This window comes from Xylanimonas allomyrinae (assembly GCF_004135345.1).
Lineage (GTDB): Bacteria > Actinomycetota > Actinomycetes > Actinomycetales > Cellulomonadaceae > Xylanimonas > Xylanimonas allomyrinae.
On the sequence record NZ_CP035495.1, the window covers coordinates 1,037,145 to 1,093,247 of the forward strand.

A 56,103-nucleotide genomic window follows, 5' to 3' on the forward strand; every position below is an offset into this window, starting at 1 on the left:
GGCGAACCCGACCCGGGGGTCGACGTCGTGCTGTGGCCGGAGAACGGCTCGGACCTGGACCCGCAGGTGGCGCATGACGTGGCGCGCGCGCTCGACGCGGCCACCGAGCGCGTCGGGGCGCCGATCCTCGTGGGTGCGCAGGAGTACCCGGAGACGGGTGGGCGCTACAACGTGCTGCTGCTGTGGCGGGACGGGCAGGGAGTCATCTCCCGGTATGCCAAGCAGCATCCGGCCCCGTTCGGGGAGTACATCCCGATGCGTTCGTTCGCGCGCCTGTTCAGCGACCAGGTGGACCGGGTCTCCACCGACATGCTCGCGGCGGACAACCCGCCGCTGATCGACCTGCCCTCCGCGCGGCTGGGCCGGACCGTGCGGCTCGGGACGGCCATCTGCTTCGAGGTCGCCTACGACGAGATCCTGCGTGACGCGGTGCGCCGCGGCGCGGAGGTGCTGGTGGTGCCCACGAACAACGCGTCGTTCGGTGTGACGCCGCAGTCCACCCAGCAGCTTCAGATGACGCGCCTGCAGGCCATCGCGAGCGGGCGGGCCGCCGTCCAGATCTCGACGGTGGGTGTCAGCGGCGTCATCGCCCCGGACGGGACCCTCGTGGCCCGTACCGGCTTGTTCACCGCCGATCGCATCTCCGCCGAGCTGCCGTTGCGCACCACCTGGACCCCAGCGGTCGCGGCCGGCTACTGGCCCGGCTGGGTGGTCAGCGCGTCGGGCGGGCTGCTGGCCCTGGCGGGCCTCGCGGTCGGCATGCACCGACGTCGACTGGAGCGCGCCGCATGACCACCCTCGTCATCATCCCGACGTACGACGAGCGCGACTCGCTGCCCGTCACGCTCGCCGGGGTGCGTGAGCACGCCCCGCAGGTGGACGTCCTGGTCGTCGACGACGCGTCTCCCGACGGCACGGGCGAGGTCGCCGACGCGCTCGCCGCGTCCGACGGGCAGGTGCACGTCCTGCACCGTGCCGGCAAAGGTGGCCTGGGCGCCGCGTATGTCGCCGGGTTCGGATGGGGGCTGGCCCGCGGGTACGACGTCCTGGTCGAGATGGACGCCGACGGCTCGCACCGCCCGACCGACCTGCCCCGGGTCCTGGCGCGTGCCGCGGCACCCGACGAGCCCGCCCTCGTGATCGGGTCGCGGTGGGTGCCCGGCGGGTCCGTGGTGAACTGGCCGTGGCACCGGTCGCTGCTGTCGCGGGGCGGGAACACCTACGTCCGGCTCGCCCTGGGCATGCCCGTCCGTGACGCCACGGCAGGGTTTCGCGCCTACCGGGCCGCGACGCTGCGGCGCATCGACCTGTCGTCCGTCGAGTCGCACGGGTACTGCTTCCAGGTCGACATGACGTGGCGGGTCGTGCGGCACGGCGGCACGATCGTCGAGGTCCCCATCACGTTCGTGGAACGTGTCGCCGGGGTCTCGAAGATGAGCCGGGCGATCGTCGCCGAAGCGCTGGGCAAGACGACGGCGTGGGGGCTGGCCTATCGCACGCGGCGCCTGCGCTCAGGGCTGGCCGAGCTCACGCGCGGCGCCCGCTGACCGGTCCCGGACATGCCTCAGGGCCCGACCCTGCCGGGTCCGGCCCTGAGTGGTTCGTCCAGCCGTGCCACGCGGCAGCGCCGCGCGGCAGCGTCACGCGCCGCGGCGGAGCTTGCCGGCGCGCAGCAGCTCGAGACGCTCGTCGAGCAGCTCCTGCAGCTCGGCCACCGTGCGGCGCTCGAGCAGCATGTCCCAGTGGGTGCGCTGCGGCTTGGTCGCCTTGGGCTCGGGCTGCTCGGCGTCGCGCAGCAGCGCGTCCTCGCCGCAGCGGCACTCCCACACCGGGGGCACCTCGGCGTCGGTGGCGAACGGCAGGATGATGGTGTGCCCGTTGGGGCAGTCGTAGTAGGCCTGGAAGCGGGGGGCGAAGTCAACGCCCTCGTCGGACTCCATGCTCTTGGCGCCGATGCTCATGCCGCGCAGTGACCGGTCGGGCACGTCGTCCTCCTGGGGATCGGGGAAACCGGGGGTGCGACCCCCTGAGGGGCCGGAAATGGGTGGGGGATCCGAATTTCCAACGTCGGGGAACGGGTCCGTGTTCCAACGTTTTCGTGAGACCCGCGCCACAGCACAGTTCGTGGTCGATGTCGAGGGTCCCTGGTCCCGCCGTTCAGCGCAATTCGAGATCGCTTACGGCAGTCATAGCACGCCACCCTGATGCGTCGCGTGCCTCGCCCCGTGCTTCGCCTCACACTGGAGCACAGGAATGAACAGGGAACCTGTCCGGTTGATCCGGGCAGTACATGCAGATGCATGAAACCCAACGATCAGGGAGCTGAGAACCGTGCAGTTCGGAATCTTCTCGGTCAGCGACGTCACCACGGACCCGGTCACCGGTCACACCCCGGACGACACGGAGCGGGTGCGCAGCATGCTGACCATCGCACGGCACGCGGACGAGGCCGGCCTCGACGTCTTCGCCACCGGTGAGCACCACAACCCGCCGTTCGTCGCCTCCAGCCCGACGACGATGCTCGGCTACCTCGCCGGCGTCACGCGCAACATCACGCTGTCCACTGCCACCACGCTGATCACCACGAACGACCCGGTCCGCCTGGCCGAGGAGTACGCGATGCTCCAGGTCGTCTCCGGCGGCCGGATGGACCTCATGATGGGCCGCGGCAACACCGGCCCCGTCTACCCCTGGTTCGGCAAGGACATCCGCCAGGGCATCCCGCTGGCCATCGAGAACTACGCGCTGCTGCGCCGCCTGTGGACCGAGGACGTCGTCGACTGGCAGGGCAAGTTCCGCACCCCGCTCCAGGGCTTCACCTCGACGCCGCGCCCGCTCGACGGGGTGCCGCCCTTCGTGTGGCACGGCTCGATCCGCAGCCCCGAGATCGCCGAGCAGGCCGCGTACTACGGCGACGGGTTCCTGCACAACAACATCTTCTGGCCCCTGAGCCACACCAAGCAGATGGTCACCTACTACCGGCAGCGGTTCGAGCACTACGGGCACGGTCGCGCCGACCAGGCCATCGTCGGTCTCGGCGGACAGGTCTTCGTGCGCAAGAACTCCCAGGACGCCGTCGCCGAGTTCCGCCCCTACTTCGACGACGCGCCCGTCTACGGGCACGGCCCCTCGATGGAGGACTTCACACGCGAGACCCCGCTGACCGTCGGCTCGCCGCAGCAGGTCATCGACCGCTACGGGGCGTTCGTCGACGAGGTCGGCTACTACCAGCGCCAGATGTTCCTCATCGACCACGCGGGCCTGCCCCTCAAGACCGTGCTCGAGCAGATCGACATCCTTGCGGACGAAATCGTTCCCGAGCTGCGTCGCATCGTCGAGGCCAAGCGCCCCGCAGACGACGTGCCGCTCAACCCGCCGACGCACGCCGAACGCGTCGCCACCGCCCTGCGCGCCGGATCGCTGGGCGCCGCGCACGTGGGCGGCACCGAGGACCGCTGGACGGGCCTGCGCGCAGAAGAGGGCGACCCGCGCAACCTCGAGCCGACCGCCGGCCGTCCCTTCGGGCTGTGACGAGGCCCCCATGTCCTCCGACCGCACCCTCGTGACCGTCTCGGCGGGGCTGTCCGTCCCGTCGTCGACCCGGCTGCTCGCCGACCGCCTCACCGAAGCCACGGTCGAGGCCCTCGAGACGGCCGGCCACACCGTGACCGTCAAGGCGATCGAGCTGCGCGGCCACGCGCACGCCATCGTCGACGCCATGCTCACCGGGTTCCCCACCGGGGACCTCTCCGCCGCCCTCGACACCCTGTACGCCGCCGACGGCGCCATCGCCGTCACCCCGCTGTTCACCACGACGTACTCGGGGCTGTTCAAGTCCTTCGTCGACATCCTCGACAAGGACGCCCTGCGCGGGCTGCCCGTGCTGCTGGGCGCGACGGGCGGCACCGCCCGCCACTCCCTGGCGCTCGACTACTCGCTGCGGCCGCTGTTCACCTACCTGCACGCCGACGTCCTGCCGATGGCCGTCTTCGCCGCGACCGACGACTGGGCCGGCGCAGGCGACCAGGTCAACCCGTTGCCGGCCCGCATCACGCGTGCTGGCGCCGACCTCGCCGCCCGCATCGCCGCCCGCGAGCCGGCGACCCCCGCCGACCCGTTCGGGTCCACGCCGTCGTTCGCGGACCTGCTGGCACGCGGCGGCCACAGCGCCTGAGCGCCCGGAGCACGCCGCGTCGGGGCGGGTGCCGCCACGGCACCCACCCCGACGTCGTCACAGCACGGTCGACACGTCGGTGAGGTCGAGCGCGTGCGCCTGCGCGACACCCGCGTGCGTCACCGCGCCCGCATGGACGTTCAGGCCCCCGGTGAGGGTCGCGTCGGTGCGCAGCGCCTCACGCCACCCGCGATCCGCGAGCTCGACGGCGTACGGAAGGGTCACGTTGGTCAGCGCGCGCGTCGAGGTGTGCGGCACGGCGCCGGGCATGTTCGCGACGGCGTAGAACGTCGACTCGACCACCCGGTAGGTGGGGTCGGCGTGCGTTGTCGGGCGCGAGTCCTCGAAGCAGCCACCCTGGTCGATCGCGATGTCCACGAGCACCGACCCGGGCCGCATCCGCGACACCAGGTCGTGGGAGACCAGCACGGGCGCCTTCGCGCCGGCGACCAGCACGGCACCCACGACCAGGTCGGCGTCGAGCACGGCCCGCTCGACCTCCCACGCGCTGGAGGCGAGCGTCTGCACCCGGCCGAGGAACACGTCGTCGGCCGCCGCGAGCGCCCGCACGGAACGGTCCAGGAGGGTGATGCGCGCGCCCATGCCGGTGGCGACGCGGGCCGCGTTCATGCCGGACACGCCGGCGCCGATGATGACCACGTGCGCGGGCGCGACGCCCGGCACGCCTCCGAGCAGGGTGCCGCGCCCGCCTGCGGCCTTGAGCAGCGCGGCGGCGCCGACCTGGGGTGCCAGGCGCCCGGCGACCTCCGACATCGGGGCGAGCAGCGGCAGGCCGCCGTCGGGGGACTGGACCGTCTCGTAGGCGATGGCGGTGACGCCGCTGTCCAGGAGCGCGAGGGTGAGGTCGCGGTCGGCGGCCAGGTGCAGGTAGGTGAACAGGACCTGGCCGGGGCGCAGGTGCTCGTACTCGCCGGGCAACGGCTCCTTGACCTTGAGCACGAGCTCGCCTGCTGCCCAGATCGCGGCTGCGTCGGGTTCGATCACGGCGCCTGCGGTGGCGTACTCGGCGTCGGGGATGGCGGACCCGACGCCGGCTCCGGTCTCGATGTGGACGGTGTGACCGTGGCGCACGAGCTCGTGGACCCCGGCCGGGGTCACGGCGACGCGGTATTCGTGGTTCTTGACTTCCTTCGGCACGGCGACATGCATGGTGGCCTCCTGGACGGGGCCGCGGCGCGGCCCGGCTGGTATGCGTGTCCTTCCCGAGCGGAAGCGCCCGGCTGCCCGGCGGACGCTCTTGCCGCAGGTCCGCGTGTGCGCCACCATGCTTGCAGGGCGGAGGCAGGGCTGCACCTAGGAGGGTGAGCGATGGCCGAGGGCGAGCACCGGGCCGGACCGGGCCGGGAGGCCGGGGGCGGCAGGGGCGAGACCGGGACGGCGTCCGTGCCCGGGGTGCGCCGGACGGCGAGCGGCGTACGCCCCGTGCCGCCCGTGGTGCGCTGGGACCCGGGTGCGCGGTATCGCGCGTCGACACTGACCGCTGCCGTGCGGCCCGACGCCGTCGCGCCCGCTGCGATCCGCCCGTCCGGGCCGGCGGCGACTCTGCCCGCGCGCGGCGGTCCTGCCGACCTGGCTCGCCCGCGCTGTGCGCGGCCGTCTGCTCCGTCGGCAGGTTCGCCCTCGGCCGTGCCGCGCGCCCTCCGGGGGCGTCTGTTTCGCGGGCCGGCTCGCCGCGCCGCGGTGTTCGACCGGCAGGTGTGGTCGCCGCTGCGGCCGCACGACGCTCTCGTGCACGACGCTCTCGTGTACGACGCTCTCGTGGATGCCGTGCATCGCTACCGGCGTGGTGCGCTGGGCACGACCGGACTGGTGCGCGCCGTCGGGCACGCACTGGCCGCCTGAGCGTCCGGGTCGGCGGGCGCCGGTGGCGGACGACCTGCTCACCGCGGACGCGCTGGCGGCCGCAATCGATGCCCAGGGTTCGCCCGAGCGCGCCGCGGCGTCGGCGCGCTTCTTCCGGGCCGTCCCTGGCGGGTACGGCGCGGGCGACGTCTTCGTCGGGGTGCCCGTGCCCGTGACGCGCACGCTGGTGCGGCGGGCCGCACGCATGCCGGTCCGGGAGGCCGGCCTCCTGCTGGCGAGCCCGGTGCACGAGCACCGGCTGGCGGCGCTGCTGCTGCTGGTGGACCGCTACCGGCGCGCGACCCGCACGCGCACGCGCGACGACGCCGAGCGCAACGCGCTGCACGCCCGCTACCTGGACGCGGTGCGCGCCGGGTGGGTCAACGGGTGGGACCTGGTCGACTCGTCCGCGCCGTGGCTGGTGGGGGACTGGCTCATGGGACCGCCTGCGCACGACGTCGCGGCGGTGCTCGACCCGCTGGCGGCCTCGGCGGTGCTGTGGCAGCGGCGGACGGCGATGCTCGCGACGTTCGCGTTCACGATGGCGGGTGACCCGGGTCCGGCGCTGGTGTATGCGCGCCGGCTGCTGGAGGACGAGGAGGACCTCGTGCGCAAGGCGGTGGGGTGGATGCTGCGCGAGGTGGGCAAGCGGGCGGACATGGGCGCGCTGCTGGCGTTCCTGCAGGAGCATGCGGCACGCATGCCGCGCATCACGCTCTCCTACGCGACCGAGCACCTGGACCCCGACGAGCGCGCGCGCCTGCGTCGTCTGTGAGGGGTGCCGTCGCTGGCCCCGATACCGGGGGCCCTGCGCCCTGTCGACGACGAGCGGCTTGCATGACTATGCACGAGCACGCATAATCTTCCCGTGTCCAAGGTTCTCACGTCACTCCCGGCCGGCGAGCGCGTCGGCATCGCGTTCTCCGGTGGTCTCGACACCTCCGTCGCCGTCGCGTGGATGCGCGAGAACGGGGCGGTCCCGTTCACCTACACCGCCGACATCGGCCAGTACGACGAGCCCGACATCGCGTCGGTCCCGGGCCGGGCGACGGCGTACGGCGCCGAGGGCTCGCGCCTGGTCGACTGCCGCGAGGCACTCGTCGAGGAGGGCCTGGCGGCCCTGACCTGCGGGGCGTTCCACATCCGCTCCGCCGGGCGTTCCTACTTCAACACCACGCCGCTGGGCCGCGCCGTCACCGGCACGCTCCTGGTGCGCGCGATGCTCGCCGACGACGTGCAGATCTGGGGCGACGGGTCGACCTACAAGGGCAACGACATCGAGCGGTTCTACCGTTACGGCCTGCTCGCCAACCCCAACCTGCGCATCTACAAGCCGTGGCTCGACGCCCAGTTCGTCGCCGAACTCGGGGGGCGCAAGGAGATGAGCGAGTGGCTCGCGGCGCACGACCTGCCCTACCGCGACTCGACCGAGAAGGCGTACTCGACGGACGCGAACATCTGGGGCGCGACCCACGAGGCGAAGACGCTCGAACAGCTCGACACCGGCCTGGAGACCGTCGAGCCCATCATGGGCGTGAAGTTCTGGGACGAGTCGGTCGAGATCGCACCCGAGACCGTCACGATCGGGTTCGAGCAGGGCCGCCCCGTCAGCATCGACGGCAAGGCGTTCGGCTCGCCCGTCGACCTGGTGCTGGAGGCCAACGCCATCGGCGGCCGCCACGGGCTGGGCATGAGCGACCAGATCGAGAACCGCATCATCGAGGCCAAGTCCCGCGGCATCTACGAGGCCCCCGGCATGGCGCTGCTGTTCATCGCCTACGAGCGCCTGGTCAACGCGATCCACAACGAGGACACCCTCGCCCAGTACCACAACGAGGGCCGCCGCCTCGGGCGCCTGATGTACGAGGGCCGCTGGCTCGACCCGCAGTCGCTCATGATCCGCGAGTCGCTGCAGCGCTGGGTCGGCTCCGCCGTCACGGGAGAGGTCACGCTGCGCCTGCGCCGCGGGGAGGACTACTCGATCCTCGACACCGCGGGCCCGGCGTTCAGCTACCACCCCGACAAGCTGTCGATGGAGCGCGTCGCCGACTCGGCGTTCGGGCCCACGGACCGCATCGGCCAGCTCACCATGCGCAACCTCGACATCGCCGACTCGCGCGCCAAGCTCGAGCAGTACGCGACCCTCGGCCTGGTGGGCGGGGCGCACGCCGCGCTCATCGGTGCCGGCGAGACCGCGCCGCTGCTCAGCGAGCTCGAGCTCGAGGCCGGGCAGGCCGAGGCGATCGCCTCGCGCGGCCAGGCCCCCGAGGGCGAACAGCTCCTGGACGCCGCCGCGATGGAGTTCGGCGTCGACTGATCACGGGGCGTGCACGCCCGGGTCGTCGCGCAGCGCATCCAGCAGGAGCGTGACCACGGCGTCCGGGCGTTCCAGCGCCGGCAGGTGCGCCGACCACGGCAGGTGCGTCAGCTCGGCGCCCGGCACGTGCGCGGCCACGTGCGCGGCCACGTTGCGGAAGTGGTCCAGGTCGCGCCCGCCGGCGACCACGAGGGTCGGCACTGCCACGCGCGACAGGTCGACCTCGACACGCTCCGGTCGCGGGCCGGTCCCGGTGGCCACCTCGGCCTCGTCCGCGGCGAGCTGCACCTCGAACGCGCGCCGCTGCATGGCCGCGAGCGCCTCGCGCGCCGAGAGGGCGGCGCCGTCGGCGAGCCACGTGCGCACGTTCAGGCGGACGGCACCCTCGACGTCGCCGGAATCGAGCAGCGCCGCCTCGGCGGCGTCGAACGCGGCGGCGTCGGGTGTCGGGTCGAGGCCGCGCAGGCCGGGGTTGAGCAGCACGAGCTGACGCACGCGCGCCGGGTGCCGGGTGGCGAGCTCGAGCGCGACCCGCCCGCCGAACGAGGCGCCGACGACGGCCGCCTCGGCGATCTCGAGGTGGTCGAGCAGGGCGGCGACGTCGTCGGCGTCGGCGTACTCCTCGGGCGGAAGGGGTGTGTCGCCGTGTCCGCGCAGGTCGGGGCGCACGACGCGGAAGGTGTGGGCGAGGTGGCCGGCCACGGGGTCCCACATGCGGCGGTCGGCGACGCCGGCGTGGAGCAGGACGACGGCGGGGGAGGCCTCGGGGGAGGCGTCGTCATGGGCGAGGAGCATGGTGCCCACGCTAGGGCGCGGATGTGACGCGCGTCTCGCGGAAGCGTGGGGCGACCCCGATGCGGTTGTCGCGCGGGGGCCCGGTCCCGGCGGCCCGGAGCGGCTCTCGCGTGGCACGATCGGCTCATGGACGACGCCGAGGCGCGGCGGCTGCGGGACCTGGCACTGCTGCGGCGGGTGCGTGACCGCATGGACCGTGAGTACGCGCAGCCGCTGGACGTCGCCGCGCTGGCCCGGGGCGTGCACCTCTCGGCGGGATACCTCAGCCGCCAGTTCAAGGCGGCCTACGGCGAGTCGCCGTACAGCTACCTGATGACGCGGCGCGTGGAACGGGCGATGGCGATGCTGCGGGGCAGCGACCTGACGGTCACCGAGGTGTGCTTCGCGGTCGGGTTCTCCTCGCTCGGCACGTTCAGCACCCGCTTCGCGGAGCTGGTCGGGATGCCACCCAGCGCCTACCGGCGCGCGGCCGCGGGGGCCGCTGCCGGGTTGCCGTCGTGCGTCGTCAAGCGGGCCACCCGGCCGGTCAGGAATCGAGAAGCACGGCGCGCGCACCCCGGCCTACCGTGACGGGCATGGACATCACCATTCACACCAGCTTCCTCCCGCACACCGACCCTGAGGCGTCGCTCGCGTTCTACCGCGACGCGCTCGGCTTCGAGGTGCGGCTCGACGTCGGCAAGGGGCCGATGCGGTGGATCACCGTGGGGCCCGCGGGCCAGCCGGACACGGCGATCGTGCTGCACCCGCCGTTCGCCGACCCGGGCATCACGCCCGACGAGCGCCGCGTGATCGCGGAGATGATGGCCAAGGGCACGTTCGCGACGATCGTCCTGGCCACCCCCGACCTCGACGGCACGTTCGAGGCCGTCGTCGCTGCCGGCGCCGAGGTGGTGCAGGAGCCCACCGACCAGCCGTACGGGGTGCGGGACGCGGCGTTCCGCGACCCTGCGGGCAACCAGGTGCGGCTCAACCAGGTGTAGCTCGACTGGTGTAGCTCGGCTCAGGACACGCCGACCCGGTACGCTCCGGCGGGCGTGACGCGTCCTGCGTGCGCCGCGGGTCACGGTTACGTTTTCCTCACCCGCCGATCAAGGGAGACGCATGAGCGCGATCGCCGACGGCCACGACGTCATCCGGGTGCAGGGTGCCCGGGAGAACAACCTGAAGGACGTCTCGGTCGACCTGCCCAAGCGGCGCCTGACGGTGTTCACGGGCGTGTCGGGCTCGGGCAAGAGCTCGCTCGTCTTCGACACCGTCGCCGCGGAGTCGCGGCGGCTCATCAACGAGACGTACTCGGCGTTCCTCCAGGGCTTCATGCCGTCGCTCGCCCGCCCCGACGTCGACGTGCTGGAGGGGCTGACGACGGCGATCGTCGTCGACCAGGAGCGGCTCGGCGCCAACCCCCGCTCGACGGTGGGCACCGTGACCGACGCGCACGCCATGCTGCGCGTGCTCTACAGCAAGCTCGGCGACCCGTACGTGGGCCCGCCGACGGCGTTCTCGTTCAACGTCCCGACGTCGACGGTCTCGGGGATGAGCGCGGTCGAGAAGGACGGGCGCGTGGAGAAGACGGCAGTGCGCGCCCGGGTCTATCTCGGCGGCATGTGCCCGCGCTGCGAGGGGCGCGGCTCGGTGTCGGACCTGGACCTGGCCGTGATCGTCGACGAGAGCAGGTCGCTGCGCGGCGGCGCGATCCAGGTGCCGGGGTACACCGCGGACGGGTGGATGGTGCGTGCCTTCGCCGAGTCGGGGTTCTTCGACCCGGACAAGCCGGTGCGCGACTTCACGACCCGCGAGCGCGACGACCTGCTCTACAAGGCCGCCACGAAGGTCAAGGTCGCGGGCATCAACATGACTTACGAGGGCCTGGTCCCCAAGCTGCGCAAGTCGCTGTTCTCCAAGGACCCCGACCAGCTCCAGCCGCACCTGCGGGCGTTCGTCGAGCGTGCCGCCACGTTCGGCACCTGCCCGGAGTGCGACGGCACGCGCCTGTCCGCGGGGCCGCGCGAGTCGCTGATCGACGGCAGGTCGATCGCGGACGTGTGCCGCATGCAGGTCTCCGACCTGGCCGGCTGGGTCGCGGGGCTCGACCTGCCCGGCGCCGGCCCGCTGCTGGACGCGCTGCGCGCGACGCTCGCCGCGTTCGTGGAGCTGGGCCTCGGGTACCTGTCGCTCGACCGGCCGTCGGGGTCGCTCAGCGGGGGAGAGGCCCAGCGCATCAAGCTGCTGCGCCACCTGGGCTCCGCCCTGACCGACGTCACGTACGTGTTCGACGAGCCGACCATCGGCCTGCACCCGCACGACATCCAGCGCATGAACGGACTGCTGCGGCAGCTGCGCGACAAGGGCAACACGGTGCTGGTCGTCGAGCACAAGCCCGAGACCATCGCCATCGCCGACCACGTCGTCGACATGGGTCCGGGCGCCGGCACGGGCGGCGGGCAGGTGTGCTTCGAGGGCACCGTGGACGGGCTACGGGCCTCGGGCACCCTCACCGGCCGCCACCTCGACGACCGGGCCCGTGTCAAGGAGACGGTCCGCACGGCGTCGGGCGTGATCGAGATCCGAGGGGCGTCGACGAACAACCTGCACGACGTCGACGTCGACGTGCCGCTGGGCGTGCTGGCCGTGGTGACGGGCGTGGCCGGGTCGGGCAAGAGCTCGTTGATCCACGGGTCGGTCGCCGGGCGCGACGGCGTCGTGGTCATCGACCAGGGCGCGATCGGTGGGTCGCGGCGCTCCAACCCGGCGACGTACACGGGGCTGCTCGACCCGATCCGCAAGGCGTTCGCGAAGGCCAACGGCGTCAAGCCGGCGCTGTTCAGCGCGAACTCCGAGGGCGCGTGCCCCACGTGCAAGGGCAACGGCGTCATCTACACCGAGCTCGGGTTCATGGAGACGGTCTCCACGCCGTGCGAGGACTGCGGCGGCAAGCGGTTCATGGCGTCGGTGCTGGAGTACACGCTGGGCGGGCGCGACATCGCGCAGGTGCTGGAGCTGCCCGTCGCCGAGGCGGAGTCGTTCTTCGCCAAGGCGGGTCCCGCGCCGCTGCCCGCGGCGCACGCGATCCTCGACCGTCTCGTCGACGTCGGGCTCGGTTATGTCAATCTTGGCCAGCCGCTGACGACGCTGTCCGGGGGAGAGCGTCAGCGCATCAAGCTCGCCACCCAGATGGCCGAGAAGGGCGGGGTCTACGTCCTGGACGAGCCGACCACGGGCCTGCACCTGGCCGACGTCGAGAACCTGCTGCGGCTGCTGGACCGGCTCGTGGACGCAGGACGCTCGGTGATCGTCATCGAGCACCACCAGGCGGTCATGGCGCACGCCGACTGGATCATCGACCTGGGACCGGGCGCGGGCCACGACGGCGGGCGCGTCGTCTTCGAAGGCACGCCGGCGGACCTGATCGCGCACGGAGGGACGCTCACGGCCGAGCACCTGGCCCAGTACGTGGCTCGCTGAGCGCTACCGGGGATTGCGGACCTCGTCGAGGTATCCGTAGGCGGTGACGGTCGAGATGCCCAGCCGCTTGGCGGTGCGCGGGACGGCCCGCTTGACGGAGAACGCGCCCCGGTCGTTCAGGAAGCGCAGCACCTCCATGCGCTGCGGCTTGCCGAGCAGCGTCACGGGCATCCCGACGTGCGCGATCGCCCGTTCGATCAGGTCGTCCAGCACGGACTCGATGTCGGGGGCGGTGCTGCGGGCCTCCCCGCCCGCCGCGGGCGGCATCATGCCGGCGAGCGTCGCACGGACGGACTGCAGGGGAGTGAGGTCGACGTTGACGCACAGCGCCGCGACCGCGTCGCCGCCGGCATCGCGGAAGTAGACCGAGGAGCTGGTCAGGTCGCGGCCGTCGGCGGTACGAGCCCGGTAGCCGAACTGGTCACGCTCGGACGACTCGTCGCGCGTCGCCATCCGGCCGAGGTGGGCCGACGGACCGCCGGCGCCGCGTCCTGAGACGCCGCCGTTCTCGATCGCGAGGACAGTGTGGTCGAAGTCCTCACCGCGCAGGTCGTGCAGCACCACCTCGCAGTGCGGGCCGACGGCGGTCGCGACCGCGCGCATGACCGGCGCCAGCAGCTTCGCGAGCTGGTCGACATCAAGGCCGACCGGAAACGGGTGCGTCTGCGGCGAGACGGGATCCTGCACCTCGTCGGCCGGGATCGTGGCGTGTGGCGGCACGCCAAACAGGCTAACATGCCATAAATCCTCTTCAGGCAACAGAGATTCGGTTGCATCTCTTGCACCCCTCACGCAATGACGTGACACCCAAGGACGTGACCATGCGCAACGAAGCGCTGAGGGCACCGTGGACCGCCCGCCCCGGCACGGCCGGCATCGGGAACACATGACGCGCATCCTGATCACCTCGGCCACCGTCGTCGACGGCACCGAGGGCCCGGCCCGGACCGCCGACGTCCTCGTCGAGGACGCCCGGATCCGCGCGATCCTGCCCGTCGGCCAGCACGCCCCGACGCCCGGCACCCGGGTCATCGACGCCACCGGGCTGGTGCTGGCACCCGGCTTCATCGACATGCACGCCCACTCCGACCTGGAGATCCTGCTCGACCCCACACACCCGTCACGCATCACGCAGGGGATCACCACGGAGGTGCTCGGGCAGGACGGGCTCTCCTACGCGCCCGTCGACGACGCCGTGCTCACGGGAGTCCGCACGGCGATCGCGAGCTGGAACACCAACCCGACGGACCTCGATTTCTCGTGGCGCTCGGTGGGGGAGTACCTCGCCCGCCTCGACCAGGGCATCGCCACCAACGCCGCCTACCTCGTCCCGCACGGCACGCTGCGCGCCGGCATCGTCGGCTGGGACGACACGCGTGCCACACCCGGCCAGATCGCGCACATGCAGGACGTCGTCGCCGCCGCCATGGAGCAGGGCGCCGTCGGCCTCTCCGCCGGACTCACCTACACCCCGGGGATGTACGCCGACGACGACGAGCTCGTCGCGCTGTGCCTCACGGTCGCCGCTCACGACGGCTACTTCGCGCCCCACCAGCGCTCCTACGGAGCCGGCGCGCTCGACGGCTACGCCGCGATGATCCGGGTCGCGCGCCGGACCGGCTGCCCGCTGCACCTGACGCACGCGACCATGAACTTCGGGCCCAACGAGGGCCGCGCCCACGAGCTCCTCGCGATGGTCGACCGAGCCGTCGAGGACGGCGTCGACATCACCCTCGACTCCTACCCGTACAGCGTCGGCGCCACCAGCCTCGCCGCGATCCTGCCGAGCTGGTCCACCGCGGGCGGGACCGGGGCCACGCTCGCCCGGCTCGGCGACAGCGACGCCCTCGAACGCATCCGGCACGACCTGGAGGTGACCGGCTCCGACGGCTGCCACGGCGTCCCCGTCGACTGGGACACCATCGAGATCAGCGGCGTCCGGAACCCCGACCTGGACGACGTCGTCGGCCGCCGCATCACCGACATCGCCGCGGACCAGCGCACCAGCCCGTTCGACGCGTTCGTCGCCGTCCTGCGCGACGACGACCTGGCGACAGGGATCCTCCAGCACGTCGGCCACGAGGAGAACGTGCGCGCTATCATGCAGCACCCGAGGCACATGGCCGGCAGCGACGGGCTGCTTGCCGGAGCCAAGCCCCACCCGCGCGCCTGGGGCACGTTCGCCCGCTACCTCGGTCACTACACCCGCGACCTCGGGCTCATGTCCCTCGAGGAATGCGTCGGCCACCTCACCGGTCGCGCAGCACGGCGCCTGCGACTGCGCGACCGCGGGCTCGTCCGCAACGGCTACGCCGCCGACCTCGTCCTGTTCGACCCTCGGACCGTCGCCGACGCCGCCTCCTACGCCGATCCGCGCCGTCCCGCCACCGGCATCGAGTACGTGCTCGTCGCCGGCGAGGTCGCCCTCGACCGCGGGCGGCTCACCGGCGCGCTCGCCGGCCGCGCGCTCCGGCGGCGCCCCATCGGGACGTCGTGAGCGCGCGGCCGTCCCTGGACGCGGCCGCCGGCCGCCTTCTCGACGTGGTCCCCGGACATCACACCTGGTCCACCGGTACAGCCAGCGGTTCTATGCCGAGCCGGAGATGCTTCTCGACCAGGACGTGATCTGCGTCGGTGGTGGTTCGACTGCCACCTCTTCAACCCGCACTGGTTCGGCCCGCACTGGTTCAGCACCGATAATGCACATTATGTCATTATGCACGGAAGGCAGCCCCGCACTCGTGCGTCGGTGCCTTGCACACCTCCCCGCGTGGGCCTCGCCGCGTGGGCCTCGCCGTCAGGTCCGTGAACCGCGACACCACCACCGGCCGTCGCCGCACAGCGGCGCGCCAGGCTGCGTGGTGCCACCAGCCGTCGCCGTCGCAGAACACCCGGTCCGCCAGGCATCTTCGACGTCAGCCACGTCGTGGGCCACGTCGTTCCGATGCCGTGCCACCGTCCCACCGTGCCACCGCCTGCGTCGCGACCGCATCCGGCCTGGCCGACGCCTTCGACCCGCGGCGCCCGGTGCATCCGCGAGGTCGTCGCCGAGGCGGGCGTCGAGATCTCCCGCCCAGGCGCGCCCCACCCGCACCGCAGGCGGCCGCGCGTGCCGCCTCGCCCAAACCACTGTGTATGACACAACACACTGTTGTGACATAACGTTGCCGGGCGTGCCCTCCGGACCGGGCCTATGTCGGACCCCACGCCTAGCCTGACGAGCATCGCCGCAGGCCCGCGCGTCGTCGCCCCACCCCGCCCCACTGGAGGTCCGTCTTGGTCGCCCCACCCCGGCTCAGCCTGCTGACCGTCGCCGAGGCAGCCGACCGCTACCTCGGCGCCGTCCGCAAGGACGCCGTGCGCGGCGTCCTCTCCCCACCACGGCCCGCAGCTACGCGCGCGACGTCGGCGAGCTCGCGCGTCTGCTGGGGCCCGACAGGGTGCTCGACGACGTCACGGGCGACGACGTCGACGACGCGCTCGTGGCCTACCAGTCCCTGCCGGACGGCCGCTTCTCCGACCCTGCGCGCAAGGTCGGCCCGGGCCGGTCCACGGCGACCGTCAACCGGTTCCGGCAGTCGGCGACCCGCTTCTTCGCGCACGCCGCACGCGAGTGCTGGGTGCAGGCCGACCCGATGCTGTGGGCGGCACCTCCGGCCCGCGTGCGCGGCGGCCTGCGCGTCGCTCGCACCGCGTTGTCCGCGGCGGCCGCGCAGGCCCTGCTGTCGACGACGGCGCAACCCGCTGCTTCACCTGCGTCCCGCTCCGACCAGCACCTGGCCCTGCGCGACCGTCTCGTCCTGGCACTCCTGCTCGTCCTGGGACCGCGCGTCTCCGAGCTGGCCGGGGCCGACCTCGTGGACTTCGCGCGCGAGCCGGGCCGCACGCGCTGGCGCATCGTCGGCAAGGGCGGCAGCGTGCGCACCGTGGACCTGAGCCCACCGCTGGCCGCGACGCTCGAGGACTACCTGACGGGGCTGCGCCCGCGCCTGGCGGCCCTGCGCCCGCACGACGACGACGCGCAGCGCGCGCTCCTGCTCACCTGGCGTGGGCGCCGTGCCGACCCGCAGACCATCCGCGGCCTGCTGGCCCGCACCGTCGAGCGCATGCCCGCGGCCTACCGCCGTCCCGCCACACCGCACGCGCTGCGCCACACGACGGCGACGCTGCTGGTCGCCCAGGGATGGGACGTCAAGGTCGTGGCGGAACTGCTCGGCCACGCCTCGATCGCCACCACGGGTGTCTACCTGGACCGGATCGAGGGCGAGCTCGCTGCGGCGATCCGTGCCCACCCGCTCTCCGGGTCGCTCGACGCCCGTGCCCAGGGCCCCGCCGCCGGCCCTGGGTCATGAGGTGTCACGGCCCGCCGTCGGCGACACGCGTGCACACCCTGCGACGACACGCGTGCACGCCCTGCGTCGGCCCTCGGCGCGGGCTACGGTGACCCCGTGCCCCGCCTCTCCGCCGTGACCTCCCGCCTCGCCCGGCGCCCAGTCACCTCGGCCGACGTCGACTGGGTGGGCGTGCGTCGCGTCGCGGCCCGCGCGGGCGTGGTGGCGGCGTGCGTGCCCGTGGCGACGGGTCTGGCCCTCATGGCGGCGGAACGCCTGCGCCGTCACCGGCACCCCTTGGACGCGCCGTTCCCGACGGCGGCGCCTGCCGACAACACCGTCGGCGCCACGACCACGACGGTCTACACGTTCGGCGACGATCTGTACGCCGCGATGCTCGATGCGATCGCCGGCGCCCGGGACCACGTCTTCTTCGAGACGTACATCTGGAAGGGTGACGACGTCGGGCACCGCTTCCGTGACGCGCTCGAGGCTGCGGCGGCGCGCGGCGTCGAGGTGTACGTCGTCTACGACGCGTTCGCCAACCTCGTCGTGCCACGCTCGTTCTTCCGCCTGGACACGCGCATCCACGTGCTGCGCTTCCCGTGGGTGCGCGCCGGGGCGCTCGTCTCCCCCTTGCGTGCGTCGGGTCGCGACCATCGCAAGCTCCTCGTCGTCGACGACGAGCTCGGGTTCGTCGGCGGGTACAACATCGGCTCGCTCTACGCCCGTCACTGGCGTGACACCCATGTGCGTCTCGCGGGGCCGGCCGTGTGGGAGCTGCGCAACGGGTTCGTCGACTTCTGGAACCGCTGGCGCACGCCCGCGCTGCCCGTTCTGCCCGACGTCGGCTCGACGTCCTGGCTGCCGCAGCTGCGCGCCGCCCGCAACTCCCCCAGCGACCTCGTCTTCCCGATCCGCAACGTCTACCTCGACGCGATCGACCGTGCCACGAGCCACGTGCAGATCACCCAGGCGTACTTCATCCCCGACCGCGAGATCCTCGCGGCCCTGCTCGACGCGGCCGCGCGCGGCGTCGACGTGCGCGTCCTGGTGCCCGAGCGGTCCAACCACGTCGTGGCCGACTGGCTTGCACGAGGCCACTACGGCACCCTTCTGCGCGGCGGGGTGCGGATCTTCCTCTACGCGGACGCGATGATCCACGCCAAGACCGCCACGGTCGACGGTCGCTGGTCCACCGTCGGCACGGCGAACATCGACCGGCTCTCGCTGACGGGCAACTACGAGATCAACCTCGAGATCGTCGACGCGGGTGTCGCCGCCACGCTCGAAGAAGTCTTCGCGATGGACCTGACCAATGCCCGCGAGCTCACCCGCGCGGCGTGGGAAGCGCGTCCGACGCTCCACAAGGTGGGCGAGCGCCTCGTGTCCCCGCTCGCCCCGTTCCTGTGACCGCTCACGGTCACAGGCGAAGCGTCTGGCCCACCGCCAGCCTGCGGTAGTCGTGCTCGCCGGCGAGCGCAGCGGTGGCGAGCTGGCGCTGCGCCATCGCGTGTCCCACCTCGGAGAGCAACGCGTCGTGGACCGGCACGACATACGGTGCCGACGACGACGCTGCGTAGTCGATCGCTTCGCCCAGCTTCATCCACGGCCCGGACACCGGCACGAGGAGGACGTCGACGTCGCGGTCCGGCAGGTCGAACGAGTCGCCCGGGTGGTAGATGACGCGGCCGCCGAGCTCGACCAGATACGTCACGTTGACCGCGCGCGGGATCTTGGGGTGGATCAGCGCGTGCGCTCCCCCGCCGACGACGACGTGCGCGGCCCCGAATGTCAGCGACTGCCCCGGCTCGACGGCGTGAACCCGCTCTCCAGGGGCGCCCGCGGTGTGCAGGACGTCCGCGGCGGGGCCGGCCGCGAACACCTCAAGGCTCGGGTGTGCCCACAGCGCGGGCACGACGACATCGACGTCGACGTGGTCGGGGTGGTCGTGCGTGATGAAGACGCCGGTCGCCCCGTCGAGGGCGTCCACGGACCGTGACAAGGTCCCCGGGTCGATCACCAGGGCGGTGCCGGCATGGTCGAGCCGGACGCACGCGTGCCCATGGAACGCGAGCCGCACCTGTCCGCCTCAGCCGACCTGGCGCTTGGCGCGGCGGGCGGCAAGCTCGTCGCCCTCCTGCGGTGCCACGGCCTCGTCGTCGTCCAGGGTCTCCGTAGGCATCTGGGACAGCGTGCCCTCGATCTCGCGCCACACCCGGCCCACGGCGATGCCGAACACACCCTGCCCGCCCTGGACGAGGTCGACGACCTCGTCTGCCGACGTGCACTCGTACACCGAGGCGCCGTCGCTCATGAGCGTGATCTGGGCGAGGTCGTCGACGCCACGCTCGCGCAGGTGAGTGACTGCGGTGCGGATCTGCTGCAGCGAGACGCCGGTGTCCAGCAGGCGCTTGACGACCTTCAGGACGAGGATGTCGCGGAAGCTGTAGAGCCGGTGCGTGCCAGAGCCCGTCGCCGGACGGATGGACGGCTCGACGAGCCCGGTGCGCGCCCAGTAGTCGAGCTGCCGGTAGGTGATGCCCGCGACGCGACACGCCGTCGGACCCCGGTAGCCGGTCGCGGCGTCCTGCTCTGTCAGGTCGTCGCCGAAGAGGAGACCTTGTGCGCCGCGCGCAACGGCGCCGACCGGACTGCTGACCGTGGCGCTGGCCTCACCGCTGCTGTTCACTGGAGCCTCCCTGGGATGTCTGCCTCCACGCTAGGCCGGGGAGGGGGTCTGCACAACGACGCAGCGCTCCGAGGGCCCGGCGTGTCGCAACTCTCACCCGCGTGTCGAGGGATCTGCTGACGTTCAGGTCGAGGGTGAACGCCCGCCCGGTGCCGGCCCGGAGAAGTCGTCAGGCTCGACGTGCTCGAGGAAGTCGCGGAACTTCTCGACCTCGCGCTGCTGTTCGAGATCGACGATCTCGATGCCCGCGGCGGCCACGACCTCCGCGCTGCACAGCACGGGAGAGCCGGTCCGCATCGCGAGCGCGATCGCGTCCGACGCCCGCGAGTCGACACGGGCGCCGTTCGACAGGACAAGCTCGGCGAAGAAGATCCCGCCGTCGAGCGCGACGATCTCCGCACGCTCCAGATCGACGCCGACGGCGCCGAGCACGTCGCGCATGAGGTCGTGCGTCATGGGGCGGGGTGTGACGAGCCCGGCCTGCGCCATCGCGATGGCGGACGCCTCGCGTGGCCCGATGACGATCGGCACCGCGAGCTCGGCCGCAGCGTCCAGGAGCAGGACCACGATCTCGTTCTCAAGGTCGGGGCCGCGCTGCTGCTGGCGAACGCCCAGCACCTCGACCGGCACCATCGGAAAGTCACCGGGAGCGCTCGGCTCGTCGAAAGGTCCCTCCACCATGGGGTTCACGCTACGCCGGTGCGCGCGAACCGCGTGCTCACGGCAGACTCTCGACGCCACGCCTCAGCCACGTCGCGTGCAGGCGCGCCAGCAGCTCGCCGACCTCGGCAGCAAGCGTGGCGGCCTGCGCCTGCGCGGATGCGGTCTGCTGGTGCCGCCGCGGAGCGACGAGCTGGTCGACGAGATCGACCTGACGGTCGGCTGACGCGCGCAGGGTCCGCAGGTGGCGCGGTTCGATCCCGTGCTCCGCAAGCTGGGCGGCCAGCCGCACGACATCCGGTGCGCCGGCATCAAGCCGGCCACCCGGCCCAGAACGCAGCAACCCCGCCTGGAGGAGGTCGGCCACGAACGCCGGATCCGCCCCGGTCGCCTCAGCGACCGACTCGGCGGTCCACACCCGCCGCGCACCGTCGTCCACGACGGCGGTGCCACCGGCCAGGCGCGGCGAGGGCCCCGGCGCCGGCTCGCCGGCATCCATCGCCGCGAGCCGTTCCTTGATGACCTTGAGCGGCAGGTAGGAGTCACGCTGTTCGGTGAGCACGAACCGCAGCCGCTCGACGTCGGCGGGGCTGTACTGCCGGTACCCCGCGGGGGTCCGCACCGGGTGAATGAGGCCCTGCTCCTCGAGGAACCGCAACTTGGAGTGGCTGATACTGCCGAACTCCGGCCCCAGCGCCGCGAGCACGTCGGAGATGCGCATCGTCGCCTGTCGCGAGATGCCCCGTGGCCACGGTTCCGTCGTCGCGTCGAGCCGCGCTGCGGCGCCGTCGACGCGCGCCGACGAGCCCGTCACGAGCCGGGCGCCGAGTCCCGCGACGCCTGCGGAGGCTGCACGGCCTGCGGGCTTGCCTGGAACGACATGCGGAACTTGCCGATCTGAACCTCGTCGCCCGTGGAGAGCACCGCCGCGTCGATCCGCTGCCGGTTGACGTAGGTGCCGTTGAGCGAGCCGATGTCGCGAACGACGAACCGGTCACCCTCACGCACGATCTCGGCGTGCTTGCGCGAGACCGTCACGTCGTCGAGGAAGATGTCGGCCGTCTCGCTGCGGCCAGCCACCGCACGGTCGGTGTCGAGCAGGAACCGCTCCCCGACCCCGGCGCCCCGCTGGACGACCAAGAGCGCGGAATGGCGCGGGAGCGCCCCTACGGCCGCCGCATCCTCAGACGTCAAGGGCAGCCGCGGGACCAGCTCCTCAGCGGCAACGGGCACGATCCGCCCGAGCGTCGCCGTGACATCCGCCGCCGGGGGCTGCGGCAGGGAGCTGGGATCCGTCATCAGTCCTCCTCGAAGGTCGCCGCGCTGGACAGCGCCGTCGCCCGACAAACCTACCCCGACACGCCGTCGAGCGGGAACCCGTAGAGCGCTCCACCCCGGCGAACGACCAGGTCGTGTCACCGGGCCGGGCCCGACACGCCACCTCCGACCGGGCACCGTGGTGCGGCGCTCGCGGCTCAGCTGTCGTCGGGATCCGCGGGGCGGGCGAACTGCGGGTCGGTCAGGCGCACCGTCGCATCGACGGTGACCTTGTCCATGCGCGTCGTGGTGGCGATCGCACCGGCTTGGCGGATCGTCGGCAGAGCACCGCCGGGAATCTCCAGCGCCCGGTCGAGCGTGGCGGGATCGCCCACGACCGTCCACCGGTAGGGCGGCGTCAGGGGCGTGCGGTCCACCTCGATGCCGCCCGAGACGTCGACGAACGCCGACGACGTCACCAGGCGCACGTCGTTGACCTGCGCCACCTCCGCGCCCGCGTTGCGCAGCTCCTCCAGCAGGTTGAACATCTGCGACGCCCGCAGCTGTCGCTGCGGGTCGCGGATCTCGACCATGACGCCCGGACCCTGCGCGGGCAGGCGACCCGAGAGGATGCCCTCCGACGTCGCGCGCTGACGGGCCAGCTCGAGCGCCGCCTGTGCCTTGTCGCTGCCCGACGCGAGCTCGTCACGGCTCGCTTCGAGGCGCGAGACCTCGGTGTCGAGCTGCTCGGCGCGACCGGTGACCTCGTCGAGCAGGCGCACCAGGTCGTCCTGCCGCAGCGACGACAACCCGTCCTGTCCCGACTGCCGCACCTGGACCACCAGCGCGAACCCCAGGAGCGCGCACAGCACGCCCGCCAGGAGCTGCGAGCGGCTGAAGTTCGGCCGCATCGCCCTGCCCAGGCGCCGGTACACGGACTCCGGCGCCGGCGCGGCGGGCTCCCGCACGGGTCCGACAGCGACCGGCTCGTCCGCAGGGTCGCGAGCCTCGTCGGGTGCGTCGGCCTCCTTCGCAGCGGCGACGCCAGCGTCGGACGCCACGTCACGGGGCTCGGGGTCGGCGTCGTCGGCGTGCGGCGTGCCGGCCGGCGCAGGCTCGACGGCAGGCGCTGCGGCCCCGCCGTCCGCCGCGTCGGGCCGCTCGTCGGGCCGCTCGTCGGGCTGCTTGCCGGGCTGCTTGTCGCCGTCCGTCACGCTCATGCCTTGAACAGGTGCCGGCGGATCGCGGCAGCGTTGGAGAAGATCCGGATGCCCAGCACCACCACGACGGCGGTCGACAGCTGTGCGCCCACTCCGAGCTGGTCGCCGAGGAACACGATGAATGCCGCCACGACCACGTTCGACAGGAACGACACCAGGAACACCTGATCGTCGAACATCCCGTCGAGCATCGCCCGGAACCCGCCGAACAGGGCGTCGAGCGCCGCCACGACGGCGATCGGCAGGTATGGCTGAAGCACTACGGGAACGGTCGGCTGAAGGACGAGGCCGGCAACCACACCCAGGACGAGTCCGACGACCGCGATCATGGCTCGGAGCCTACCGGCTGCGCGTGCTGCAGCGGCTGCGCCCCGGCGCCGGGCAGCTCGAGCTGAGACTGCGCGACCGTCGAGGAGCGGATCCCGTACGTCGAGCCCAGCACCTGCAGGTACCCCGGCAGCCCGGACCGCGCCAACCCCGTCTGCATCGCGTCCGAGTCTCCGACCGCGCGCACCACGTACGTCGGCCCGGTCAGGGGCATCAGGTTCACCAGCACGGCCATCCCCGCGTTACGGATCGACGAGCGTGACGTCAGCCGCTGGTCGTCGATGCTGATCGCCTCCGCCCCGGCGTCCCACAGTGCGTTGACCACGGTCTGCAGGTCCACATCGCGCACCATCGAGCTCGCGTCCGGCTCCCCCACCAGGCCGCCGCCACCGTCCGTCAACGACACCACCAGCCCAGGCCCGCGCACCGCGTCCGTCCCGTTGCGCAGGCTGTCGCGACGGATCAGGTCCAGCAGGCCCGGATCCTGGGTCTCCAGCGCAGACCGTTGCAGGTCGACGATCTCACGCGACAGGTCCTCTGCGGCCGCCGACAGCGCGCCGACCTGTTCGTTGCGGTCGGTGATCTGGCGTTCGAGCACCGAGCGTGCCGCGGAGACCGACGGCTGCGGCACGCGCAGCTGCTGCGAGGCGGCCGCCGTCGCAAGACCGCACGACATGGCGACCACGACGATGCCGACCCACGTGCCCGGGCTGCGGCGCCGGACCGTGCCCTCGGCCTCGGCAGCGCGCCGTCGTGCCGCTGCCTCCGCATACCCCGGGTCGAGCGGCCGCTCCATGACCTCGGTCAGGAGCGTCATGGACGCGTCCGGACGACGCGCGGGGCTCGGCGTCGGCTCGCTCACGTGGCCCCCGCGGTCCTGCCGGCGTCGGCGGCGAACAGCCCGCGGGCCTGGACGACGTACTGGAGGCCCGCGAGCCAGTACAGGCCGACACCCCACCAGGTGAACGCCCACCCGACGATGTGCGCGGCCGTACCGAGACCCCCCGGAGCCTCCGCCAGCAGCAGGAGCGGGAACGCGTACAGCAGCGCGAACGTGCCGGCCTTGCCGACGATGCTGACCTCGAGCGGCCCGAACCCGTGCTTGGCCAGCAGCGGCAGCAGGCAGGTGAGCATCGCGTCACGGGCGACGATCACGACCACGAGCCACAACGGCACGACGTCGCGCCAGGCGAGCCCCACGAGCGTCACGAAGATGAACAGCCTGTCCGCCGCCGGGTCGAGCATCTGCCCCAGGCGGCTCACCTGGTTCAGACGCCGTGCCAGCACGCCGTCGAGCCAGTCGGTGAACCCGGAGAACGCGAGAACGAACAACGCCCACACGTCGTGGTGCGACACGATCAGCACCGCGAAGACCGGCACCAGCGCCAGACGCAGCAGACTGATGACGTTGGGCACGGTCCACACGGAGGAGCGGACCACCTGATCCTCGCGCTGATCCTCGTGCACGGACACCATCCCGTCTCCCGTTGCGGCTCCGGCCATCCTAGACGGCGACACCGTCACCGGCCCCGCCCCGTCACGAGGACCCACCGAGACGCGTCGCACCACGTCACACGCCACGGTGACCGACCTCACCGCCCGGGACGCGCCCGATGGCGCACAGTGAACGTAAGATGGACCGACCCCATTCTGGAGTTCGTCGCTCTTCCCGCATCGTCGTGCGCCCCTCCCCGGCCCCAGGCCCGGAAGCGGGCAGGTGTGTGTCTGTGTCCCGGGAGCCGCGACCGCCCGACCGCGCAAGAGTCCGCAGCCGGGCAGGACTCCCGTTCCCCCAACGGAAACGGTGCACCATGCCCACCAGCCCTGACCCCGTCGTGCCCTCCGAGGCACCGGCCCTGCCCGGCTTCGACACGCTCGGCCTGCCGGCCGCCCTCGAGGCAGCGGTCGCCGACCTCGGCTTCACCACCCCCTCCGCCATCCAGGCCCAGGCCATCCCGGCACTCCTCGCCGGACGCGACATCACCGGCGTCGCCCAGACCGGCACCGGCAAGACCGCCGCGTTCGGCCTCCCCCTGCTGGCCTCGATCACCGACGACGGCGCGCGCCCCCACATCCAGGGACTCGTCCTGACCCCCACGCGCGAACTCGCCATCCAGGTCTCCGAAGCCATCGAGTCCTTCGCCACCCACCTGCCCGGCATCCGCGTCCTCGCCGTCTACGGCGGCGCGCCCTACATGCCCCAGCAGCGCGCGCTGCGCGACGGCGTCCACGTCGTCGTCGGCACCCCCGGCCGCATCATGGACCACATGGAGCGCGGCGCCCTCGTGCTCGACGACGTGCGCTTCCTCGTGCTCGACGAAGCCGACGAGATGCTCCACATGGGCTTCGCCGAAGACGTCGACCAGATCTTCTCGAAGGCACCCGCCAAGCGGCAGGTCGCGCTCTTCTCCGCCACCATGCCGCCCGCCATCCGCAACGTCGCCGACAACCACCTCACCGACCCCGTCGAGGTCGCCGTCGCCCGGCAGTCCTCGACCGTCGCCTCGGTGCACCAGGCCTACGCCGTCGTCCCGTTCCGCCACAAGGTCGGCGCGCTCACCCGCATCCTCGCCACCTCCGACGCCGACGCCAGCATCGTCTTCACCCGGACCCGTTCGGCCGCCGAGGAGGTCGGAGCCGCCCTCATCGAGAAGGGCATCTCCGCCGCCACCATCTCCGGCGACGTCGCCCAGAAGGAACGCGAGAAGATCGTCGAACGCCTGCGCTCCGGCGCCCTCGACGTCCTCGTCGCCACCGACGTCGCCGCACGCGGCCTCGACGTCGACCGCATCGGACTCGTCGTCAACTTCGACATCCCCCGCGAGCCCGAGGCCTACGTCCACCGCATCGGACGCACCGGCCGCGCCGGACGCACCGGCCGCGCCGTCTCCTTCATCACCCCCCACGAGCGCGGCAAGCTCAAGCACATCGAGGCCACCATCAAGGTCCGCCTCGAAGAGGCCGAGATCCCGTCCCCGCGCGACGTCTCCGCCTACCGCGCCAAGCGCATGCTCGACGGCGTCCCCGCACGCACCCAGGCCGGCCGCCTCGACCTGTACACCCAGCTCGTGCGCGACCAGGTCACCGTCGGAGACGGCGAGCAGCCCGGCACCGTCGACCCCGCCAAGGCCGTCGAGCTCGCCGCCACGCTCCTCGCCCTCGCCGTCGGAGACGACGGCCCCCGCGCCCGCGCCGAGCAGGAGGAGTTCGAACGCGAGCAGGCCGAGGGCCGCGCCGCCCGGCAGGCCCGCGAGACCCGCAAGCACGAGCTCGGCGACGGCCGCGGCGCTCGCGGTGACCGGTTCGAGCGCACCGACCGCCGTCACGCGCGCGACGGCGACGAGCGTCCCTTCACGCGGGGCACCGGCATCCGCCGCCCGGCAGCCGGGACGCGTTACCGCGTCGCCGTCGGGCACCAGGACGGCGTCAACCCTGGCGGTATCGTCGGCGCCCTCACGGGCGAAGGCGGCCTGACCGGGTCGGACGTCGGCAAGATCGACATCTTCGGCGCGTTCTCGCTCGTCGACATCACGGCCCCGCTGAGCGAGTCGCAGCTCGACCGCCTGGCGCGTGCCCGTGTCGCCGGCCGGGCGCTGCGCATCTCCGTCGACCGCGGCGCACCCGCGGACGGCCCGCGCGGCGCCCGGTTCGACCGCCCGGCACGCTTCGAGCGCGGCGGCCGTGACGAGCGCCCGGGCCGGTTCGACCGCGACGAGCGCGCGCCGCGCTTCGACCGCTCGGACCGCCCGGAGCGCAAGCCGCGCACCGAGCGCGCCGCTCTCGGGGAGCGCAAGCCGCGCTGGTGACCTGCACGCAGTGAACGACGGCCCTGGCTCCTTCCCGGAGCCAGGGCCGTCGTTCTGCGTGCGGCTGGTGCGGTGACGCTACCGCGGGTCGGGCGCCTCGCCGAGCTGCCGGACGAGGGCCGCGAGCCGTCCCGCCTCGGCGATGCCGCGTTTGCCGTCCGCCCGCTGGACCGCCATGACGGGCTGCGTCGTTCCGTCGGCCAGGTCGAGCATGACCCACGGGTCCGACAGCGACATGCGGACCGCGACGATCTGCGGCCAGTCGAGCCGCCGCGTCCGCAGGATGTTGCGCACCACGAGCCGCTGCGGGGACGGCGTCGCGCGCACGCCGCCGAGCCGCCATAGCAGCGCGGCGGCGCAGGCCGCGAGTCCCACGAAGCTCCACCTGTTGACGGCCGTGGTCGCGAGCGACGTGCGCGACGCGAACCCCACGAAGAGCGACCCGCCGACGGCGAGCACCCCGACGCACCAGGCGGCCACCGACGCCCACAGCGGGCGGAAGCTCCGGAACTCGTCGGCGGCCGTCGCGGTCTCCTCGGTCAGAGCCGGGAGGCCAGGATCGAGGTGACCAGCACGCCGCGCGCGCCGACGTCGTAGAGCGCGTCCATCGCGCGGTTCATGGTCGAGCGCTCGACCATGACGCGCACGGCCGACCACCCCGACTCGTGCAGCGGCGAGACCGTCGGGGACTCGAACCCCGGCGTGATGCCGACCGCCTCCTCGAGCAGGTCGTTGGGCACCACGTAGTCCATGAGCACCCACTGCCGCGCCGTGAGGACGCCCTGGAGGCGGCGCGCGAGCACCGAGACCCCGTTGGTGAGGTCGGCCTCGGGGCGCCGGATGAGCACGGCCTCGGAGCGCAGGATCGGCTCGCCGAAGACTTCCAGGCCGGCCGCACGCAGCGTCGTGCCCGTCTCGACGACGTCGGCGATCACGTCGGCGACGCCGAGCTGCACGGAGCTCTCGACCGCGCCGTCGAGGTGCACGATCGACGCCGGCTCGACACCGCACGCGGCAAGGTGCGCCCCCACGAGCGTGGTGTAGGACGACGCGACACGCTTGCCCGCGATCTGCGCGACGTCGGTCATGGTGCCCGCGGGGGCGGCGAACCGGAACGTCGAGCGCGCGAAACCGAGCGGAAGGTGCTCGACGGCGTCGGCACCCGAGTCGAGCAGCAGGTCACGCCCGGTGATGCCCGCGTCGACGGTGCCCTCCCCCACGTAGACGGCGACGTCACGCGGGCGCAGGAAGAAGAACTCGGCGTCGTTGTCGGGATCGGCGAGCACGAGCTCGCGCGAGTCGCGACGCTGCTTGTACCCCGCCTCGCGCAGCATCTCGACGGCGGGTTCGGACAGGGAGCCCTTGTTGGGCACGGCGATGCGCAGCATCTGGGACCTCGTTCGGGTGGTCAGGACTGGGGACGACGACGGCGCGGCGGTGCCGCTCACAGATGCGCGTACACGTCGTCGGGGGTCAGGCCCTTGGCCACCATGAGCACCTGCAGGTGATACAGGAGCTGGGAGATCTCCTCGGCCGTGCGGTCGTCGCCCTCGTACTCGGCGGCCATCCAGACCTCCGCGGCCTCCTCGACGATCTTCTTGCCGATCGCATGGACGCCGGCGTCGAGCTCCTTGACGGTGCCCGAGCCCTCCGGGCGGGTCACGGACTTCTCGGTCAGCTCGGCGAACAGGGCGTCGAAGGTCTTCACAGCGCAAGCCTAGGCGACGGGGCCCCCTCGTCCGGGCCGGGTTCGCTCTGCGGACGGTGCGGGGTGCGAGTTCCGGGCGCTTGGCACACTATTTCTGTCACAGGCCACGCGAGGTCTTGTGCAGCTCGTACCGAGCGCGCCCCGCGACGTCGGAGTCGGGCATCGCCCCACGGAGCGCCACGACGGTCGCCACCGCCGCCTGCGCCGCCTCGTGGCCCTTGTCCCCCCTGCTGCCCGGCAGGCCCGCACGGTCGAGCGCCTGGGCGTCGTCGTCGCACGTGAGCACGCCGAAGCCGACAGGGACTCCCGTCCGCACGGACAGGTCGGTCAGCCCCAGCGTGGCCGCCTGGCACACGTAGTCGAAGTGCGGCGTGCCCCCGCGGATCACGACGCCGAGCGCCACGACGGCGTCGGCCCCGGCCGCGACCGCGCGCGACGCCGCCACGGGCAGCTCGAACGACCCGGGCACACGCACCACGGTCACCTCCCCCACCCCGGCCTCGTCGAGCGCTCGGCGCGCGCCGGCCAGCAGGCCGTCCATGACCTGCGTGTGCCAGCTCGCTGCGACGACGACGACGCGCAGCCCGCGCCCGTCGACGGTCAGGGTGGGTGCTCCGGCGCCGCTCATGATGACTCCTTCTCCTGGTTGCGAATGGTGTGAGACGTCGTGTCGCCGGGACCGTGCAGCTCCAGCAGGTGGCCCATCGACAGCTTCTTGGTGGTCAGGTAGTGCTCGTTCTCCGGCCCGAGGCCGACCTCGATCGGCTCGCGCCCGACGACGTCGACGCCGGCCGAGCGCAGCCCTTCGGCCTTGAGCGGGTTGTTGGTCAGCAGCCGCACCCGGACCAGCCCCAGCGCACGCAAGATCGCCGCTGCGGCGCCGTACTCGCGCGCGTCCACCGGCAGGCCCAGGTCCACGTTCGCCTCGACCGTGTCACGGCCCCCGTCCTGCAGCGCGTAGGCGGCGACCTTGGCCGCCAGGCCGATCCCACGCCCTTCGTGCCCGCCCATGTACACGACCGCGCCTCCGTGCTCCGCGACGGCACGCAGGGACGCCCGCAGCTGTGGGCCACAGTCGCAGCGCAGCGACCCGAACGCGTCGCCCGTCAGGCACTCGGAGTGGACGCGGACCCACGGGGCGTCCCCGCTCCCCTGCCCGTCGCCCGGCGCCGCGACCAGCGCGACGTGCTCAGCGCCCGTGCGCGCGTCGCGGAACGCGTGCAGCCGGAACGTCCCGTGCACGGTGGGCAGGCGCGCCTCGGCGACATGCTCGACGCGCGAGGCCGCGTCGTCGACAGGCTCGGGCACCAGCGAGCAGCGTCCGTCGACGTCGTGCTCACGACGCCACGCGGCGAGCTCGGCGATCGTCAGCAGCTCCAGGCCCTGCTCCGCGGCGAGGGCGCGCGCCTCAGGCAGGCGCACCATGGCTCCGTCGTCGCGCACCAGCTCGCCGATGACGCCCACCTCGCCCGCACCGGCCAGGCGCACGAGGTCGACGGCGGCCTCGGTGTGCCCGGGACGTTGCAGCACTCCCCCGGGCACCGCGCGAAGCGGCAGCACATGCCCGGGCCGGATGAGGTCGGCGGGCGTCGCCGACGGGTCGGCCAGGACGCGCAGCGTCCGGGCGCGGTCGGCGGCCGAGATGCCGGTCGTCACGCCGACGGCCGCGTCGACGGCCACGGTGTACGCCGTCCGCTTCGGGTCACGGTTGTCGGTGACCATGAGCGGCAGGTCGAGCGCGTCGGCCCGCGCGGCGGGCAGGGGCGCGCACAGGTAGCCCGAGGTGTGCCGCACCGTCCACGCGATCGTCTGCGCGTCCACGTGCCGCGCCGCGAGGACGACGTCGACCTCCGCCTCACGGTCGTCGGCGTCGGCCACCAGGACGGGCCGACCGGCCGCGAGGGCCGCGAGCGCGTCCTCGATGCGGCCGGTGCTGGGGTGCTGGGGGTGCTGGGGGTGCTGGGGGTGATGGCGGTCATCGGGGGTCTCCCTCGGTGTGCTCGCGCAGGGTCAGCATGCGCTCGACGTACTTGGCGAGGACGTCGACCTCGACGTTGACACGGTCGCCGGGCTGAAGGGTGCCGAGGGTGGTGGCGGCGAGCGTGGAGGGGATCAGGGCGATGCCGAACCCGGTGTCGGTGACGTGGGTGACGGTGAGGGAGACGCCGGCCAGGGCGATGGAGCCTTGGGGCGCGACGTACCGGTGCAGGTGTGCGGGCAGGTCGAAGCTGAGCTCGTCCCAGCGGGGTCCGGGGGTGCGGGTGGTGAGGGTGGCGACGCCGTCGACGTGGCCTTGGACGATGTGGCCGTCGAGTCGCCCCGTGGCGGCGACGGCGCGTTCGAGGTTGACGGGCGTGCCGGGGGTGAGGGTGCCGAGGGTGGTCAGGCGCAGGGTCTGAGGCATGACGTCGGCGGTGAAGGTGCCGTGGCCGTGGGTGACGACGGTGAGGCAGACGCCGTTGACGGCGATGGAGGCGCCGTGGCGGGTGTCAGTGGTGATGGTGGGGGCGTCGATGGTCAGGACGACGTCGCGGGCGTCGGGGTGGTCGACGGCGATGACGTGGCCGATCTCTTCGATGATTCCGGTGAACATCATGCCTCCTCGGTGTCGGGGTCGGGGTGGGTGGCGGTGCGGCGGGCGATGAGCAGGATGTCGTCGCCGAGGCGGTGGGTGGTCGTGGTGTGCCAGCGGGGTGCGGTGGCGAGGGTGGTGATGCCGTAAGGGGGGATGGCGGGTGGGCCGTCGCCGAGCAGGACGGGGGCGATGTAGGCGTGGAGCTCGTCGACGACGTCGGCGGCGAGGAGGGCGCCGGCGAGGGCGGGGCCGCCTTCGACGAGCAGGTGGCGGATCTCGTGGTGGTGGAGGGCGGCGAGGACGTCGCCGACGTCGTGGGTGCGCAGGTGCAGGGGCGGGGGTCCGTCGTGGAGGAGGCGGTGGTCGGCGGGCAGGTCGCGGTGGCCGATGACGACGCGCAGCGGCTGGTGCGGGGCGAGCGTGCCGGTGGGGGTGCGGGCGGTGAGGGCGGGGTCGTCGGCGAGGGCGGTGCCGGTGGTGACGGCGATGGCGTCGACCTGCGCGCGGATGGCGTGGGCGTGGGCGCGGGCTTGGGGGCCGGTGATCCACTGGGAGGTGCCGTCGGAGGCGGCGACGCGTCCGTCGAGGCTGGTGGCGGTCTTGAGGGTGATCCAGGGGCGGCCGGTGGTCACGGCGTGGTGCCAGGTGTGGACGAGGTCGAGGGCGGCGGCGCTGCGTGGGCCGGCGGTGACGTGGACGCCGTGGGCGCGCAGGTGGTCGGCTCCGCCTCCGGAGGTGACGCCGGGGTCGGCGAGGGCGTGGACGACGTCGGTGATGCCGGCGTCGAGCAGGGCGCGGGTGCAGGGGCCGGTGCGCCCGGTGTGGTGGCACGGTTCGAGGGTGACGACGGCGGTGGCGCCACGGGTGTCGTGGCCGCGGGCGCGGGCGTCGGCGAGCGCGGCGACCTCGGCGTGGGGGGTGCCGGCGCCGCGGTGCCAACCTTCGCCGAGGACGGTGCGGCCTGGGATGCCGGGGGTGGCTGGGGCGAGGATGACGCACCCGACGCGCGGGTTGGGGCCGTGGGCGGGGCCGCGTGCGGCGAGCTCGAGGGCGCGGTCCATGGCGGCGGGCACGTCGGCCGACCGCGGTGGCGTCTCCATGGTTCCTCCCGGAGCCTCGGCGCTCCGGGGTTCGACGACCGCGGGTACGCCGCTGGGGCGCACCACGGTGCGTCACGGCGCGCGATGGCACGCGCCGCACATGCGTCCTCCCATCCGGACTTTCACCGTCGGCCCTGGAATTCCACCAGGTCGGCCACGTGAGAGTGCTCTCGCGTGGTTCGCGGGCTGTCACCGCCGGCTCGGATTTTCACCGACCCCGGAGCATGCGTGAGGTGATCAAACCAGGCGGGTGCGGTGCGATGCAACGCTGGGTCGTCCGCTGCCCGGTGTCTGGCCGGGCGCGACGGGTCGCCGGCGTGCAGGTCAGCGGTGGGGCGCGTGCTGGTGGGTGGCGGCGAGGTCGCGCAGCGCCTGGATCTCGGCGGGGACGTCGTCGGCGCCGTAGACGGCGGATCCTGCGACGAAGACGTTGGCGCCGGCGTCGGCGGCGCGCTCGATGGTGGTGCGCGAGACGCCGCCGTCGACCTGGACCCAGACGTCGAGGCCGGACGCGCTGACCGCCTCGCGGGCGCGGCGGATCTTGGGCAGGGTGCCGTCGATGAACGACTGGCCGCCGAACCCTGGTTCGACGGTCATGACGAGGATCATGTCGATCTCGCCGAGCAGGTCGAGGAACGGTTCGACGGGGGTGGCGGGGCGCAGCGCGAGGCCGGCGCGGGCGCCGTGCCGGCGCAGCTCGCGGGCGAGGCGCACGGGGGCGCGGGCCGCCTCGGCGTGGAACGTCACCGACGCGGCGCCGGCCTCCGCGTACGCGGGTGCCCACCGGTCGGGGTCCTCGATCATGAGGTGGGCGTCGAGCGGCAGCGGGGACACCGCGGCGAGACGGTCGAAGACGGGCAGCCCGAGCGTCAGGTTCGGCACGAAATGGTTGTCCATCACGTCGACGTGCGCGTAGTCGGCGGACGTGATCGCGTGCAGGTCGCGTTCGAGGTTCGCGAAGTCGGCGGACAGGATGCTTGGGCTGATCAGCGCTGCCATGGCCCACAGCGTAGGGGCGGACCGGCCTGCGCGTCAGGCGACGGTCAGCGCATGCGACGCAGCAGCGTCAGGTGCATGGCGTCGGTGCCGTGGACGTGCGGCCACAGCTGGGCGTCGCTGCGCTCCCCGAGCGGCAGGTCGCTGCCGGGGACGACGACGGTACGCAGCACCGCCGGCGCGTCGATCCGCTCGGCGCTGCCCGCACCGTCGGCGGCGCGGCGACGCAGCACGTCGTCGACGACCAGGCGCGTCTCGGCCAGGTGCGGCGAGCAGGTGACGTACGCGACCACGCCGCCCACGCGCACCGCGTCCAGTGCGGACCCGAGGAGCTGTCGTTGCAGCCCGGTCAGCACCGCTAGGTCGGCGGGGGTGCGGCGCCAGCGCGACTCCGGGCGGCGGCGCAGGGCGCCCAGCCCGGTGCAGGGCGCGTCGACCAGCACGCGGTCGTAGGCGCCCGGCTCCAGCTCGCCGACCTCGCGCCCGTCGCCCGTCTGCACGCGTTCCACGGCACCGTCAGGCACCGCGCGCAGCGCGCGCTCCACCAGCCGCGCCCGGTGCGGCGCGACCTCGTTGGCCACGAGCGTGGCTCCCCGCTCGGCCGCGAGCGCCGCCAGGAGCGCCGCCTTGCCGCCGGGGCCGGCGCACAGGTCGAGCCAGCGTGCGTCGCGGCCCTCCAGGGGTGCGGCGGCGAGCGCGAGCGCGACGGCCTGCGAGCCCTCGTCCTGGACGCCGGCGCGGCCGTCGGCGACGGCTGGGACGGTCAGCGGGTCCTGGCCGGTGAGTACGAGCGCCGTCGCGAGCCAGCGGCCTGGTTCGAGGTGGACGCCGGGAGCCGCGGCGCGGATCTCGTCGGGGGTGACCATCCCGGGGCGGGCCACGAGGGTGACGCGGGGTGCTGCGTTGTCGGCGTCGAGCAGCGCGTCCAGCTCGGCCGGGTCGCGGCCGTCGCCGGCGAGGGCTTCGCGCAGAGCGCGGGCGATCCACAGCGGGTGCGAGCCGACGACGGCGGATGCGGTGACCGCGTCGGGCGCGGTGTCGCGCAGCTCGGTGAGCCAGTCGTCGAGCGGGGTGCGGGCGACCTTGCGCAGCACGGCGTTGACCATCTGCGCGGGTCCGGCCCCGACGTGCTCGCGTGCGAGGCCGACGGTCTCGGACACGGCTGCGTGCTGCGGCACGCGCATGCCGAGCACCTGGTGGGCGCCGAGGCGAAGCACGTCGAGCAGCGGGGGTCGACCTGGTCCAGGGGCCGGTCGACGCAGCGGGCCAGGATGGCGTCGTAGCGTCCGCGCAGGCGCAGCGTCCCGTAGGCGAGCTCGGTCGCGAACGCGGCGTCCCGGCCCGTCAGCCGGCGTTCGCGCAGCAGGGGCGGGAGCACCAGGTTGGCGTAGGCGTCCGACCCGTCGACCTCGCGCAGCACGTCGAACGCCGCGGTGCGGGCGGGGTCGGTGCCGCGCCGTCGTTGGGAGGGGGCGAGGGCCGTGCGGGACTGGTCGCCGCGGGATCGTGCCGCTCCGCGCTGGCGGCCGCGGTCGTCGCGGCGATCGCCGCCGCCGCCGCGCCGGCCGTCTGCGCCGTCCCGGGCTCCGCTGCGTCCGCCGGGGCGTCCGGTGCCGGCGTCGTCGCGTCCCCCGCGGTGCTGCCCGCCTCGCTCGCCGCTCACCGCGTGGCCCCGTCCAGGTCGGTCCCGAGCAGCGTCCCGGTCTGCGGGCGTGCCCCGCGCGCCCAGTCGGGCGCGGCCATGGGCCGTTTGCCGACCGGTTGCACGGTGCCGAGCTCGACGGCGTGCGTGGCCGTGCCCACGAGCACGTCGCGCTTGCCTGCGCGCAGCTCGCCGGGGCGCAGGTCGGTGACCTCGGGCCGGGGGGTCACCGGGCCCAGGCCGAGGCGCACGGGGTCGCCGCCGGGGCCGGGCAGTGTCGTCCAGGCGCCCGGTGCGGGCGTGCAGCCGCGCACCAGGCGGTCGACGGCGAGCGCCGGGTCGCGGAAGTCGACGTGGGCGTCCGCGGGGGTCAGCTTGGCGGCGTGGCTGATGCCGTCGGCGGGCTGCGGCTGGGGGTTCAGGGTGCCGTCCTCGAGGGCGTCGAGGGTGGCGGTGAGCAGGCCGGCGCCGGCGTGGGCGAGGCGGTCGAGGAGGTCGCCCGCGGTGTCGCGGGGGCGGACGGTCTCGGTGAGGGTGCCGAGGACGGGTCCGGTGTCCATGCCCGCGTCGAGCAGGAACGTGGTGGCGCCGGTGATCTCGTCGCCTGCGATGACGGCCCGTTGCACGGGGGCGGCGCCGCGCCAGGCGGGCAGGATCGAGAAGTGCAGGTTGACCCAGCCGTGGCGGGGGGCGGCGAGCACGTCGGGCCGCAGCAGGTGCCCGTAGGCGACGACCGGTGCGGCGTCGACGTCGAGGTCGCGCAGGCGGGCCAGGAACTCGTCACCGCGAGGCGTGTCGGTCAGCACGGGGATGCCGTGGCTCTCGGCGGCGACGCGCACGGGTGAGGGCACGAGGCGTCGTCCGCGGCCTGCGGGGGCGTCCGCCCGGGTGAGGACGGCGACGACGTCGTGCCGTGAGGCGATCAGGGCCTCCAGGGAGGGGACGGCGGCCTCGGGGGTACCGGCGAAGAGCAGACGCACCTTGCGATCCTACGTTCCGGCAGGGTGGGCGGCGGTGCCGGGTCGCGGGCCGGGCGGGCGCACGCCGAGGCCGAGGTCGCGCAGCGCGGTGCGCAGGGCGTCGGTCGTGGTGAAGTGCACGGCGTGGAACCCGAGGGCGGCGGCCGCTGCCACGTTGGGGGGCGAGTCGTCGACGAACACGGCGCGCCGGGGGCTGACGGCGTACGTGTCGGCGAGGTGCCGGAAGATCGCCGGGTCCGGTTTGGCGAGCCCGATCCGCCCGGAGACGACGACGCCGTCCAGCAGCGCGATCACGGGCGCGGCAGGCTCCGCGTGGTGGTAGGTCTCGGCCCACCAGTTGGTCAGCCCGAACAGGCGCAGCCCGTGGGTGCGCAGCTCGTGCACGAGGTCCTCGGAGCCGTCGACCGGGCCGCCGAGGGTGTCGGCGTACCTCTCGAGGTAGGTGTCGAGGAACGGTGCCCAGCGGGGTCCGGCCGCGGCTCGCGCCTGCGCGAACGGCTGCAGCCCCGCGTCCTGGCGGTGGTTGAACGCCGCGAAGTCGAACTCGGCGAAGAACGTGTCGACCTCGGCCGGGTCGAGGCCCGCGAAGGCGCCGCGCGGGTCCCACCGCACCAGGACGTTGCCGAGGTCGAAGACGACCGTGTCGATCATGGGTCCGCCTTCGGTCGTGCGGGGGCCGGGGCGCGGGGTCACACGAGCTCCTCGTCGTCGAGCCGCACCCGTACCGTACCGGGCTCACGGTGCGCGGAGCGCACGGCGAGGGAGGCGCGCAGCTGCCGGGCGAGCTCGAGCCCGTCGCGGCGCGGCACGCGCACGACGACGCGCACGGGCGGCGCGTCGAACAGGCTGCCGTCTCCGGTGCCCTCGGGCTCGGTCTCGACGGGGCCGAGGGTCGTCAGGGGGGTCGCGAGGCCGACGCGTGCGACGAGCGCCTCGACGGCGGCGCGGTCGCCGGTGACGGCCGCGACCCGGACGGCGGGGGGCAGCGACAGCTCGACGCGCTCGGCGAGCTCACGGGCCGCGAACCCGCCGGGGTCGAAGCGCACGAGGGCGCCGGTCGGGCCGGGTGCCGCGTCCCCGACGAGCAGGACCTGCCCCCGGCCGTCGCGGGACGCACGAGGTGCGCCGCGGCGAGCCACCGGTGCAGGGCACGAGTGCCGGTCGCGAGCCCGACGGTCGCGGTGGCGACGGAGGCGTCCAGCAGCAGCGCGGCGGTGAACCCGCCGTCGGCGACAGGCTCGGCGCCCGGGGTGGCGACCACGACGGCGGGCCGGGCCGGGACCCGGTCGAGCACCCCGCCGGGCGCCGTGGACGACGACAGCCGCACGGGCACCCCCGGGAAGGCCCGCCCCAGCTCCTCGGCGGTGCGTTCGGACCCGACGCGCACCGCCCGCACCGAGCCCGACCCGCACTCCGCGCACCGCCAGCCGCCCGCCAGCCGCCCGCACCACCGGCACTGCGGGGTGGCGCCGACGCCGTCGAGCCCGAGCGGGCCGTGGCACGTCGCGCACGTGGCGGGCGTGCGGCAGCGCACGCACGCGACCACCGGCAGATACCCGGTGCGCGGCACCTGGACCAGCACCGGGCCGTGCGTGAGCGCGTCGCGCGCGGCCCGCCACGCCGCCGTCGGGATGCGGGCCGCGGCGCCCGGCCCCTCGGCGGCCAGCTCGACCGAGGTCAGCGCGCGCACGCGCGGCGCCCGGGCCCGCACGACGTCACGGGTGGCGACCACCTCGTGCGCCCAGCCGTCGAGCAGCGCCTGCGCCTGCACGGTGCGCCCGGGAGACCCGAGCAGGAACGCCGCACCCTCCAGGTCGCTGCGCAGCGCCAGCACGTCACGGGCGTGCGGGTACGGGGCGTGCGGCTCGGCCAGCGTGTCCTCCCCGTCCCCCCAGACCACGACCAGCCCCAGGCGTGCGACGGGCGCGAACATCGCCGCCCGGGTGCCCACCACGACGCGTGCCCGGCCGCGCGCGGCGGCGAGGAACGCGCGGTAGCGGGGCGCGGGACCGTCGTCGGCGAGCAGCACCGCCACGTCCGGCACCCCGGCACGCGCGAGCGCCGTCGCGACCCGGCCCGCGTCGCGCGCGTCCGGCACGACGACGAGCGCGCCGCGCCCTGCCGCGACCGCGGCCCGCACGGCAGCGGCCACCGCCGCCGCCCAGTGCGGGTCCGTGGGGACCTCACCCGGTTCCGCGCCGGGCGCGAGCCCGGGCAGCGGCGTCCACACGGCCTTGGGTGCGCCGCCGCCCGCGACGTGCGAGAGGAACGCCTCACCGCCGCGGTACGCCGACCACAGGCCCGCCCACGACGCCGGCGCGGCGCCCATGGGTGCGGCGACGCCCGCAGCGGAGTCGGGTGCCGCGACGCCCGCCGACGCGTCGGATGCCTCGGCGCCGCCGGAGCCCGCGGCGGCCTGCGTCGGCACGCCGGACCCGGACCCGGACCCGGACCCGGACCCGGACCCGGACCGCACCGTCCCCGGCCGGCCCTCCCCCGCGGCGTCCTCCTTCTCCGTGCGCGCGTGGCGTGGCGGCACCGCCAGCCGCAGCACGTCGGCCGTCGTCCCGGCCCACCGCTCGGCGACCGCCCGCACCAGCCGCAGCACCGGGGCCGTGAGCACCGGCTCGGGCGACACCAGGCGCCGCAGCGGCACCAGCCGCCCTTCGTGCTCTGAGGTGGCCAGGCGCGCGACGACGAACCCGTCGACCTCCTGCGCCCCGAACCGGGCGCGAACCCGCACCCCCGGGGCGACACCGGCGGACATCGCCGCCGGCACCAGGTAGTCGTACTCGCGGTCCAGGTGCGCCGGCTGCAGATCGAGCAGTACGCGGGCCACCGGCAGCTCGTCGGCGATCGCCTGCGTTCCGAGCGGCACGCGCCGCCGCGTCCGGGGGGTCGAGCCCGTGCGGCCGAGCGCTCGCACGTCGTCGAGCCCGAGCAGCGCGTCCTGCGCGCCCGGACGGTGCGCGGCGTCGTCGTCGGACTGGCTCATGACCGCACCTCACCACACGCCGCAGACAGCGATGCCACAGCGTCGCGAGGGGGCGTCGGCGAACCGCCCACGGATCCCCCTCCCGTGCGCTACGAGCCGGACCGCACGGCCGCCTGCAACGCTGCGACGCGGTCCGTGCGCTCCCACGTGAACTCGGGCAGCTCGCGCCCGAAGTGCCCGTAGGCGGCCGTCATGGCGTAGATCGGCCGGAGCAGCTGCAGGTCGGCGATGATCGCCGCGGGCCGCAGGTCGAACACCGCCTCGATCGCGGCCTGGATCCGCGCGACCGGGACGGACTCGGTGCCGAAGGTCTCGACGTACAGGCCCACGGGGTGGGCACGCCCGATCGCATAGGCGACCTGCACCTCGCAGCGGCGCGCGAGCCCGGCCGCCACGACGTTCTTCGCGACCCACCGCATCGCGTACGCGCCCGAGCGGTCCACCTTCGAGGGGTCCTTGCCCGAGAACGCTCCGCCGCCGTGGCGGGCCATGCCCCCGTAGGTGTCGACGATGATCTTGCGCCCGGTCAGCCCCGCGTCGCCCTGCGGGCCGCCGACGACGAACTTGCCCGTCGGGTTGACGTACAGCGAGTACGCGCTCGTGTCGAGGTCGACCGTCTCGAGCACCGGCGCGACGACCTTGCTCGCGATCTCCTTGGCCAGGGTCTCCTGGAGCACGTCGGCGTCGTGCTGCGTCGAGATCACGACGGCGTCCAGCCGCACCGGCCGGTCGCCGTCGTAGGCGATGGTGACCTGCGTCTTGCCGTCGGGGCGCAGGCCCGCGACCTCGCCCGTGCGGCGCACCGCGGCGAGCCGCTCGGCCAGGCGGTGCGAGAGCCAGATCGGCAGCGGCATGAGCTGCGGGGTCTCGTCGCACGCGTACCCGAACATCAGCCCCTGGTCTCCGGCGCCCTGCGCGTCGAGCGGGTCATGGTCGGACGCGTCGTCGCGCTGCTCGGCAGACTTGTCGACGCCCTGGGCGATGTCGGGCGACTGCTGGCCGATCGACACCGACACGCCGCACGAGGCGCCGTCGAACCCGATCGCCGAGGACGTGTAGCCGATGCGCCTGACGACGTCGCGCACGATCTGCGGGATCTCGACGTAGGCGCTCGTGGTGACCTCGCCCGCGACGTGCACCAGCCCGGTCGTCACCATCGTCTCGACCGCGACGCGCGACGTCGGGTCCTGGTCGAGCAGGGCATCCAGCACGGCGTCCGAGATCTGGTCGCACACCTTGTCCGGATGTCCTTCGGTCACGGACTCGGACGTGAACAGGCGCAGCGCTTCGGTCATGCCGCTCACCCTACGGCGTACGGCGTGCGCCGGTCACGCGCGCGGAAGCGTGACGTCTCACACCGCGGACCTGCTCACGGCGTGTCGCGGCGCGACGCGCGCTTCAGGGGCGCCGTTTGACGACCGCGTCCCACAGGGCGTCAGCGACGTGCCGCTTGGTCCCCGTGGCGTGCGCGACCTGCTCCCCCGTCGCGTCGAGGACCCACACCTCGTTGTCCGGCGTGCCGAACCCCCGGCCGGCTCCGACGGCGTTGACCGCGAGCAGGTCCGCACCCTTGCGCAGCGCCTTGGCACGGCCGTGATCGAGCACGCTGCCCGTCGCGTCGCCCGTCTCGGCGGCGAACCCGACGACGACCTGCCGCTCGCGCAGCCGGTCGCGCACGAGCTCGGCGAGGACGTCCGGGTTCTCGACCAGCTCGATCGGTGCCGGCCCGCGGCCGGGCACCTTCTTGATCTTCGCCTCGGTGGGCGCGGCAGGCCGGAAGTCGGCCACGGCCGCCGCCATCACGATGGCGTCCGCGTCGCGCCCGGCAGCGCGCACCGCGTCCCGCAGCTGCGCGGTCGTCTCGACGCGCACGACGTCGTCGGCGGCCGCCTCGGCCCCGCCGAGCTCGAGGTTCGCCGCGACGAGCGTCACGTGCGCACCGCGGGCGCGCGCGGCCTGGGCGAGCGCGAGGCCCTGCCTGCCCGTCGAGCGGTTCCCGATCCAGCGCACCGGGTCGAGCGGCTCACGCGTCCCCCCGGCGGAGACCACGACACGGCACCCGGCGAGATCCTGGGGAGCGCGCGCCGCCGCCGCGACCGCCAGCGCCTCGCGCGCCACGTCCTGCGGTTCGGGCAGCCGTCCGGCGCCGGTGTCCGCGCCCGTCAGCCGTCCGCTCGCCGGCTCGATCACATGGACGCCGCGCGCGCGCAGCACCGCCACGTTCGCGCGGGTGGCGGGGTGCTCCCACATCTCGGTGTGCATGGCAGGGGCCATCACCACCGGGCAGCGCGCGGTCAGGAGCGTCGATGTCAGCAGGTCGTCCGCGCGACCCGTCGCCGCGCGCGACAGAAGGTCGGCCGTGGCGGGCGCCACGACCAGCAGGTCGGCGCCCTGGCCGAGCGCGACGTGCGGCACGTGCGCGACGTCCTCGAACACGTCCGTGCTCACCGGCTCGCCCGACAACGCCTCCCAGGTGGGTGCGCCGACGAAGCGCAGCGCCGCCTCCGTCGGGATGACACGAACCGCGTGACCGTCCTCCTTGAGGAGACGGAGCAGGAGCACCGCCTTGTAGGCCGCGATGCCCCCGCTGACGCCCAGGAGGATCCTCATCGGTTCCTCAGAAGCCGTCGGGCAGGCTCTCGGTGACCTCGGTCTCCTCGATCGGGGTCGAGGACAGCAGGCCCTGGTTGATCTCGCGCATCGCGATCGACAGCGGCTTCTCCTGGGCGCGCACGTCGACCAGCGGGCCGACGTTCTCGAGCAGGCCCTCGTTGAGCTGCGAGTAGTAGGCGTTGATCTGCCGAGCACGCTTGGCCGCGTACAGCACGAGGCCGTACTTGGAGTCGGTCTTCTCGAGCAGCTCGTCGATCGGCGGGTCGGTGATGCCGATGGGCTGGGCCACGGTTCCGGCCATGGTTCACGCTCCAGACGCAGGAGGGGACAGAGACTGCCCGACAGTCTACCCTCCGACCTGCGCGTTCCTCCCCACCGCGCCCTTCGCCTCCAGGCCCATGTGGCTCACGAGCTCGTCGGTCGCGCGATGCACGTCGTCGTTGACGATCGTCACGTCGAACTCGCTCTCGGCCGCCAGTTCGACGCGCGCCGTGGCCAGCCTGCGCTCGCGCTCCTCGGCGTCCTCCGTGCCGCGGCCCACGAGCCGCCTCTCCAGCTCCTCGAAGCTCGGGGGCGCCAGGAACACGAAACGGGCGTCAGGCATCGACGCACGCACCTGGCGTGCGCCCTGCAGGTCGATCTCCAGCAAGGTCGGCACGCCGGCCGCGAGGTGCTCCTCGACGGGTCCGCGCGGAGTTCCGTAGCGGTTGCGCCCGTGCACCACCGCCCATTCGAGCATCTGCCCCTCGGCGACGAGGGAGTCGAACTCCTCGGACGTGACGAACAGGTAGTGGACCCCGTGAACCTCGCCGGGACGCGGGGCGCGCGTCGTCGCCGAGACCGACAGCCACACCTGCGGGTAGCGCGCGCGCACGTCGGCCGAGACGGTCCCCTTCCCCACCGCGGTGGGCCCCGCGAGGACGGTCAGGCGTGCGGGGACGTCGGGTGCAGGGTGCGCACCCGTGCTCGATGCGGTGATGTCAGCCAAACCTCTCGATGAGTGCCGCCGCCTGGTGTGGACCCAGGCCACGAACGCGACGGGTCTCGGCGATCCCGACTTCTTCCATGATCGCCCGGGCCTTCACCTTACCGACGCCCGGCAGGGACTCCAGCAGCGCGACGACCTTGAGCTTGCCCACGACGTCGTCGGTCTGCCCCTTCTCGATCACATCTCTGAGAGAACCTTGGGAGTACTTGAGGCGGTTCTTGATCTCGGCGCGCACGCGGCGCGCCTCGGCAGCCTTCTCAAGAGCTGCGGCGCGCTGCTCCGGTGTAAGAGGAGGAAGGGCCACGCGAGTCACCTACTCTGTCGAGCCGATGGGTCGGTACTGCACCGACGAAACTAGCGCTGACCTGCGTGAGCGGCAATCGGGGCGCGCCGGGTGGCGCAGACTGTCACCGAATCGCAGCCCGAGCCGCCCCTCGCGGCCTCAGTGATGGTGGTGCGCGTGCGCCGCGACGGGCGTCGCGCCCGGGCGCGCCCACTGGGGGGCCGGGCGGCCGTCCACCCGCCAGAACCCGCTGGGGCCGAACGGCTGCGGCCACCCCGCGGGCGAGTCCTCCCAGCGTTCGCCGCGCCCGTAGACGCTCCGGTCGATGACCTGCATCGACGCCATCATCGCCTCGGTCCCGCGGCCCGTCACCGCATACGTCAGGTAGACGTCGTCGCCCCGTCGCAGCAGCCACAGCCACTCCCCGAACCGCGAGCCCAGCGTCGGGTCCGCGACGTCGGCCACCGAGTACCACGGCACGGTGTAGCCCATGAAGTCGCGCAGCTCGCGCGCCAGGTCCCACGGCCCCTCGAAGAACACGGCGAAGGACATGCCGCGGGCGTGCAGGTACGACGGCTCGTGCACCGCGTGGACGGACAACGTGCAGCCCTCGCACTGGTTCTCGACCGGCTCGCCGACGTGCGCCATGTGCTTGTAGACCACGAGCTGGTCGCGCCCGTCGAAGACCTCCAGCAGGTTCACGGGCCCGTGCGCGCCCACGACGTCGACCGCCGGCAGCGGCGTCATCGGCATGCGGCGCCGCGCGGCCGCGAGCGCGTCGCCGGCGTGGGTGTGCGCCTTCTCGCGCACCAGCAGCTCCTCGTGCGCGGCCAGCCAGGTGGCGTGGTCGACGACGGGCGGGACGGCGTCGCGGGTGACGGCAGGTTCGGTGACGGCTGGGTCGGACGACATGGTTCCTCCTGCGGGCGGGCACGCCCGGCCGGGTACCGGGCTCCGCGACGTACGACGACGCAGACCCTCGGAACTCAACGCCGCCGGCGCGGCCGGTCGCGTTCAGCCACGCAGCGCCGCGCGCGCCTCCTGCGTCGCCGCGTCGGCCGCCGCGCGCAGCGCCGCGGCGTCGGGCCCGGCACGCAGCACACCGCGCGACGACGACGCCAGCACCTGCCGGCGAGCGCTCCCGAAGACGTCGGCCAGCTCCGCGGCGCCCGCCCCCTGCGCGCCGACGCCGGGCGCCAGCAGCGGCCCGTTGACGGCCTCCAGGTCCGTGCCCGTGCCGCGGACGGCGTCGCCGATCGTGGCGCCGACGACGAGACCGACCGACCCCATCGGTGCCGCCCCGGCGTTGAGCGCCGCGGCGTGCGCCGCGATCGACGCCGCGACCGACACCCCGTCCGTGCGGGCATGCTGCACCTGCCGGCCCTCGGGGTTGGACGTCAGGCACAGCACGAACAGCCCCCGCCCGGTGGCGGCCGCACGCTCGGCCGCAGGCGCGAGCGAGCCGAAGCCCAGGTACGGCGACACCGTGAGCGCGTCCCCGGCCAGCGGCGAGCCGTCCCGCAGGAAAGCCTCGGCGTAGGCACCCATGGTCGAGCCGATGTCGCCGCGCTTCGCGTCCACGATCACGAGCGTCCCGGCGGCGCTCGCCGCGGCGATCGTCTCCTCGAGCACCGCGACGCCCGCCGAGCCGTGCCGCTCGAAGAACGCCGCCTGCGGCTTGACGGCCGCGACCCGCCCGCCGACGGCGTCCACGACGCGCAGCGAGAACTCACGCAGCCCGGCGACGTCGTCGCCCAGGCCCCAGTCCCCCAGCAGCGACGCGTGCGGGTCGATGCCGACGCACAGCGGCCCCAGATCGTCCATGGCGGCGCTCAGGCGCGCGCCGAACGGTGCGCGCTCAGCCACGGGCGGGCTCCCGGTCCAGGCGGGCGTGCGTCTGGGCGGTGTGCTCCTGCAGGCTCGCGACGCCGAACGGGCCCGCGAGGATCGCCTCGATGCCCTGCACCGCCGCGCCCAGCTGGTCGACCGTCGTGATGATCGGCTTGTCGGCGGCGGTCGTGGCCGCGCGGATCTCGTAGCCGTCGGCGCGCGCGCCCTGGCCCGAGGGCGAGTTGACCACCAGGTCGACCTCGCCCGACGAGATGAGGTCCACGATGGTGGGCTCGCCGTCCGGGCCGCGGCCCTGGGAGAACTTGCGCACGATCGTCGCCGGGATGCCGTTGCGGGTCAGCACCTGCGCGGTGCCGGGCGTGGCCAGCACCTCGAAGCCCAGCTCGGTGAGCTTCTTGACCGGGAACACGATCGCGCGCTTGTCACGGTCGGCGACCGAGACGAACACGCGGCCCGACGTCGGCAGCCCGCCGAACGCTGCGGCCTGCGACTTGGCGAACGCACGCGGGAAGTTCACGTCGAAGCCCATGACCTCGCCCGTCGAGCGCATCTCGGGGCCGAGCACCGTGTCGACGACGTGACCGTCGGCGGTGCGGAACCGCTTGAACGGCAGCACCGCCTCCTTCACCGCGATCGGCGCGCCCAGGTCGAGCGTGCCGCCGTCGCCGTGTGCGGGCAGGAAGCCCTCGGCGCGCAGGTCGGCGATCGTCTCGCCGACCATGACGCGCGCGGCGGCCTTCGCGAGCGAGACGCCCGTGGCCTTCGAGACGAACGGCACCGTGCGCGAGGCGCGCGGGTTGGCCTCCAGCACGTAGAGCACGTCGCTGACCAGCGCGTACTGGACGTTGAGCAGGCCCCGCACCCCGACGCCGCGGGCGATTGCCTCGGTCGACCTGCGGATGCGTTCGATCTCGTGCTCGCTCAGCGAGATGGGCGGCAGCACGCAGGCGGAGTCGCCCGAGTGGATGCCGGCCTCCTCGATGTGCTCCATGACCCCGCCGAGGAACAGCTCGGTGCCGTCGTACAGGGCGTCGACGTCGATCTCGATGCCGTTGTCGAGGAACCGGTCGATGAGCAGCGGCGCCGCCAGCGTCGTGCCCGTGGCGCTCGCCGTCGCGCGCGCCGCCGCGATGGCCCGCTCGACGTAGGTGGTGAGCTGGTCGCGGGAGTAGACGATCTCCATGCCACGCCCGCCCAGCACGTACGACGGGCGCACCAGCACCGGGTAGCCGATGCGCTCGGCGACCTCGACCGCCTGGGCCAGCGTGCGGGCGGTGCCGAACGCGGGGGCCGGCAGGCCGGCGTCGACCAGGACCTGGCCGAACAGGCCACGGTCCTCGGCCGCGTCGATGGCCTCCGGGCTGGTGCCCAGCACGGGCAGGCCCGCGTCGGCGAGACGCTGCGCGAGGGACAGCGGCGTCTGGCCGCCGAGCTGCACGATGATGCCCTTGACGGGGCCTGCGGCGAGCTCGGCCTGGTAGACCTCCAGCACGTCCTCGAAGGTGAGGGGCTCGAAGTACAGGCGGTCGGACGTGTCGTAGTCCGTGGAGACCGTCTCCGGGTTGCAGTTGACCATGACCGTCTCGTACTTCTCGGCGAGCGTCAGCGTCGCGTGCACGCACGAGTAGTCGAACTCGATGCCCTGCCCGATGCGGTTGGGGCCCGAGCCCAGGATGATCACGGCCTCGCGCTCGCGCGGGGCGACCTCGGTCTCCTGGTCGTAGGACGAGTAGTGGTACGGGGTCGTGGCGGCGAACTCGGCCGCGCACGTGTCGACCGTCTTGAACACCGGGTGGATGCCCAGGGCGTGACGGATCTCGCGCACCGACTCCTCGCCCGTGGCACCCATGCCGCGCAGGGCCGCGACCTGACGGTCGGACAGCCCGTGCCGCTTGGCGTCGCGCAGCACCTCCTCGGTCAGCGTGGGAGCCGTGGCGACGGCGTCGGCGACCTCGTTGATGAGCTGGATCTGGTCGAGGAACCAGGGGTCGATCTTGGTCGCCGCGAAGACCTGCTCGATGCTGGCCCCCGCGCGCAGCGCCTGCTGGACGCCCACGAGCCGCAGCTCGGTGGGCCGCGTGATCTCCGCGAGCAGCGCGTCCAGGTCCTCGCCCGCGACCGGCTCGCCGTCCCAGTGGAACTGCACGCCGGCCTTGTCGATCGACCGCAGCGCCTTGCCGAGCGCCTCGGTGAAGTTGCGGCCCAGCGCCATGGCCTCGCCGACCGACTTCATGGTGGTGGTCAGCGTGTCGTCCGCGGCGGGGAACTTCTCGAACGCGAAGCGGGGCACCTTGACCACGACGTAGTCGAGCGTCGGCTCGAAGGACGCCGGGGTGACCTTCGTGATGTCGTTGGGGATCTCCTCGAGCGTGTACCCGACGGCGAGCTTGGCCGCGATCTTCGCGATCGGGAACCCCGTCGCCTTGGACGCGAGCGCCGAGGAGCGCGAGACGCGCGGGTTCATCTCGATGACGATGACGCGCCCGGTGTCGGGGTCGACCGCGAACTGGATGTTGCAGCCGCCGGTGTCGACGCCGACCTCACGGATGACGGCGATGCCGATGTCGCGCAGCTTCTGGTACTCGCGGTCGGTGAGGGTCAGCGCCGGGGCGACGGTGACCGAGTCGCCGGTGTGCACGCCGACCGGGTCGACGTTCTCGATGGAGCACACGACCACGACGTTGTCGTGCTTGTCGCGCATGAGCTCCAGCTCGTACTCCTTCCAGCCGAGGATCGACTCCTCCAGGAGCACCTCGGTGGTCGGCGAGTAGTGCAGGCCCTGGCCGACGATGCGGCGCAGGTCGGCCTCGTCGTAGGCCAGGCCCGACCCGAGCCCGCCCATGGTGAACGAGGGGCGCACGACCATCGGGTAGCCGAGGTCGGCGGCCGCCGACAGCGCCTCGTCGATCGTGTGCACGATGTGCGAGCGCGCCGACTCCCCGCCGCAGCGCTCGACGACGTCCTTGAACTGCTGGCGGTCCTCGCCCTTCTGGATGGCGGGGATGTTGGCACCGATCAGCTCGACGCCGTACTGGGCCAGCACGCCGGCCTCGTCGAGGGCGATGGCCGCGTTGAGCGCCGTCTGCCCGCCGAGGGTGGGCAGCAGGGCGTCGGGGCGCTCCTTGGCGATGATGGTCGTCAGGACCTCGGTGGTGATGGGCTCGACGTAGGTGGCGTCGGCGAACTCCGGGTCGGTCATGATCGTGGCCGGGTTGGAGTTGACGAGGACGACGCGCAGGCCCTCCTCCTTGAGCACGCGGCACGCCTGGGTGCCGGAGTAGTCGAACTCGCAGGCCTGCCCGATGACGATGGGGCCCGAGCCGATGACGAGGACGGACGAGATGTCGGTGCGGCGGGGCATCAGTTCTCCTTGGTGCCGAGCGAGGCGATCGCCGTCAGGGCCTCGGTCGGGACGGCTACGGGTTCGCGGGTGCGCATGAGCTCGATGAAGCGGTCGAAGAGGTAGGCCGAGTCGTGGGGCCCGGCGGCGGCCTCGGGGTGGTACTGCACCGAGAAGGCGGGGATGTCGAGGGCGGTGAGCCCCTCGACGACGCCGTCGTTGAGCCCGACGTGGGCGACGACGACGCGGCCGTACGCCGTGCCGTCCGTGCGCTCGGCGTCGTGCGGTGCGGTGGAGACGGCGTCCACGGGCGCGTCGACGGCGAAGCCGTGGTTGTGGGCCGTCACCTCGACCTTGCCTGTGGTGCGGTCGAGCACGGGCTGGTTGATGCCGCGGTGGCCGTAGCCGAGCTTGTACGTGCCGTAGCCCAGCGCCCGCCCCAGGAGCTGGTTGCCGAAGCAGATGCCGAAGAACGGGATGCCGGCGTCGAGCACCTGCCGCAGCAGGGCGACCTCGTGGGTGGCGGCGCCCGGGTCGCCGGGCCCGTTGGAGAAGAACACGCCCCGGGGGCCGTCGGCGGGCAGGAGCGCGGTGATGTCGGTGAACGTGGCGGACTGGGGCACGACGTGCACGCGCACGCCGCGCTCGGCGAGGCGGTGCGGGGTCATCGCCTTGATGCCGAGGTCGACGGCGACGACGGTCGCCACGGGCTCGCGCCCGGCGAACGGGCCGGCGGGCTCGACGACGTAGGGCCGCTCGGTGGAGACCTCGCGGGCCAGGTCGGCGCCCGCCATGAGCGGGGCGGCCTGGACGGCGGCCACCAGCTCGTCGGCCGGCCGCCGGTGCCCGGCGGCGTCGAGCAGGGCGTCGCCCGAGAAGATGCCGGCGCGCATGACGCCGAGCTCGCGCAGGTGCCGGGTCAGGAACCGGGTGTCGACGTCACTGATGCCGACGACGCCCTGGGCGGCGAGCTCGTCGTCGAGCGAGCGACGGGCGCGCCAACTCGAGACGCGGCGCGCGGGATCGCGCACGACCCAGCCGGCGACCCAGATGCGGCCCGACTCCGGGTCCTCGTCGTTGACGCCCGTGTTCCCGATGTGGGGAGCGGTCATGACGACGATCTGGCGGTGGTACGACGGGTCGGTGAGCGTCTCCTGGTAGCCGGTCATCCCGGTCGAGAAGACGATCTCCCCGAGCGTGGTGCCCCGGGCGCCGTAGGCGCGCCCGGTCACGACGGTGCCGTCCTCGAGAACCAGGACCGCCCTGTCGGTGCGGTGGTCGGTGGTCGTCACAGGTTCTCCTTCTGCGGGGTGTCGGTGGCCCCGGCGGTCGCGGCGGCCAGGTGCCGCACGGCGTCGACGAGGCGGGACTTGTCGGCGGGGTGGCGGGTGCGCAGGCCGGTGTCGAGGTCGACGGCGGGCACGGACCCGTCGGACGGGGCGTGCCAGGTGAGCACGACGATGCCGTCGGCACCGACGTACTTGCCCGCCATGCCCGGGGCGAGCCCGGCGCCGCGCAGGGCGCCCGCGGGAAGGAACAGAGGGGCGGCGCCCGCGCGCTCGACGAGCACCCCGGCGTCGTGCACGCTCACGGTCGCCGAGGCGCGGTCGCCGAGGCCGTGGGCGCCGACACGTGCGAGCCAGTCGCCCGCCAACGTCGTCGAGACGTAGGTGGCTTCCACCGGTTCGAGGCGCGAGGCGCCGAGCGCCGAGCCGGCCGGCGGTGCGGGCGGAGCGGGCACGAGACGTCCGGTGCGCCGGGCGAGGCGCCGCCGCCCGCCGAGCACGACCAGCAGCAGCAGCACGCCCAGGACGATCCAGATCCCGACCGCGACGGGCATCGGGAGGTTCACGCGACGGCCTCCGCCGGCGAGACGGGGGTGCCGTCGAGCACGGTGGCGCGCCCGCGCAGGAACGTCGCGACGACGCGGCCGGGCAGCTCGCGGCCCTGCAGCGGCGTGTTGGACGACGCCGTCTGCTGTGCGGTGCCGTCGACCACCCGCGTCGCGGCGGGATCGACCAGCACGAGGTTGGCCGGCTCCCCCACGGCGATGGGGCGGCCGTGCGCGTGGCCGATGCGGCCGATGCGGGCGGGGGCGGTCGACAGGACCCGGGCGACGTCGGCCCAGGTCAGGCGGCCCGTGTCGACCATGGTCTCCTGGACGACGCTCAGCGCCGTCTCCAGGCCGGTCATGCCGAACGCGGCGGCCGCCCACTCGCAGTCCTTGTCCTCACGAGGGTGCGGGGCGTGGTCGGTGGCGACGATGTCGATCGTGCCGTCCGCGAGGCCCTCACGCACGGCTTCGACGTCGTCGGCGGTGCGCAGCGGCGGGTTGACCTTGAACACCGGGTCGTACCCCCGGGCCAGGTCGTCGGTCAGCAGCAGGTGGTGCGGGGTGGCCTCGGCGGTCACGTCGATGCCGCGCGCCTTGGCCCAGCGCACGATCTCGACGCTGCCGCGCGTCGACAGATGGCACACGTGCAGGCGCGAGCCGACGTGCTCGGCCAGCAGGACGTCGCGGGCGATGATCGCCTCCTCCGCGACCGCCGGCCATCCGGCCAGGCCGATCTCCGCCGAGACGACGCCCTCGTGCATCTGCGCGCCCTCGGTCAGCCGCGGCTCCTGCGCGTGCTGGGCGACGACGCCGTCGAACGCCTTGACGTACTCCAGTGCGCGACGCATGAGCACCGGGTCGAAGACGCACTTGCCGTCGTCGGAGAAAACGCGCACGCGTGCCTTGGAGTCTGCCATCGCACCGAGCTCGGCGAGCCGCTCGCCCGCCAGCCCGACCGTCACGGCCCCGACCGGCTGGACGTCCACCCAGCCGGCCTCCTGGCCCAGCCGCCACACCTGCTCGACGACGCCCGCGGTGTCGGCCACGGGCGAGGTGTTGGCCATGGCGTGCACGGCGGTGAAACCCCCCGCGGCCGCGGCGCGGGTGCCGGACTCGACGGTCTCGGCGTCCTCCCGGCCCGGCTCGCGCAGGTGGGTGTGCAGGTCGACCAGGCCGGGCAGCAGCACGTGACCCGCGCCGTGGATCTCGACGGCACCTGGGGGCGCCTCGGCGGCGCCGGCGGGCGCGATCTGCGCGATCACGCCGTCCGTCAGGACGACGTCGGCGGGCTCGCCGCCCAGCGGGCGGACGGACCTCAGGACGTAGGCGGGCATCAGATCGCGCTCCCCTCGGCCGGGGAGCCCCCGGCCAGCAGCAGGTACAAGGCGGCCATGCGCACCGCGACGCCGTTGGCGACCTGCTCGACGATGACCGAGCGGGTCGAGTCCGCGGCCTCGGCAGAGATCTCCAGGCCGCGGTTCATCGGGCCGGGGTGCATGACGACGGTATGCCCGGGCAGCATGGCCAGGCGACGGTGGTCCAGCCCGTAGCGGCGCGAGTACTCCAGCGGGCTCGGGAAGAACGCCCCCGCTCCCCCGGACATCCGCTCGCGCTGCACACGCAGCATCATGACGGCGTCGGGCGCCCAGTGCGCGAGCGTCTCGTCCAGGTCGTACGACGTCGCGCAGGGCCACGTCTCGACACCGACCGGCAGCAGCGTGGGCGGGGCCACGAGCGTGACGTCGGCGCCCAGCGTGCGCAGCAGCTGCACGTTCGAGCGGGCGACCCGCGAGTGCAGCACGTCTCCCACGATCGCGACCCGCAGGCCCTTGAGGTCGCGGCCCACGCCGTCGCCCGTGGCGCCGCCTGCGCGGCCCACCAGGTGGCGGCGGATGGTGAACGCGTCCAGCAGCGCCTGGGTCGGGTGCTGGTGGGTGCCGTCTCCCGCGTTGAGCACGGCGACCGGGCTGTCTCCGCTGCCGAGCCAGCCCGAGTGGGCCAGCTGGTGGGGCGCGCCGCTCGCCCAGTGCCGGACGACGACGGCGTCGGCGCCCATGGCGTGCAGCGTCAGCGCGGTGTCCTTGAGGGACTCGCCCTTGGACACGCTCGACCCCTTGGCGGAGAAGTTGATGACGTCGGCGCTCAGCCGCTTGGCGGCCGTCTCGAACGAGATGCGCGTGCGCGTGGAGTCCTCGAAGAACAGGTTGACCACGGTGCGGCCGCGCAGCGTCGGCAGCTTCTTGATCTCGCGCGACTGCGTCGCCGCCATCTGGGCGGCCGTGTCGAGCACGAGGATCGCCTCGTCGAGGCTGAGGTCCTGGGTGGACAGCAGGTGCTTCATCGCGCGTCCCCCTTCGGGTCGCGCCCGCTGATGAGGACGGCGTCGGGCTCGCCGTCGATCTCCGCCAGCCGCACCAGCACGCGCTCGCTCGTCGAGGTCGGCAGGTTCTTGCCCACGAAGTCGGGGCGGATGGGCAGCTCGCGGTGCCCGCGGTCCACGAGGGCCGCCAGGCGCACCGCACGCGGGCGGCCCAGGTCGCTGATGGCGTCGAGCGCGGCGCGGATCGTGCGGCCCGAGAAGAGGACGTCGTCGACCAGGACCACGATCTTGTCGTCGATGCCGACCGCGGGCAGCCGGGTCACGCCGACGGCGCGGGTCGGGTTGCGGCGCAGGTCGTCGCGGTACATCGTCACGTCGAGCTCGCCCAGGGCGGCGGTGGGGTCGAACGCGGGGTCGATCGACGCCAGCCGTTCGGCGAGACGGTGCGCGAGCGGCACACCCCGCGTGGGAACGCCCAGCAGGACGACGTCGGCGGCCCCGCGGGACCGTTCGACGACCTCGTGGGCGATGCGGGTCAGCGCCCGCTGGACGTCCTCGGCGCCGAGGACTGTGGTGACCGATGGCAGGCCGGAACTCACCTGGACCTCCTTCTCCGCCTCACGGGACGGTGTTAAAGGGTGCCTTGCGGTGGACAGACTACCTGGCCGCCCGTGGCGCCCCGACTCGTGCGGGGGCACGCGGCCGCGACGTGCGTCACAGCGGCGACGGAACCCGGCGACGGAACGCAGCGACGCCCTGGGAACCGTCCGGTTCCCAGGGCGTCGGCGCGCTCACGCCCCCACGGTCGCGCTCAGGCGAGCAGGGTCGGCTTGATCTCCACGAGCCTGCCCAGCAGCCCGTTGACGAACGACGGCGAGTCGTCCGTCGACAGCTCGGAGGCCAGGTCCACGGCCTCGTCGATCGCGACGGCGTCGGGCACGTCGTCGTTGAACAGGATCTCCCAGGTGCCGATGCGCAGCAGCGCACGGTCGACCGCGGGCATGCGCTCGAGCGTCCACCCGTTGGAGTAGGTCTCCAGGAGCTCGTCGATGCGGCCGCGGTGGGTCGCCACACCCTCGACGACGTCGGCGGCGTACTGCGGGACGGGCGCCTCGGTGAGCGGGCGTTCCACGCGTTCACGCAGCAGCGTCACGGCGTCGATCCCGCGCTGCTCTGCCTCGAAGAGGATGTCGGCGGCGCGCTTGCGCGCCTTGGTGCGTGCACCCATGGTGAGTCGGCGGTCCTTGCTGCTCAGTCGTTCACGCGGCCCAGGTACGACCCGTCGCGCGTGTCGACCTTGACCTTGGTGCCCTGCTCCAGGAACAGCGGGACCTGGATCTCCTTGCCCGTCTCGAGCGTGGCCGGCTTGGTGCCGCCCGTCGAGCGGTCGCCCTGCAGCCCGGGCTCGGTGTAGGTGATCTCCAGGACGACCGAGGCCGGCAGCTCGACGTACAGCGGCGTGCCCTCGTTCGAGGCGACCATGACGCTCATGCCCTCGAGCATGTAGTCCTTGGCGTCGCCGACCGTCTCGGCCTGGATGTGGATCTGGTCGTAGGTGTCGTTGTCCATGAAGACGAAGTCAGATCCGTCCATGTACAGGTACTGGAAGTCACGGCGGTCGACGTTGGCCGTCTCGACCTTGATGCCCGCGTTGAAGGTCTTGTCGACGACCTTGCCCGACAGGACGTTCTTCATCTTGGTGCGGACGAACGCGCCACCCTTGCCCGGCTTGACGTGCTGGAACTCGATGATCGTCCAGAGCTGGCCGTCGATGCGGAGCACGGTGCCGTTCTTGATGTCGTTGGAGGTAGCCACGTTCTGATCTTCCCTACGTCTCGTTCGGTGCAGGTATGGGTGCGTCAAGCTGCGAGGGCGCGAAGAGCCCGGGCAAGTCTAGCCGTTCACCCGATCCCGACGACGATCAGGTAGATCACGGCGCGCCCGAGCAGCCCGCACAACCCCGCCCACACGACCGAGGCGAGCGTCCCGACGACGAAGCGCTCGCGCGCCGCGGGCCGCTCGCGCAGCTCGTAGACGCGCCCGAGGCCCTTGACCGCCACCACGACGGCGACGCCCTCGGGGAACCCCGCCAGGATGCTCAGCGTGACGCCCGCCCGCTCGAACAGGCCGATGCCGGTGCCGCCTGCGAGGACGCGCGCGGCGGTCGCCTCGGCGTCGGCCTCGCCCTCGGAGCGGCGCAGCACCCACGGCACCAGCACGGCACCGAGCCCGACGGACAGCGCGAGCGCGGCCACCCACACGCCACCGCTCGCCCACAGCTCCCCCAGCGTCATGCGCGCGAGGCTAGCGGGGCCGGTCCGTCGCGCCCGCCAGGCGCGCCAGCAACCGCACGACGACGGGGCGGGCCGCGGCCTCCTCGGCCCAGCTCGCGGCACGCAGCCGTTGGCTGACCGCCTGGACGGTGATCCCGAGCGCGGCGGCCGCGGCCTTCTGCGAGCCGCCGGAGCGCAGCGCGTCGACGGCCTGCCAGCCCGGCCCGGTGCGGCGCGCGGCGACGATCCCGACCAGGCGCAGCAGCGCCTGGACCTCCTCCGCCGCGGTCGCGTCGTCGGCCTCGACCGCGACGCCCCACGTCCCGGGCTGGCCCTTGGCACGCCCGACGGCGCGGCGCGCCAGCACGTACGCCTGGCCGGCCGCCTCCCGCGACGCGGCCGGGAGCGGCTCGTCGACCTCCCCGACCCCGAGGCCGACCGACCAGCCGTCCTCGCGCAGCAGGGCGAGCGTCAGGTCGACCGCCAGGCGTGCGCCGTCGGGCGTGGCGGCCAGCAGGCCCTGGACCTCGTCACCGACCGTGCGGTCGAACGGCAGGACGACGCCGGCCCGTCCCGCGGCGAGCTCCGCGAGCACCTCGAGCGCGCGCGGGACGCGGTCGCGGGCGCCGGTGCTGCCCCTCTGGTCGGCGGTCAGGACGATCATGACTCCAGGCTGCACCCTTGATCGGAGAAACTCAAGGATATGACCGTGATCTCATCCGATCCAGGCTCAGTCCAAGAGGTCGCGCAGCCGGGAGATGCTGCGGGTCGCGCGAGGGCACGTCTCGCCGTCGGCGAAGAACACCGCGTCGACCCCCGCCGCGCGTGCCGCCTCGACGTCCAGCGGGCGGTCGCCCACCACGACGCAGTCGGTCAGCCCGTACGTGTCGACGAGGTAGCGGATCGACGCCGGGTCCGGCTTGCGCGGGAACCCGCTGTCCGCGGTGAGCACCTCGGTGAACAGGTGCGCGATCCCGGTGCGCTCCAGGAGGGTGAGCACCTGGCGGTCACGGTGGGAGACCAGGAAGTTCGCGCCCCCGGCCGCGACCACGGCCTCCAGGACCTCCCGCGCGCCGTCGAACAGCATCGGCGTCGCCAGCTCGACCGCTTCGGCGCGCTTGTACTCGGCGAGGAACCCGGGCACGCCCGGCACCAGGGTCGCCACCGCGTGCGCCGTCGAGACGCGCAGCGCGCGGTGGACGTCGTCGTACGTGGCCTCGATGCCGTGCGCGGCGAGCGTGCGCACGAACGCGCGGGAGGAGCCGGCGTAGTTGTCGAGCAGCGTGCCGCCGAGGTCCCAGATGTACGCGCTGTACCGCATCGCCTGCCGCCGCGGGACGTCAGGCCGGCCGGGCCGCGATCGCCGCGAGCGCCAGCCGGTACGACTGGAACCCGAAGCCCGCGATCGTGCCCGTCGCGACGCCCGAGACCACGGAGTAGTGCCGGAACGACTCGCGTGTGTGCGGGTTCGACAGGTGCACCTCGACCAGTGCCAGGCCGGCCGCGGTGATCTGGGCGGCGGCGTCGCGCAGCGCGTAGCTGTAGTGCGTGAACGCCGCCGGGTTGAGCACCACGTGGGCTCGGGTGTCGACGGCCTCGTGGAGCCAGGCGACGATCTGCGACTCGTCGTCGGTCTGCCGGGCGTCGACCTCCAGCCCGAGCTCGCTCCCCCAGGCCGACGCCGCCGCGACGAGGTCG

58 protein-coding genes, 1 pseudogene and 1 riboswitch (2 of these 60 running past the window's edge) are annotated in these 56,103 nt (G+C 73.5%); of the genes and pseudogenes, 14 read left to right on the top strand and 45 right to left on the bottom strand.

What is annotated here, in order from left to right; translation table 11 throughout:
* On the top strand, positions 1-792 hold the 3' portion of the coding sequence (lnt, locus tag ET495_RS04660; RefSeq protein WP_129203017.1) for an apolipoprotein N-acyltransferase. 921 nt of this gene lie to the left of the window's left edge; the window shows 792 of its 1,713 coding nt (coding positions 922-1,713); its start codon lies beyond the left edge, outside the window; the stop codon is at positions 790-792.
* Complete coding sequence (locus tag ET495_RS04665) at positions 789-1,547, top strand: polyprenol monophosphomannose synthase (RefSeq protein ID WP_129203019.1); 759 nt, start codon at positions 789-791, stop codon at positions 1,545-1,547. Before lnt ends, ET495_RS04665 begins: the two co-directional genes overlap by 4 nt.
* A gap of 93 nt (positions 1,548-1,640) precedes the next feature.
* On the opposite strand, the gene ET495_RS04670 is transcribed toward ET495_RS04665, so the two are convergent.
* Positions 1,641-1,985 carry an RNA polymerase-binding protein RbpA gene (locus ET495_RS04670; RefSeq protein WP_129203020.1) on the bottom strand — a complete coding sequence of 115 codons (345 nt, stop codon included), beginning with the start codon at positions 1,983-1,985 and terminating at the stop codon, positions 1,641-1,643.
* Positions 1,986-2,331: 346 nt separating this feature from the next.
* Between ET495_RS04670 and ET495_RS04675 the strand changes: the two genes are divergently transcribed.
* Both ET495_RS04675 and ET495_RS04680 read left to right on the top strand, forming a co-directional pair.
* Positions 2,332-3,531: an LLM class flavin-dependent oxidoreductase gene (locus ET495_RS04675; RefSeq protein ID WP_129203022.1), complete on the top strand. Its 1,200-nt coding sequence runs from the start codon at positions 2,332-2,334 to the stop codon at positions 3,529-3,531.
* Between the two features lie 10 nt (positions 3,532-3,541).
* Positions 3,542-4,174 carry an FMN reductase gene (locus ET495_RS04680; RefSeq protein ID WP_129203024.1) on the top strand — a complete coding sequence of 211 codons (633 nt, stop codon included), beginning with the start codon at positions 3,542-3,544 and terminating at the stop codon, positions 4,172-4,174.
* Positions 4,175-4,231: 57 nt separating this feature from the next.
* On the opposite strand, the gene ald is transcribed toward ET495_RS04680, so the two are convergent.
* Positions 4,232-5,344, bottom strand: coding sequence for an alanine dehydrogenase (ald, locus tag ET495_RS04690; RefSeq protein WP_129203026.1), 1,113 nt, complete (start codon positions 5,342-5,344; stop codon positions 4,232-4,234).
* A 159-nt stretch (positions 5,345-5,503) separates the two neighbouring features.
* Here ald and ET495_RS04695 point away from each other — a divergent pair, with 159 nt between their 5' ends.
* The 3 genes from ET495_RS04695 (at position 5,504) to argG (ending at position 8,354) form a co-directional block, all read left to right on the top strand.
* Positions 5,504-6,037 carry a hypothetical protein gene (locus tag ET495_RS04695; protein ID WP_129203028.1) on the top strand — a complete coding sequence of 178 codons (534 nt, stop codon included), beginning with the start codon at positions 5,504-5,506 and terminating at the stop codon, positions 6,035-6,037.
* A 22-nt stretch (positions 6,038-6,059) separates the two neighbouring features.
* Positions 6,060-6,812, top strand: coding sequence for a DNA alkylation repair protein (locus tag ET495_RS04700; protein WP_211340909.1), 753 nt, complete (start codon positions 6,060-6,062; stop codon positions 6,810-6,812).
* Between the two features lie 93 nt (positions 6,813-6,905).
* Positions 6,906-8,354, top strand: a complete 1,449-nt coding sequence (argG, locus tag ET495_RS04705) for an argininosuccinate synthase (RefSeq protein ID WP_129203032.1) — start codon at positions 6,906-6,908, stop codon at positions 8,352-8,354.
* On the opposite strand, the gene ET495_RS04710 is transcribed toward argG, so the two are convergent.
* Positions 8,355-9,149: an alpha/beta fold hydrolase gene (locus ET495_RS04710; protein ID WP_129203034.1), complete on the bottom strand. Its 795-nt coding sequence runs from the start codon at positions 9,147-9,149 to the stop codon at positions 8,355-8,357.
* A gap of 126 nt (positions 9,150-9,275) precedes the next feature.
* Between ET495_RS04710 and ET495_RS04715 the strand changes: the two genes are divergently transcribed.
* The 3 genes from ET495_RS04715 to ET495_RS04725 all read left to right on the top strand — a co-directional run bounded on the left by ET495_RS04715 (position 9,276) and on the right by ET495_RS04725 (position 12,614).
* A complete protein-coding gene (locus ET495_RS04715) occupies positions 9,276-9,719 on the top strand; it encodes a helix-turn-helix transcriptional regulator (RefSeq protein ID WP_129203036.1) in 444 nt (147 codons plus the stop codon).
* 5 nt (positions 9,720-9,724) lie between these two features.
* On the top strand, positions 9,725-10,132 hold the full coding sequence (locus tag ET495_RS04720) for a VOC family protein (protein ID WP_211340910.1): 408 nt from the start codon (positions 9,725-9,727) through the stop codon (positions 10,130-10,132).
* A 121-nt stretch (positions 10,133-10,253) separates the two neighbouring features.
* Positions 10,254-12,614 carry an ATP-binding cassette domain-containing protein gene (locus ET495_RS04725; protein WP_129203040.1) on the top strand — a complete coding sequence of 787 codons (2,361 nt, stop codon included), beginning with the start codon at positions 10,254-10,256 and terminating at the stop codon, positions 12,612-12,614.
* 3 nt (positions 12,615-12,617) lie between these two features.
* On the opposite strand, the gene ET495_RS04730 is transcribed toward ET495_RS04725, so the two are convergent.
* Positions 12,618-13,373, bottom strand: coding sequence for a helix-turn-helix transcriptional regulator (locus tag ET495_RS04730; RefSeq protein WP_162616372.1), 756 nt, complete (start codon positions 13,371-13,373; stop codon positions 12,618-12,620).
* 127 nt (positions 13,374-13,500) lie between these two features.
* Between ET495_RS04730 and ET495_RS04735 the strand changes: the two genes are divergently transcribed.
* The 3 genes from ET495_RS04735 to ET495_RS04745 all read left to right on the top strand — a co-directional run bounded on the left by ET495_RS04735 (position 13,501) and on the right by ET495_RS04745 (position 18,358).
* Complete coding sequence (locus ET495_RS04735) at positions 13,501-15,111, top strand: N-acyl-D-amino-acid deacylase family protein (protein WP_129203044.1); 1,611 nt, start codon at positions 13,501-13,503, stop codon at positions 15,109-15,111.
* 943 nt (positions 15,112-16,054) lie between these two features.
* Complete coding sequence (locus ET495_RS04740) at positions 16,055-16,966, top strand: tyrosine-type recombinase/integrase (RefSeq protein WP_245993309.1); 912 nt, start codon at positions 16,055-16,057, stop codon at positions 16,964-16,966.
* A 96-nt stretch (positions 16,967-17,062) separates the two neighbouring features.
* A complete protein-coding gene (locus ET495_RS04745) occupies positions 17,063-18,358 on the top strand; it encodes a phospholipase D-like domain-containing protein (protein ID WP_211340911.1) in 1,296 nt (431 codons plus the stop codon).
* A 10-nt stretch (positions 18,359-18,368) separates the two neighbouring features.
* On the opposite strand, the gene ET495_RS04750 is transcribed toward ET495_RS04745, so the two are convergent.
* The 9 genes from ET495_RS04750 to clsA form a co-directional block, all read right to left on the bottom strand.
* Complete coding sequence (locus ET495_RS04750; RefSeq protein ID WP_129203046.1) at positions 18,369-19,028, bottom strand: MBL fold metallo-hydrolase; 660 nt, start codon at positions 19,026-19,028, stop codon at positions 18,369-18,371.
* A gap of 9 nt (positions 19,029-19,037) precedes the next feature.
* Entirely contained in the window at positions 19,038-19,637 is a 600-nt protein-coding gene (locus tag ET495_RS04755) for a MerR family transcriptional regulator (protein ID WP_129203048.1), read from the bottom strand.
* Between the two features lie 123 nt (positions 19,638-19,760).
* The gene (locus ET495_RS04760; protein ID WP_129203050.1) at positions 19,761-20,318 is read right to left on the bottom strand and encodes a bifunctional nuclease family protein; all 558 of its coding nucleotides are present in this window, start codon (positions 20,316-20,318) and stop codon (positions 19,761-19,763) included.
* A gap of 37 nt (positions 20,319-20,355) precedes the next feature.
* Entirely contained in the window at positions 20,356-21,111 is a 756-nt protein-coding gene (ftsR, locus tag ET495_RS04765; RefSeq protein ID WP_245993310.1) for a transcriptional regulator FtsR, read from the bottom strand.
* On the bottom strand, positions 21,108-21,596 hold the full coding sequence (locus ET495_RS04770) for an FHA domain-containing protein (RefSeq protein ID WP_129203053.1): 489 nt from the start codon (positions 21,594-21,596) through the stop codon (positions 21,108-21,110). Before ET495_RS04770 ends, ftsR begins: the two co-directional genes overlap by 4 nt.
* 176 nt (positions 21,597-21,772) lie before the next feature.
* Positions 21,773-22,774, bottom strand: coding sequence for a DUF881 domain-containing protein (locus ET495_RS04775; RefSeq protein WP_129203055.1), 1,002 nt, complete (start codon positions 22,772-22,774; stop codon positions 21,773-21,775).
* Positions 22,771-23,103 (bottom strand): small basic family protein, encoded by a 333-nt coding sequence (locus tag ET495_RS04780; protein ID WP_129203057.1) that lies wholly within the window; start codon positions 23,101-23,103, stop codon positions 22,771-22,773. Before ET495_RS04780 ends, ET495_RS04775 begins: the two co-directional genes overlap by 4 nt.
* Positions 23,100-23,918, bottom strand: a complete 819-nt coding sequence (locus tag ET495_RS04785) for a DUF881 domain-containing protein (RefSeq protein WP_245993311.1) — start codon at positions 23,916-23,918, stop codon at positions 23,100-23,102. The genes ET495_RS04780 and ET495_RS04785 overlap by 4 nt, the downstream gene beginning before the upstream one ends.
* Positions 23,919-23,959: 41 nt before the next feature.
* Complete coding sequence (gene clsA, locus ET495_RS04790) at positions 23,960-24,577, bottom strand: cardiolipin synthase ClsA (protein WP_129203061.1); 618 nt, start codon at positions 24,575-24,577, stop codon at positions 23,960-23,962.
* A gap of 335 nt (positions 24,578-24,912) precedes the next feature.
* Between clsA and ET495_RS04795 the strand changes: the two genes are divergently transcribed.
* Positions 24,913-26,907, top strand: coding sequence for a DEAD/DEAH box helicase (locus ET495_RS04795; RefSeq protein ID WP_129203063.1), 1,995 nt, complete (start codon positions 24,913-24,915; stop codon positions 26,905-26,907).
* A 78-nt stretch (positions 26,908-26,985) separates the two neighbouring features.
* Here the strand turns inward: ET495_RS04795 and ET495_RS04800 are convergent, their stop codons facing one another.
* From ET495_RS04800 to ET495_RS04950, 32 genes and pseudogenes are all read right to left on the bottom strand, one after another.
* Positions 26,986-27,387: a PH domain-containing protein gene (locus tag ET495_RS04800; RefSeq protein WP_245993312.1), complete on the bottom strand. Its 402-nt coding sequence runs from the start codon at positions 27,385-27,387 to the stop codon at positions 26,986-26,988.
* A 59-nt stretch (positions 27,388-27,446) separates the two neighbouring features.
* Positions 27,447-28,295: an ATP phosphoribosyltransferase gene (hisG, locus tag ET495_RS04805; protein WP_129203065.1), complete on the bottom strand. Its 849-nt coding sequence runs from the start codon at positions 28,293-28,295 to the stop codon at positions 27,447-27,449.
* Positions 28,296-28,351: 56 nt separating this feature from the next.
* Positions 28,352-28,615: a phosphoribosyl-ATP diphosphatase gene (locus tag ET495_RS04810; RefSeq protein ID WP_129203067.1), complete on the bottom strand. Its 264-nt coding sequence runs from the start codon at positions 28,613-28,615 to the stop codon at positions 28,352-28,354.
* A 97-nt stretch (positions 28,616-28,712) separates the two neighbouring features.
* Positions 28,713-29,243, bottom strand: coding sequence for a 6,7-dimethyl-8-ribityllumazine synthase (ribH, locus tag ET495_RS04815; protein WP_129203069.1), 531 nt, complete (start codon positions 29,241-29,243; stop codon positions 28,713-28,715).
* A complete protein-coding gene (gene ribA, locus ET495_RS04820; RefSeq protein ID WP_425471204.1) occupies positions 29,240-30,493 on the bottom strand; it encodes a GTP cyclohydrolase II in 1,254 nt (417 codons plus the stop codon). The genes ribH and ribA overlap by 4 nt, the downstream gene beginning before the upstream one ends.
* A gap of 97 nt (positions 30,494-30,590) precedes the next feature.
* Positions 30,591-31,208, bottom strand: coding sequence for a riboflavin synthase (locus ET495_RS04825; protein ID WP_129203073.1), 618 nt, complete (start codon positions 31,206-31,208; stop codon positions 30,591-30,593).
* A complete protein-coding gene (gene ribD, locus ET495_RS04830; RefSeq protein ID WP_245993313.1) occupies positions 31,208-32,290 on the bottom strand; it encodes a bifunctional diaminohydroxyphosphoribosylaminopyrimidine deaminase/5-amino-6-(5-phosphoribosylamino)uracil reductase RibD in 1,083 nt (360 codons plus the stop codon). Before ribD ends, ET495_RS04825 begins: the two co-directional genes overlap by 1 nt.
* A 97-nt stretch (positions 32,291-32,387) precedes the next feature.
* A riboswitch (FMN riboswitch) is annotated at positions 32,388-32,519 on the bottom strand.
* A gap of 95 nt (positions 32,520-32,614) precedes the next feature.
* A complete protein-coding gene (gene rpe, locus ET495_RS04835) occupies positions 32,615-33,289 on the bottom strand; it encodes a ribulose-phosphate 3-epimerase (RefSeq protein ID WP_129203075.1) in 675 nt (224 codons plus the stop codon).
* 44 nt (positions 33,290-33,333) lie between these two features.
* Positions 33,334-34,949, bottom strand: a pseudogene (locus tag ET495_RS04840) (RsmB/NOP family class I SAM-dependent RNA methyltransferase).
* Entirely contained in the window at positions 34,946-35,908 is a 963-nt protein-coding gene (gene fmt, locus ET495_RS04845; protein WP_129203077.1) for a methionyl-tRNA formyltransferase, read from the bottom strand. Before fmt ends, ET495_RS04840 begins: the two are co-directional and overlap by 4 nt.
* A 9-nt stretch (positions 35,909-35,917) precedes the next feature.
* On the bottom strand, positions 35,918-36,559 hold the full coding sequence (locus ET495_RS04850) for an HAD family hydrolase (protein WP_129203079.1): 642 nt from the start codon (positions 36,557-36,559) through the stop codon (positions 35,918-35,920).
* A 38-nt stretch (positions 36,560-36,597) separates the two neighbouring features.
* Positions 36,598-36,735 carry a hypothetical protein gene (locus tag ET495_RS18470; RefSeq protein ID WP_245993314.1) on the bottom strand — a complete coding sequence of 46 codons (138 nt, stop codon included), beginning with the start codon at positions 36,733-36,735 and terminating at the stop codon, positions 36,598-36,600.
* A 68-nt stretch (positions 36,736-36,803) separates the two neighbouring features.
* A complete protein-coding gene (locus ET495_RS04855) occupies positions 36,804-38,903 on the bottom strand; it encodes a primosomal protein N' family DNA-binding protein (RefSeq protein ID WP_245993315.1) in 2,100 nt (699 codons plus the stop codon).
* A gap of 89 nt (positions 38,904-38,992) precedes the next feature.
* Complete coding sequence (gene metK, locus ET495_RS04860) at positions 38,993-40,198, bottom strand: methionine adenosyltransferase (protein ID WP_129203081.1); 1,206 nt, start codon at positions 40,196-40,198, stop codon at positions 38,993-38,995.
* Positions 40,199-40,301: 103 nt separating this feature from the next.
* Entirely contained in the window at positions 40,302-41,513 is a 1,212-nt protein-coding gene (gene coaBC, locus ET495_RS04865; RefSeq protein ID WP_129203083.1) for a bifunctional phosphopantothenoylcysteine decarboxylase/phosphopantothenate--cysteine ligase CoaBC, read from the bottom strand.
* 7 nt (positions 41,514-41,520) lie between these two features.
* Positions 41,521-41,817 carry a DNA-directed RNA polymerase subunit omega gene (rpoZ, locus tag ET495_RS04870; protein WP_129203085.1) on the bottom strand — a complete coding sequence of 99 codons (297 nt, stop codon included), beginning with the start codon at positions 41,815-41,817 and terminating at the stop codon, positions 41,521-41,523.
* A 45-nt stretch (positions 41,818-41,862) separates the two neighbouring features.
* A complete protein-coding gene (gene gmk, locus ET495_RS04875; protein WP_425471205.1) occupies positions 41,863-42,504 on the bottom strand; it encodes a guanylate kinase in 642 nt (213 codons plus the stop codon).
* Positions 42,497-42,808: an integration host factor, actinobacterial type gene (gene mihF, locus ET495_RS04880; protein WP_129203087.1), complete on the bottom strand. Its 312-nt coding sequence runs from the start codon at positions 42,806-42,808 to the stop codon at positions 42,497-42,499. The genes gmk and mihF overlap by 8 nt, the downstream gene beginning before the upstream one ends.
* Before the next feature lie 138 nt (positions 42,809-42,946).
* On the bottom strand, positions 42,947-43,699 hold the full coding sequence (locus ET495_RS04885; RefSeq protein ID WP_129203089.1) for a DUF899 family protein: 753 nt from the start codon (positions 43,697-43,699) through the stop codon (positions 42,947-42,949).
* Between the two features lie 102 nt (positions 43,700-43,801).
* Entirely contained in the window at positions 43,802-44,611 is an 810-nt protein-coding gene (gene pyrF, locus ET495_RS04890; protein ID WP_129205886.1) for an orotidine-5'-phosphate decarboxylase, read from the bottom strand.
* A 34-nt stretch (positions 44,612-44,645) separates the two neighbouring features.
* Positions 44,646-47,999: a carbamoyl-phosphate synthase large subunit gene (carB, locus tag ET495_RS04895; RefSeq protein WP_129203091.1), complete on the bottom strand. Its 3,354-nt coding sequence runs from the start codon at positions 47,997-47,999 to the stop codon at positions 44,646-44,648.
* Entirely contained in the window at positions 47,999-49,270 is a 1,272-nt protein-coding gene (gene carA / locus ET495_RS04900; protein ID WP_129203093.1) for a glutamine-hydrolyzing carbamoyl-phosphate synthase small subunit, read from the bottom strand. The genes carB and carA overlap by 1 nt, the downstream gene beginning before the upstream one ends.
* The gene (locus ET495_RS04905) at positions 49,267-49,830 is read right to left on the bottom strand and encodes a PH-like domain-containing protein (protein WP_129203095.1); all 564 of its coding nucleotides are present in this window, start codon (positions 49,828-49,830) and stop codon (positions 49,267-49,269) included. Before ET495_RS04905 ends, carA begins: the two co-directional genes overlap by 4 nt.
* A complete protein-coding gene (locus ET495_RS04910; RefSeq protein ID WP_129203097.1) occupies positions 49,827-51,146 on the bottom strand; it encodes a dihydroorotase in 1,320 nt (439 codons plus the stop codon). The genes ET495_RS04905 and ET495_RS04910 overlap by 4 nt, the downstream gene beginning before the upstream one ends.
* Positions 51,146-52,153 (bottom strand): aspartate carbamoyltransferase catalytic subunit, encoded by a 1,008-nt coding sequence (locus ET495_RS04915; protein WP_129203099.1) that lies wholly within the window; start codon positions 52,151-52,153, stop codon positions 51,146-51,148. Before ET495_RS04915 ends, ET495_RS04910 begins: the two co-directional genes overlap by 1 nt.
* Positions 52,150-52,731: a bifunctional pyr operon transcriptional regulator/uracil phosphoribosyltransferase PyrR gene (pyrR, locus tag ET495_RS04920; protein WP_129203101.1), complete on the bottom strand. Its 582-nt coding sequence runs from the start codon at positions 52,729-52,731 to the stop codon at positions 52,150-52,152. The genes ET495_RS04915 and pyrR overlap by 4 nt, the downstream gene beginning before the upstream one ends.
* A gap of 212 nt (positions 52,732-52,943) precedes the next feature.
* Complete coding sequence (nusB, locus tag ET495_RS04925) at positions 52,944-53,360, bottom strand: transcription antitermination factor NusB (RefSeq protein ID WP_129203103.1); 417 nt, start codon at positions 53,358-53,360, stop codon at positions 52,944-52,946.
* 23 nt (positions 53,361-53,383) lie between these two features.
* Positions 53,384-53,947 carry an elongation factor P gene (gene efp / locus ET495_RS04930; RefSeq protein ID WP_129203105.1) on the bottom strand — a complete coding sequence of 188 codons (564 nt, stop codon included), beginning with the start codon at positions 53,945-53,947 and terminating at the stop codon, positions 53,384-53,386.
* Between the two features lie 86 nt (positions 53,948-54,033).
* Entirely contained in the window at positions 54,034-54,426 is a 393-nt protein-coding gene (locus ET495_RS04935; RefSeq protein WP_129203107.1) for a hypothetical protein, read from the bottom strand.
* A 10-nt stretch (positions 54,427-54,436) separates the two neighbouring features.
* Positions 54,437-55,069 carry a hypothetical protein gene (locus ET495_RS04940; protein WP_129203109.1) on the bottom strand — a complete coding sequence of 211 codons (633 nt, stop codon included), beginning with the start codon at positions 55,067-55,069 and terminating at the stop codon, positions 54,437-54,439.
* A gap of 66 nt (positions 55,070-55,135) precedes the next feature.
* Positions 55,136-55,726 carry an HAD-IA family hydrolase gene (locus tag ET495_RS04945; protein ID WP_129203111.1) on the bottom strand — a complete coding sequence of 197 codons (591 nt, stop codon included), beginning with the start codon at positions 55,724-55,726 and terminating at the stop codon, positions 55,136-55,138.
* A gap of 19 nt (positions 55,727-55,745) precedes the next feature.
* On the bottom strand, positions 55,746-56,103 hold the 3' portion of the coding sequence (locus tag ET495_RS04950) for a type II 3-dehydroquinate dehydratase (RefSeq protein ID WP_129203113.1). The gene runs 86 nt beyond the window's last position; the window shows 358 of its 444 coding nt (coding positions 87-444); the start codon falls outside the window, past its right edge; the stop codon is at positions 55,746-55,748.

Excerpts from the sequence above, each read along its gene's own strand:
- pyrF (WP_129205886.1), bottom strand. The coding sequence starts at position 44,611 with ATGGACGATCTGGGGCCGCTGTGCGTCGGCATCGACCCGCACGCGTCG.
- rpoZ (WP_129203085.1), bottom strand. The coding sequence starts at position 41,817 with ATGGCCGGAACCGTGGCCCAGCCCATCGGCATCACCGACCCGCCGATC.
- ET495_RS04770 (WP_129203053.1), bottom strand. The coding sequence starts at position 21,596 with ATGACGGATCCCAGCTCCCTGCCGCAGCCCCCGGCGGCGGATGTCACG.
- ET495_RS04680 (WP_129203024.1), top strand. The coding sequence starts at position 3,542 with ATGTCCTCCGACCGCACCCTCGTGACCGTCTCGGCGGGGCTGTCCGTC.
- hisG (WP_129203065.1), bottom strand. The coding sequence starts at position 28,295 with ATGCTGCGCATCGCCGTGCCCAACAAGGGCTCCCTGTCCGAACCCGCC.
- ET495_RS04695 (WP_129203028.1), top strand. The coding sequence starts at position 5,504 with ATGGCCGAGGGCGAGCACCGGGCCGGACCGGGCCGGGAGGCCGGGGGC.
- ET495_RS04795 (WP_129203063.1), top strand. The coding sequence starts at position 24,913 with ATGCCCACCAGCCCTGACCCCGTCGTGCCCTCCGAGGCACCGGCCCTG.
- ET495_RS04775 (WP_129203055.1), bottom strand. The coding sequence starts at position 22,774 with ATGAGCGTGACGGACGGCGACAAGCAGCCCGGCAAGCAGCCCGACGAG.
- ET495_RS04720 (WP_211340910.1), top strand. The coding sequence starts at position 9,725 with ATGGACATCACCATTCACACCAGCTTCCTCCCGCACACCGACCCTGAG.
- ET495_RS04855 (WP_245993315.1), bottom strand. The coding sequence starts at position 38,903 with ATGAGCCAGTCCGACGACGACGCCGCGCACCGTCCGGGCGCGCAGGAC.
- ET495_RS04945 (WP_129203111.1), bottom strand. The coding sequence starts at position 55,726 with ATGCGGTACAGCGCGTACATCTGGGACCTCGGCGGCACGCTGCTCGAC.
- ET495_RS04935 (WP_129203107.1), bottom strand. The coding sequence starts at position 54,426 with ATGACGCTGGGGGAGCTGTGGGCGAGCGGTGGCGTGTGGGTGGCCGCG.
- ET495_RS04785 (WP_245993311.1), bottom strand. The coding sequence starts at position 23,918 with ATGACGCTCCTGACCGAGGTCATGGAGCGGCCGCTCGACCCGGGGTAT.
- ET495_RS04910 (WP_129203097.1), bottom strand. The coding sequence starts at position 51,146 with ATGCCCGCCTACGTCCTGAGGTCCGTCCGCCCGCTGGGCGGCGAGCCC.
- ribD (WP_245993313.1), bottom strand. The coding sequence starts at position 32,290 with ATGGAGACGCCACCGCGGTCGGCCGACGTGCCCGCCGCCATGGACCGC.
- ET495_RS04710 (WP_129203034.1), bottom strand. The coding sequence starts at position 9,149 with ATGCTCCTCGCCCATGACGACGCCTCCCCCGAGGCCTCCCCCGCCGTC.
- ald (WP_129203026.1), bottom strand. The coding sequence starts at position 5,344 with ATGCATGTCGCCGTGCCGAAGGAAGTCAAGAACCACGAATACCGCGTC.
- nusB (WP_129203103.1), bottom strand. The coding sequence starts at position 53,360 with ATGGGTGCACGCACCAAGGCGCGCAAGCGCGCCGCCGACATCCTCTTC.
- metK (WP_129203081.1), bottom strand. The coding sequence starts at position 40,198 with ATGACCGAAGCGCTGCGCCTGTTCACGTCCGAGTCCGTGACCGAAGGA.
- rpe (WP_129203075.1), bottom strand. The coding sequence starts at position 33,289 with ATGGCAGCGCTGATCAGCCCAAGCATCCTGTCCGCCGACTTCGCGAAC.
- clsA (WP_129203061.1), bottom strand. The coding sequence starts at position 24,577 with ATGGTGTCCGTGCACGAGGATCAGCGCGAGGATCAGGTGGTCCGCTCC.
- carB (WP_129203091.1), bottom strand. The coding sequence starts at position 47,999 with ATGCCCCGCCGCACCGACATCTCGTCCGTCCTCGTCATCGGCTCGGGC.
- ET495_RS04850 (WP_129203079.1), bottom strand. The coding sequence starts at position 36,559 with ATGATCGACACGGTCGTCTTCGACCTCGGCAACGTCCTGGTGCGGTGG.
- ET495_RS04915 (WP_129203099.1), bottom strand. The coding sequence starts at position 52,153 with ATGAAGCACCTGCTGTCCACCCAGGACCTCAGCCTCGACGAGGCGATC.
- ET495_RS04760 (WP_129203050.1), bottom strand. The coding sequence starts at position 20,318 with ATGGTGGAGGGACCTTTCGACGAGCCGAGCGCTCCCGGTGACTTTCCG.
- ET495_RS04715 (WP_129203036.1), top strand. The coding sequence starts at position 9,276 with ATGGACGACGCCGAGGCGCGGCGGCTGCGGGACCTGGCACTGCTGCGG.
- ET495_RS04735 (WP_129203044.1), top strand. The coding sequence starts at position 13,501 with ATGACGCGCATCCTGATCACCTCGGCCACCGTCGTCGACGGCACCGAG.
- ribH (WP_129203069.1), bottom strand. The coding sequence starts at position 29,243 with ATGAGCGGCGCCGGAGCACCCACCCTGACCGTCGACGGGCGCGGGCTG.
- ET495_RS04725 (WP_129203040.1), top strand. The coding sequence starts at position 10,254 with ATGAGCGCGATCGCCGACGGCCACGACGTCATCCGGGTGCAGGGTGCC.
- ET495_RS04940 (WP_129203109.1), bottom strand. The coding sequence starts at position 55,069 with ATGATCGTCCTGACCGCCGACCAGAGGGGCAGCACCGGCGCCCGCGAC.
- ET495_RS04780 (WP_129203057.1), bottom strand. The coding sequence starts at position 23,103 with ATGATCGCGGTCGTCGGACTCGTCCTGGGTGTGGTTGCCGGCCTCGTC.
- ET495_RS04665 (WP_129203019.1), top strand. The coding sequence starts at position 789 with ATGACCACCCTCGTCATCATCCCGACGTACGACGAGCGCGACTCGCTG.
- ET495_RS04885 (WP_129203089.1), bottom strand. The coding sequence starts at position 43,699 with ATGTCGTCCGACCCAGCCGTCACCGAACCTGCCGTCACCCGCGACGCC.
- ET495_RS04825 (WP_129203073.1), bottom strand. The coding sequence starts at position 31,208 with ATGTTCACCGGAATCATCGAAGAGATCGGCCACGTCATCGCCGTCGAC.
- coaBC (WP_129203083.1), bottom strand. The coding sequence starts at position 41,513 with ATGAGGATCCTCCTGGGCGTCAGCGGGGGCATCGCGGCCTACAAGGCG.